The sequence below is a fragment of the Pseudomonas sp. PDM32 genome, assembly GCF_019219225.1.
In the GTDB taxonomy this organism is placed as follows: Bacteria; Pseudomonadota; Gammaproteobacteria; order Pseudomonadales; family Pseudomonadaceae; genus Aquipseudomonas; species Aquipseudomonas laurylsulfatiphila.
Genome location: NZ_JAHUWE010000013.1, coordinates 113,034 through 167,871, shown reverse-complemented (window position 1 = coordinate 167,871; position 54,838 = coordinate 113,034). Strand labels below are relative to the sequence as shown.

Here is a 54,838-nt window from a genome sequence, read left to right as displayed (position 1 = left end):
CGGCAAAACGGCACGCTCACTCATGAACGCCTCCAGGCGCGAACGTAACCAGCGCTCGGCAGGGTCGGTATCGACATGACTGAGCCAGACCATGGACAAATCCAGGGTCGGTGTCTTGAACGGAAAGGGCTCCTTGAACAGCATGCCCGAAGCAGCCATCGCCTCGGCGGTGTAGTCCGGCAGGCTGGCGATCAGGTCCGTCCCGGCGAGCAGTGCGGGCAACGAACTGTATTGCGGTACCGAGAGCACCACCTGGCGCGTGCGGCCGATTTCCGCCAGCCACTCGTCGGCGTAGCCACTGACGTTGGCGGTATGGGACACCAGCACGTGCGGTCGCGCGCAATATTCGTCTAGCGTCAGCGAAGTGTCGGAAGCATCGGCGCGCAAAATGCTGGGCTGGATGTGTCGCAGCAACTTGCGCTTGGCATTGGCCGGCAAGCCGCGGGTCTGACTGATACCCACCGTGATATCGCCGGACGCCAGCAAGTCGGGAATCCGCCAGTAATCGACATGCTGCACCACAAACACCACCTTTGGCGCTTCCTGGCGCAGGGTTCGCAGCAACGGCGGCAACAGACCGAACTCGACGTCGTCGGACAACCCGATGCGGAACGTCATCGTGCTGCTGGCCGGGTCAAAATCATGGGTCAGGCTCAAGGCCACGGACAAGGAATCCAGCGCCGGTGACAGGTGCCTGATGATCTCCTCTGCCCGTGCCGTCGGCTCCATGCGATGGCCAACACGGATGAACAGCGGATCATTGAACATCGCACGCAAGCGGTTGAGCGCCGAACTGATGGTCGGCTGACCGAGAAACAGCTTCTCCGCCACCCGAGTGACATTGCGCTCCAGCATCAGCGTTTCGAATACCACCATCAGGTTGATATCCGCCTTGCGAAGTTCGTTGCGATTCATCCAGTGTCCCCGATCCCCAAATCTGCTGACAGTTTAGGTAGCCGGGGCAACTGCCGTCTATCCAACTCAAGTTCAACAGCCTGATGAGGTTCACGCTTAATGGATTGAGCAGGAATGCAGACCGTTTCCAGCTCGAAAGAAAGCGGCCTCGAACGGGCAGCTTCACCGCTGCAAACCAGATTTCCTTGATCGGGGCCTGATCGTCGGGGCTGAATCAGCTACCCCGCCGTCATATGCACTCACATTGTAGGGTTCGCGCCCCCCAAGCCCGCCCATTAGTCTTTGCTGCTCACTTTTCAAAACCCGAGCCGAAAAACATGAACGTCTTTACCCTTCGCGCGTTAAGCCTGATGTTGATCAGCATGCCCTTCATTGCGCACGCCCATGAACCAGAGACACTCACCCTGATCACCTATGCCGACGGCACCCGCGGCATCAAGACCCCGATTGACATTGGTCCGCCCGGCCCATCGCAAGGTGACTTGTTTGTGTTCGACCAGCCGCTGATGAACGAGCAACGACAAGATATCGGCAGCAATAGCGGTTACTGCGTCAATACCTTCCCCGAAAAACACAGCCAGTGCCAATGGACCCTGTTATTCAGCGACGCAACTGGCAAAACCGCCGACAGTATCGTCGTGGCCGGACAGGAGCATGAATCAGGCCAGTCGATTGTCGCGGTGATTGGCACCACAGGGAAATACGCCGGGTTCAGTGGTGAAATGAGTACGGAGCCCAATGCCGATGGCACCTTCACCCAAATCCTGCAACTCTCGCGCAGCGCCAGATAAGTGGCTGTGCGCGCCTCCAGATCGCTGAGCAACCAAACCAGGTTTTTGCGCTCCGGCGACTTTACATGGCCAGGTTTGACGCCCTGACCGACATGCCGGAAACGAAAAAGCCCCTGTAATCAACGATTACAGGGGCTTAGTCTTATTCAATAATGGCGGAGAGATAGGGATTCGAACCCTAGGTACCGGTGAAGGTACAACGGATTTCGAATCCGTCCCATTCGGCCACTCTGGCATCTCTCCAACGGCGCGCATCATAACAACACTTTCGCCGGAAGCGAACCCCCTAAGCGAAATATTTCTGTGCTTTCAGATGCTTGCGTCGGTTAAAGCGGTACGCCCAGGCGATTGGCGACTTCTTCGTAGGCTTCGATGACGTCACCGAGGCCCTGACGGAAGCGGTCCTTGTCCATTTTCTTGCCGGTAGCCTTGTCCCACAGACGGCAGCCGTCCGGGCTGAACTCGTCGCCCAGCACGATGGAACCATCGTGGAACACGCCGAATTCCAGCTTGAAGTCGACCAGCAGCAGACCGGCGTCGTCGAACAGCTTGCTCAGGACTTCGTTGACCTTGAGCGACAGTTCTTTCATGCGAACCAGTTGCTCGGCGGTGCCCCAACCGAAAGCCACGACGTGGGATTCGTTGATGAACGGGTCGCCCTTGGCGTCGTCCTTCAGGAACAGTTCGAAGGTGTAAGGATTGAGCTTCATGCCCTCTTCGACACCCAGGCGCTTGACCAGGCTGCCAGCGGCGTAGTTACGCACGACGCACTCGACCGGGATCATGTCCAGCTTCTTCACCAGGCATTCGTTGTCGCCCAGCAGTTTGTCGAACTGGGTCGGCACGCCGGCCGCTTCGAGCTTCTGCATGATGAAGGCGTTGAACTTGTTGTTCACCATGCCCTTGCGGTCGAGCTGTTCGATACGCTTGCCGTCGAACGCCGAAGTGTCGTTGCGAAACAGCAGGATCAAACGGTTAGCGTCGTCGGTCTTGTAAACCGACTTGGCTTTGCCGCGGTAGAGTTCTTCACGTTTTTCCATGATGGGCTCCGCTTGCTAAGTAGATGGGCTAGGCGATGTGTCGCCAGTCGAGCCCTGAATCTTGATCGGCCAGTTGCAGCCAGTCCGGGTCGCACCCGAGGGTGTCGACAAAACATTGCCGGGCCAGCTGCGGCAGGTTGTTCTTGCTGCTCAGATGGGCCAGGACCAGGTGTTGCAGGTCCTTCCAGCCCAGCTCGGCCACCAGGAATGCCGCCTGATGGTTGTTCAAATGTCCCAGTTCACCGCCCACCCGCTGCTTGAGAAAGTACGGGTAATGACCGCGAGCCAGCATGTCCCTGCAATGGTTGGACTCGATCATCAATGCATCGAGGTCCCGGTAACCGTCCAGCACCTTGTCGCAATAGGAGCCCAGGTCGGTCAACAGGCCGAAACGCCGTAAACCGTCACTGAAGACATACTGCGTCGGTTCCTGTGCATCGTGGGCCACGGCAATGACACCGATGCTCAAGTCGCCGATTTGCAACTGCTCGCCACCGGCCAGAAAGCCTGCGGGTTCAATCGGTTTGCGCATCCCGCGCAAGGTCCCGCGACTGAGGTAGACAGGCAGATTGTAGCGCCGAGACAGCAAACCCACGCCATGCACGTGGTCGGCATGTTCGTGGGTCACGAGTATCGCGCTCAGCTGCGCAGGGTTCACACCCAGTCGCAGCAGGCGTTTTTCGGTTTCCCGCAGGGAAAAACCACAATCCACCAGCACGTACGTATCAGCGCTGGCTATCAGCGTGCCGTTCCCTTGACTGCCGCTGCCGAGAACGGCAAAACGCATAGGATCAGCCCAGGTTGTCTTGAATCTTGCTCAACACTTTACGCGCCACATCTGCCGGCGCCACGGTGTTGATGTTCTTCTCGACGGTGACCTGGACGTTCTCGCCAACCTTGCTCAGGCGAACCTGATAACGCTCGGCACGGGCTTCAAGCTCCTCCTTGCTCGGCGCACTGCCGAACAGGCTGCTGAAGAAGCCTGGCTTGTCGTCCTTGCTCTCGGCTTTTTCGGCCAGGTTGATGTAGTACAGGCCCAGGCTGCGGTTGATGTCTTCAACGCGCCATTCACCTTGTTCCAACGCACGACCTACGCTCGACCAGGCACGGTCAAGGTCGGTACCGACGTTCAGCACAGGGTTGCCGCTGCCGTCTTCACTCAGGCTGACACGGCTGGGCGCGTCGAAATCACGCGAAGCCAGCATGGAGACCGAGCCGCCCTTCTCCGAGATACGGCTCATGCTCGCGAGCATGTCGTCGACCAGGGCCGCGTCCAGGCCAGTGTTGACCGAACGGTTGGTGAACTCGACGTCGGCGGTGCTGCCGGCAGGACGCTCGGCGCTGACCACGTAGACTTCACTGGTGTTGCGCTGCACGCCCGGCTCAATGCGCACCCGCACGCGGGTTTCGCTGTCGGTGCTGACGCCGGCCGCGCTCAGGCGCTTGGCCATGGCCGCAGACAGTTCATCGGAATGCTGCCAGGTCGTGGTGAATTCGCCGGTTTGCGGGCGCTGTTCATCCAGACGGAAACCGTTGTCCTGGAAGAACTGAACGGCCACAGGCCAGATTTCGGCAGGCGGGTTCTGCGCCAGGATGGAGCTGGTGCCGCCGCTCTTCTGCAGCGAATAAGGACTGGCGTCGGCAACCGCTGTCAGCGGCTGTGGACGAGGAACGACGTATTCGCCCGTGGCGGTGTCATCGGCCACGTTGCGCGGGATCGGCAACAGCGGATCCAGACGCTTGGCGGTATGGATATCCGGCGGAATTTGCATCGGTGCAGTCTGTTGCGCTTCCAGGTAATCGCTACCACGGTCACGGAAATAACCTTCCGGGCCCCAGACCCATCCGCAGCCACTGGTGCTGGAGATAATCAAGGCAAGTGCGGAAAGTCCGGCCATTCGCTTCATGCGTTGTACTTCCTCAATTAAACCAGGACGCTGCACTGGCGCAGGGCCGTGCGGAGCGTTTCGTGACAAGGTGCGCTCAGCCAGGTCAGCGGCAGGCGAATGCCTTCGTGCATCAGGCCCATTTCGACCAAAGCCCACTTCACCGGAATCGGGTTGGCTTCGATGAACAGGTCCTTGTGCAGCGGCATCAGTTTTTCGTTGATTGCCCGTGCAGTCTCGGCGTCACCCTTGAGGGCGGCCTCGCACAGATCGGCCATTTCACGGGGCGCGACGTTGGCGGTGACGGAGATGTTGCCCTTGCCGCCCATCAGGATCAGCTCGACCGCGGTCGGATCGTCGCCGGACAGCACGATGAAGTCCTTGCTGACGCCATCGAGGATGGCCTTGGCGCGCTTGAGGTCGCCGGTCGCTTCCTTGATACCGATGATGTTCGGCACGGTCGACAGGCGGATCACGGTCTCGGCCTGCATGTCGCAGGAGGTGCGGCCGGGAACGTTATAGAGAATCTGCGGGATGTCCACCGCTTCGGCGATGTGCTTGAAGTGCAGGTACAGGCCTTCCTGGGTCGGCTTGTTGTAGTACGGCACGACCAGCAGGCAGGCATCGGCGCCGGCTTCCTTGGCATTGCGGGTCAACTCGACGGCTTCGCGGGTCGAATTGGCGCCGGTACCGGCAATCACCGGAATGCGACCATTGACCTGCTTGACTACCGCTTTGATGACGGCGATGTGTTCATCGACATCAAGGGTTGCCGATTCGCCGGTGGTACCGACGGCGACAATGGCATGGGTGCCGTTTTCAAGGTGGAAGTCCACGAGTTTGCTGAGGCTGTCCCAGTCAAGACGCCCCTGTGCATCCATGGGAGTGACCAGTGCCACCATACTGCCCGCAATCATGAAACCGCTCCTGCCGGAAAAAGAGAGCCGTAATGGTACTGGCGCCAAGTTGCTTGCACAAGCGAAGTACTGTGCTGCCGCCATTCCCCTTGGCGCCGGTTTTCGCTACCCTTCAGACTTTGATCGTTACAGACAAGCTCGTCCGTCGGGTTTCAGCCTCCATTTTCGGCATCACAAGTCCTGATCCAGCGTTGCCACGTCTCGCTCCCGCTCCGGCGGAGCCTGTTCGCAACCTGTCACTGGGGACTTTCTGAGTTCGCATCCGCAGGCTCGCTCCCGACCAATCAGCCTTTAGACGTACCGACCGCTCATCGCTTTAGGAATGCTGCATGTCCACCCCCACAGTTCGCGAACAATTCCTTGTTATCAGTGCCCTCGGCGCCAACCCCATGGAGCTGACCAACGTCCTGTGCCGCGCCAGCCATGAAAACCGCTGCGCCGTTGTCACCTCTCGCCTGACCCGCCATGGCGAATGCAGTGCCCTGGTGCTGGAAATCTCCGGTAGCTGGGATGCCCTGGCTCGCCTGGAAGGCAGCCTGCCGGTGCTGGCCAAGCGGCATGCGTTCACGGTGAACGTGGTGCGCAGCGCCGCCCTGGAAAACCGCCCCCAGGCCCTGCCGTACGTCGCTTATGTCAGCTCGGCCTACCGCTCGGACATCATCAACGAGCTGTGCCAGTTCTTCATGGACCACAATGTCGAGTTGGAGAACCTGACCTGCGACACCTATCAGGCTCCGCAGACCGGCGGCACCATGCTCAACGCCACGTTTACCGTGACCCTGCCGGCCGGCGTGCAGATCAGCTGGCTGCGCGATCAGTTCCTGGATTTCGCCGACGCGCTGAACCTGGACGCCCTGATCGAACCGTGGCGCCCACAGAACCCAATGTAAGGATGCTTTCATGGCCGTTGCCATCGACCAACCGGTTGCCGATTTCGAAGCCCCCGCCACCAGCGGGCAGACCGTCAGCCTCGCAGGCCTGAAGGGCAAGCAGGTGGTGATCTACTTCTATCCGAAGGACAGCACGCCGGGCTGCACCACCGAGGGCCAGGGCTTTCGTGACCAGTATGCGGCGTTCAAGGCCGCCAATACCGAAGTGTTCGGCGTGTCTCGCGACAGCCTGAAATCCCACGAGAACTTCAAGTGCAAACAGGAATTCCCCTTTGAGCTGATCAGCGACAAGGACGAAGCCATCTGCCAGCTGTTCGACGTGATCAAGCTGAAAAAGCTGTATGGCAAGGAATACATGGGCGTGGATCGCAGCACGTTCCTGATCGACAAGGATGGCGTGCTGCGTCAGGAATGGCGTGGTGTGAAGGTGCCAGGGCATGTGGATGCTGTTCTGGCGGCGGCTCAGGCACTGAACAAGGCCTGATATCGAAAAGATCGCAGCCTGCGGCAGCTCCTACATGGACGGTGCTCGCCGCAATTTCCGCGGATGGTCATCAATCCTGTAGGAGCTGCCGCAGGCTGCGATCTTTTTTGCCCCACCGCCGATTTATAACAACGGCGCCACTTCCGGCTCCTTGCGTGGCCAGGCATCCAGCACCGCCTTGAACAGCGTCGCCAGGGGAATCGCAAAGAACACCCCCCAGAAGCCCCACAGCCCGCCAAACAACAGCACTGCGCAGATGATCGCCACCGGGTGCAGGTTGACCGCCTCCGAGAACAGCAAGGGCACCAGCACGTTGCCATCGAGCGTCTGGATGATTCCGTAGACCGCCATCAAGTAGATGAACTGATCGCTCCAGCCCCATTGGAACAGCGCAATCAGAAACACGGGCACAGTCACCACCACGGCACCGACATAAGGCACCACCACCGAAATCCCCACCAGCAGTGCCAGCAATGCCGCGTAGTTGAGTTCAAGCACGACAAAGGCAATGTATGTCACGCCACCACAGATGAAGATCTCGATGACCTTGCCGCGAATGTAGTTGGCGATCTGCCGATTCATCTCATGGGCGACCCGGGTAATCAGCGCCCGCTCACGGGGCAGGTAACCGCGCACCCACTGGCCGATCATGGCCCGGTCCTTGAGGAAGAAAAACACCAGGATCGGTACCAGCACCAGGTAGATCATGATGTTCACCAGCAAGGGCAGGCTCGAGAGCGAGAACGTCAGTGCCCACTGACCAAACTTGCCGATTTCGCCGCGCGCCACTTCGATGGCCTGCAGTACTTGTTCATCGGACACCAGATGCGGATAACGCTCGGGCAACAGCAGCAACAGTGACTGCCACTTGGCGAGCATGCCGGGCAACTCGTTGAACAAGGTGATCAGTTGATGCCACAGCAACGGCACGACCACCACGATAAATACCAGCAACAACCCCATGAACAACGCAAAGACCATCCCCACCGCGACCCCGCCCGGCACACGCAGGCGTTCAAGCGTCACCACCAGCCCCTGCATCAGATACGCCAGCACCATTCCGGCGAGCACCGGCGCCAGCATGCCGCCCAGGGTCAATACGGCGGTGAACGCCAGAAACAGCAGAACAGCCAGCACCACCGCTTCTTCATCGGAAAAATAGCGCTGAATCCAGTCGCGTAACACTTTGAACATCAATAATCCTTAGGAGCAAACGCAGCACAATTCAGGCTTTTTTCAACCAGTAGCGGTAAACCCCCGCCTCATCTTCTTCACGAAGCAGGGTATGACCGGCCAATCGGGCAAAGGTGCGAAAGTCGCGCTGCGAACCTGCATCGGTGGCGATGACCTTGAGTACCGCGCCACTGGCCAGCCGGTTGAGCTCCATCTTGGCCTTGAGCAACGGCAACGGGCAATTCAGGCCGCTGGCGTCCAGTTCAACGTCATGCTCTACAGCGTCGGTCATTGCATCACTCCGGGTCAGGTGGTTGAGACGCCTAGAATATCTGGTCGCAACGCCGGTGTCCGGCTACAGTAAGGTCTTTGTCGACTAAGGCTTTGTGCATGACATTTTTGCGCCCTACCCTGCTGACGCTCGCTTGCCTGCTCGCCTCACCGGGCTTCGCCGACGACCTGCCGTCACTCGGCGACGCCAGTTCTGCCATTGTCTCGCCACAACAGGAATACCAGCTCGGCCGCGCATGGCTGGCCATGTTGCGCAGCCAGGTTTCGCAGCTCAACGATCCGCAACTCAAGGATTACGTGGAATCCAGCGTTTACCGCCTGGTGGAGACCAGCCAGGTCACCGACCGGCGCCTGGAGTTCATCCTGATCAACAGCCCGCAGCTCAACGCCTTTGCGGCGCCGGGTGGGATAGTCGGGGTCAACGGTGGCTTGTTCCTCAATGCCCAGACCGAAGGCGAATATGCTTCGGTACTGGCGCACGAACTGGCTCACTTGTCGCAGCGCCACTTTGCCCGGGGCATCGAAGCACAAAAACGCATGCAAGTGCCAATGATGGCGGCATTGCTGGCGGGTATCGTGGTAGCAGCCGCAGGTGGCGGTGACGCCGGGATTGCAGCCATTGCTGGCACACAGGCGGCGGCCATTCAGGAACAGCGGCGATTCTCCCGCCAGAACGAACAGGAAGCCGACCGCATCGGCCTCCTCAATCTGGAAAAGGCCGGTTACGATCCCCGCTCGATGCCAACCATGTTCGAGCGCCTGGGGCGTCAGTACCGCTACGATGCCAAGCCACCGGAGTTCCTGCTGACTCACCCGGTCACCGAATCGCGTATCGCCGACACCCGCAACCGCGCCGAACAGTTTCCAACGGGTGGCGTTGAAGACAGCATGCGCTACCAACTGATCCGCGCACGCGTACAGCTGATCTATGAAGAAACCCCGGGGCTCGGCGCCAAGCGCTTCCGCGCCCAGCTCGACGAAAATCCGAAAAACGACGTGGCGCGCTACGGCCTGGCGATCGCCCAGATCAAGGGCGGCCAACTGAACGAAGCCCGGGAAAACCTCAAGCAGTTGCTGGCCAAGGCACCCAATGAAATCATCTACAACCTGGCTCAGGTCGATCTGGACATCACCAACAATCGCCTGGCGGATGCCCAGTCCCGGGTTGACCGGTTGATAACCCAATACCCTGGCAACTACCCGCTGAATCAGATGCGTGTCGACCTGCTGCTCAAGCAGAATCGCACCGCAGATGCGGAGAAAGCCCTCGAAGGCCTGCTCAAGTCACGGCCGGATGACCCGGACGTGTGGTATCAGGTTGCCGAGACGCGTGGCCTGTCGGGCAATATCATCGGCCTGCATCAGGCGCGCGCCGAATACTTTGCCCTGGTCGGGGACTACAAACAGGCCATTCAGCAACTGGACTTCGCCAAACGCAAGGCCGGCAGCAACTTCCCGCTGTCTTCGCGGATCGACGCGCGGCAACGCGAGCTGATGGAACAGGAGCGCATGATCAAGGACATGATGGGCTGACGCCCTCGCAGACAAAAAGTCCGGACGTAAAAAAACCGCCTCTTTCGAGGCGGTTTTTTATTCAGCCATCAACCGGGTTATTCAGCCAGTTTGAAGGTGATGAAGCTCGCACGACCTTGACGCAGTACCCGCATCGACACCGAACGGTTCTTTGGCAGCGCCTTGGCGATGTCCGCGAACTCCTTGGCGGAACCGATGGCCTGGTTGTTCAGGTGGGTGATCACATCACCCGGCTGCAGGCCGATCATGGCGGCAGGACCGTCCTGCACTTCCTTGATCACCACACCACCTTTGAGGTCATAGGTTTTCTTCTGGTCGTCAGTCAGTTCGACCACGGAAACACCGAGGCGATTGCTGCTGCGCTCGATGCTGGATTTTGGCTCGGCGCCCATTTCCTTGTCTTCATCCGGAATGGCACCGACGGTCAGCTCTACATTTTTGCGCTTGCCGTCACGAATGACTTCCAGATCGGCCTTGGCACCAGCCTTCAATGCGCCAACAAGATGCGGCAGGTCGGCCGACATGACGATTGGCTGACCGTTCATGCTCAGGATCACGTCGCCCACTTGCAGGCCACCCTTGGCAGCCGGGCCATCATCCTGGATCTGGGCAACCAGCGCACCCGCCGGTTTCTCCAGGCCGAACGACTCGGCGAGGTCCTTGCTCACTTCCTGAATCACCACGCCCAACCAGCCACGGCTGACCTTGCCACCGGATTTCAGCTGATTGGAAACATCCATGGCCACGTCGATCGGGATTGCAAACGACACGCCCATGAAGCCACCGGAGCGGGTATAGATCTGTGAGTTGATCCCGACCACTTCACCGTTCAGGTTGAACAGCGGGCCACCCGAGTTACCCGGGTTGATCGGCACGTCGGTCTGAATGAACGGCACATAGTTTTCATTCGGCAGACTGCGACCGACGGCGCTGACGATGCCCTGGGTCACCGTGTGGTCAAAGCCGAACGGCGAACCGATAGCAACCACCCACTGGCCGGCCTTCAGGTCCTGGGATTTACCGAGCTTGAGCACCGGCAGATCCTTGCCTTCGATTTTCAGCAGCGCCACGTCGGAACGCGGATCGGTGCCGACGAGCTTGGCCTTCATTTCGCTGCGATCGGCCAGACGGACGAGGATTTCGTCCGCATCGGCGATCACATGGTTATTGGTCAGAATGTAGCCGTCAGACGAGATGATAAAACCCGAACCCAGGGAAGTTGCCTCGCGTTGACGGTCGCGAGGAGAACGCGATTGCGGCGGCATGCCCCGCTCGAAGAATTCGCGCAGCATTGGCGGCAGGCCTTCAAGGTCGGGCATTTGCTGGCTGACTTTGCGATCCGGCAGCTTTTGCGTGGTACTGATGTTCACGACCGCGGGCGAGGCCTGTTCGACCAGTTGCGTAAAGTCAGGCAATTCGACCGCTTGGGCGGTGACCGCCTGACCGAGCACCAGCACGGTGGCAATAATGGAAAGGTAGGACTTCAAGCGTGGTATCGACATACGGCTCCCGTTACGACGAGCAGGGTTAAGCGATATGGAGCAAGGAACACCGGGAACAATACGCCGGTATTTTTGTTCCGGGAACAACAAACAAGGCCAGAGCCGAGGGGCTCTGACCTATAAGAAATTTACGGGATTTTTGCAAATTGAAATGCTCACGAAACATTTCGAATTCTGCTCACTGCTTGGTTGCAGTGGCATCGGTGCGCATTGAAAGCGCTATCCGTTCAGCAGTACCGACCGGTATCTCGCCGACGACAGTCACCATCATGTCACCCTGTGCCGTGGTCAAGCGCCGGGAAACCGCAACGGTCGGCCCCAACTGAGTACGGGTATCGGTGACGGTTGCGCCATTCAACGGTTCGAGGAATACCGAAAAACGCGCCAGTCCATCGTCGTACATCAGGCTATTGACCTGGGTCTTGGTCTGCGGATCCTTGCGAGCTGTACTGCTGGTCAGCTCGAAACCGGGTGGTAACCAGTCGGAATGCCAGACCTGGGCAGCCTTGACGGCAGAGGCCTTGTCACTGTCGAGGTTGACCGGCTTGCAATCATTGCTGGCCTGCAGATCCTTTTCGGAAGGAAGGTCGGCCGTATCCAGTTGCGTGAACTGGAACCGCTCCAGCAACCGCCCCTTGTCGTCCAACAACAAAGACTTCAGAGGCAGGCCGGTTTCCTTGTCCAGATGCAGTTCAAAACCGTAGCGGTGCTGGTCGCGGGGTTTCAGCGATACGATCACCGCCGAACGCCCGGCAACACGCGACTTGCCGATGACGGCAAGGTCATACCAATTCTTGAGCTTTTGAGGATCGAGTGCACGGGCAGCGGAGTTGGGGGAGTCCCCAAGCCCTGCTATCAGTGTGCCACTGACGCATTGAGTATGCCCATCAATGCGAACGACTTCCTGAGCGGAGCCGTCGAGCTGGATCAATCGCTCGCGGACCTTTCCATCCTGGACCAGGTGCCAGATGTTATGGGTAGAAAAACTACCGTTACGCTCGTAGACGAAAGTACCCTGAAAGCTTTGCTGCTGCTCTGCCTGGCCCAGGCGGGTCAACCAGTCCTGGGCATCATCAGCCTGGGCTGGAACGATGAACCAGCCGCTGAGCAGAAGCGAAAGTAGAGGTATGGCGCGCATGATCCTCCTTAACGGTTTTCCAGACTTGCCGCACGAGCGTAAGGCAGAGCGCTCTCAGTACCTTTCAGTGCAGCCTGTTGTGCATGTTGGCGCAAGTAGCCTGGCAGACGCTGATCGTGCCAGCCTGGTTGACCTTGCAAAACGCCATTGGCCATTGGGCCTGTAGCTTCCGAACTCTCATTGTAGCCTGCCAGAACAGCAGGGCCTTTTACTTGAGGAACGGCCAGTGCGGGTTGACTGGATTGCTGGGCCAGTTCGGCACCGGCGATCTCATCCTGGTTGTACAGACGTACACCGGCCAGTACCGCCAGGGTCACAGAAGCTGCGACCGCCAGACGACCCAGGCTGCGCCATGGACCACGGGACGCCTTTGCCGGTGAGGCTTCGTCAGCCAGGGCAGCAGAAACAGCCGCAGCGATGTCCAGCCGTGGAAGCAGCAGATCCTTGTGCATCACTGCCCGAGCGATCTGATAACGAGCCCAAGTGTCACGGGTTTCAACATCGTCGCAGGCATTCAATACCCGACGCAATTCCAATTCGTCCGCTTCGTTATCCATCACTGCGGACAGCGATTCCTGCAGGGCTTCACGACTCATGGCGTTCCTCTCTTGGCTGTCGCCGCTGTCTTTAGTTTTCCTGCAACAACGGCTGCAGGGCTTTGTCGATGGCCTCCCGGGCGCGGAAAATCCGGGAGCGCACGGTGCCTACCGGACATTGCATGACGCTCGCAATGTCCTCGTAACTCAGACCATCAAACTCACGTAAAGTTAAAGCCGTACGCAAATCTTCCGGCAGTTGCTGAATGGTTCGATGGACGGTGCCTTCGATCTCATCCCGCAGCAAAGCCCGTTCTGGCGACTCGAGATCCTTGAGGCCATGATCGCCATCGTAGAACTCTGCATCTTCGGAACTGACATCGCTATCCGGCGGCCGACGGCCGCGTGAAACCAGATAGTTTTTCGCCGTGTTGATGGCGATACGGTAAAGCCACGTATAAAACGCGCTGTCTCCGCGAAAATTTCCAAGTGCACGGTACGCCTTGATAAAGGCTTCTTGTGCCACATCCTGGGCTTCATGGGTGTCGTGCACAAAACGCACGATCAACCCGAGAATTTTGTGCTGGTATTTCAGCACTAGCAGATCGAAAGCACGCTTGTCGCCGCGCTGAACGCGTTCGACCAGTTGCTGATCCTCTTCCTGGGTTAGCATGAACACTCCTCGATGAGCTCGGAGGAGGCTTGCAGAAGTAAACCACCAGACTTGCAAACATAGACTCGGGCTTTTCGCAAAAGTTCTCCCCCTCCAGGCAAGTTTCCTGCGGGCTCTGATTTGGCACGCACGAAAAGCGCAGCGCGAGTGGGCCCGGCTGCGCGAATAATCTTGTCATCGGATTCTTCGCCAGGGATCGAGCTGCAATCCCGTACTGAATCCGACGCTGTCCCTTGTTTCAGGCAACGGTCTATTGATCTTGGCCCTTTGGCAAAAGTTCCAATTATTTATAGCTGCGCCGAACCGACATTGTGCAACCGTGAAGCGAAAAAGACTGTTAAATCGGCGATACAGTCATTCTCGCGCGCAACGGGCAGAAAAACATCCGACGAAGCGCCCGACATTTTGCGTCACAGTAGTTTCACAATGCCATGCTGGCTCGGGTATTGTGCCGTCCCCCCCCTCTATATACTAGTGGGCTGTGCGGCTGACTTGACTCGCCAGTCCAGCTGCGCCACCCCCGACCCGGGTCGCTTTGAGCGGAATCCTGAAATGAGCCAACAGTTTCAACACGATGTTCTGGTAATTGGCAGCGGTGCTGCCGGCTTGAGCCTTGCGCTGACCTTGCCCGGTCATTTGCGCATTGCCGTATTGAGCAAAGGCAACCTCGCCAATGGCTCGACGTTCTGGGCCCAGGGTGGCGTTGCCGCCGTGCTGGATGACACCGATACCGTTGAATCCCATGTCGATGACACCCTCAATGCCGGCGGCGGCCTGTGCCATGAAGACGCGGTGCGCTTTACCGTCGAGCACAGCAAGGAAGCGATTCAATGGCTGATCGACCAGGGCGTGCCCTTTACCCGCGATGAACACTCGAGCAATGAAGATGGCGGGTTCGAATTCCACCTGACCCGCGAAGGCGGTCACAGCCATCGACGCATCATCCACGCCGCCGATGCCACGGGCGCCGCCATTTTCACCACCCTGCTCGAGCAGGCCAGGAAACGGCCGAACATCGAACTGCTGGAACAGCGAGTTGCGGTAGACCTGATCACCGAGAAACGCCTCGGACTCGAAGGTGATCGCTGCCTCGGTGCTTATGTGCTCAATCGCGGCACTGGCGAAGTCGATACCTATGGCGCCCGCTTTGTAATCCTCGCTTCCGGGGGAGCGGCCAAGGTTTACCTGTACACCAGTAACCCTGACGGTGCCTGCGGCGATGGCATCGCCATGGCCTGGCGCTCGGGCTGCCGGGTGGCGAACCTGGAATTCAACCAGTTTCACCCCACCTGCCTGTATCACCCGCAGGCCAAGAGCTTCCTGATCACCGAAGCCCTGCGCGGCGAGGGTGCCCACCTCAAGCTGCCCAACGGCGAGCGCTTCATGCAGCGCTTCGATCCACGGGCAGAGCTGGCGCCACGGGACATCGTCGCCCGGGCCATCGACCATGAAATGAAACGCCTGGGTATCGATTGCGTCTATCTGGACATCAGCCACAAGCCCGAAGCCTTCATCAAGACGCACTTCCCGACGGTGTACGAACGCTGCCTGGAATTTTCCATCGACATCACCAGACAGCCGATTCCGGTGGTCCCGGCGGCGCACTACACCTGCGGTGGCGTGATGGTCGATCAACAGGGCCGTACCGACGTGCCGGGGCTGTACGCCATTGGCGAAACCAGTTTCACCGGCCTGCACGGCGCCAACCGCATGGCCAGCAACTCGCTGCTTGAATGTTTCGTTTATGCCCGCTCGGCGGCCACGGACATTCTCGAGCAGTTGCCCCGGGTTCCGATGCCCGCCCCCCTCCCCGCCTGGGATGCGAGCCAGGTCACCGATTCCGATGAAGACGTGATCATTGCGCACAACTGGGATGAGCTGCGGCGGTTCATGTGGGACTACGTTGGCATCGTGCGCACCAACAAACGCCTGCAACGGGCACAACACCGCGTGCAATTGTTGCTGGATGAAATCGACGAGTTCTACAGCAACTACAAGGTCAGCCGGGATCTGATCGAGCTGCGCAACCTGGCCCAGGTGGCCGAGCTGATGATTCTGTCAGCCATGGAGCGCAAGGAAAGCCGTGGCCTGCATTACACCCTCGATTACCCGGACATGTTGCCGGTCGCGCTGGACACTATTCTGGTGCCGCCCACCTACGTCGGCTGAATTTGAGCCGGACCCGCAGGCGTCGGTGCACATCCGCCGCCTGCGCATCCCGGGGCACGCAAATGGCCCTGACCCGGCGCTCGCCCCGCAGGCGGAAACGCAAGACCACCACCAACGGCAGCGCCAGGCTGTCCGGCCTCAGCTGGACGGGCTGCCAACCCTTGGCCTGACTCCACAACTGCCAGCCATCGGCATCACGCCGCAAGCCGCAAATGGCCTGCGGGTGCGTCAACAGAATCCCCCGGGGCAACAACCAGGCGCCGTGAGCCACGCACAGCACAACGCCGAGCGAGCTGGCCCAGAGCGGAATCGACAATAGAAACAACGAACCCAACGCGAACAGCTGGGCCAGCAGATACGCCGCCAGCAACTGCCGTGAGGCATGCCAGCGGCATTCGAACGTATTACTTGGGCTGGACACGATCCAGGATCATGCGAACCATGCGTTGCAGTTCGGGATCTTCCGATTCGCTGCGTTCCATGAACCAGCCGAACATGTCCTGATCCTCACACGTCAGCAGTCGGACGTACAACGCGCGATCCACCTCGTTGAGCGTTGCGTAAACCTCTTTCGTGAACGGTACCAGCAACACGTCAAGCTCAAGCATGCCACGGCGGCTGTGCCAAAAGAGGCGGTTCAGTTCAACATCTTCGACCATGGAGCGCTCCTCAAATAGGCCGCAAGTATACAGGCCCGCGCTCGGTCGAACAGTCGGCTTTGGTCGGGCACCGGTGATCCTTTGTGAACTACCCATTTCGAAGGCGGCCCCTTATGATGTCCACCAGACTTTTTACCCTGCGATGACCCATGGCCGATTCTGCTTTTTTCTGCACGCTTTCTCATGAAGGTGTTCTCGCGGTCCGCGGCGCGGACGCCAGCAAATTCCTGCAAGGCCAACTGACCTGCAATCTCAACTACCTGAGCGACTCCCGGGCCAGCCTCGGTGCGCGCTGCACCCAGAAAGGCCGGATGCAATCTAGCTTTCGCATCCTGCTCGAGGGTGATGGCGTGGTCCTGGCCATGGCCAGCGAATTGCTGGAACCGCAACTGGCGGACCTGAAAAAATATGCGGTGTTTTCCAAATCGAAACTGACCGACGAAAGTGCCGCCTGGGTCCGCTTCGGCATTGACCATGGCGACGCCGCACTGACCAGCCTCGGCCTGGACCTGCCGCCGGAAACCGACAGCGTCGTGCGCAACGATGGGCTGATCGCCATCCGTGTCTCACCGCAACGCGCCGAGTTGTGGGTCGCCGCAAGTCTTGCCGATACGGTCAAAGGCAAGCTGTCGGCGGTGCTGAGCGAAGGTGACCTGAATCAATGGTTACTGGGCCAGGTCCGTGCCGGGATCGGCCAGGTCATGCCCGGCACCCGCGAGTTGTTCATCCCGCAGATGCTCAACCTGCAAGCGGTCGGTGGCGTGAGCTTCAAGAAAGGTTGCTACACCGGCCAGGAAATCGTCGCGCGCATGCAGTACCTGGGCAAGCTCAAGCGTCGCCTGTATCGCCTGCAACTGGCTGCCGGCGAGCTGCCGGAACCGGGTACGGCGCTGTTCTCCCCGACCCATGGCAGCTCTATCGGCGAAGTGGTGCTGGCTGCCCGCAGCGGGCAAAACATTGAACTCCTGGCGGTGTTGCAAGCCGAAGCGGCAGACAGTGGAGACATCCACCTGGGCGCGCTCGAAGGGCCGTCCTTGCAGCTGCTCGACCTGCCTTATGAACTGGACCGCGATCGCGAAATCCAGCAATAACGGCAGCACTTGGCGCGACACCTAGAGAGATTCAATGAGCGAGCTGGCGGAAAAGGTCCAACAGGATTTGGTTGAGGCCATCAATAACGATGACCTGGTTCTGCCAACGTTACCGGAAGTGGCCCTGCAAATTCGCAAGGCCGCGGAAAACCCGGAAGTCAGCGTCAGTACCCTGAGCAAAGTGATCGGCCGTGATACCGCGCTGTCGGCGCGCCTGATCAAAGTGGTCAACAGCCCGCTGTTGCGCGCGACCCAGGAAGTGACCGACCTGCACACTGCGATCACCCGCCTGGGCATCAACTACAGCTGCAACCTGGCGATCGGCCTGGTCATGGAGCAGATTTTCCACGCCCGCTCCGACGTGGTGGAACAGAAAATGCGCGAAGTCTGGCGCAAAAGCCTGGAAATCGCCGGCGTCAGCTATGCCCTGTGCCGCAGCTATACCCGGCTCAAGCCCGACCAGGCTGCCCTTGGCGGGCTGGTGCATCAGATCGGCGTGCTGCCGATCCTGACCTACGCCGAAGATCACTATGAATTGCTGTCCGACCCGGTCAGCCTCAACCATGTGATCGAGCGGATACATCCCCTGATCGGCGAAAAACTGCTGAAGGTCTGGGACTTTCCCGACATGCTGGTGCAGGTGCCGCAGCTCTACCTGAATTTCAAACGCCAGTCGGCGCAGATCGACTATGTGGATCTGGTGCAGGTGGCCAGCCTGTATTGCCATAAGGACACCGACCATCCGTTCGCTCGTATTGACCCGTTGAGCGTGCCGGCCTTCAATGCGCTTGGCATCGACATCGACGACGAGGTGATGTGCGCCGACCTGGAAGAAACACGGTCGATGTTTTACTGATCAAGGACCGCGTTGTCCCCTTCGCGAGCAAGCCCGCTCCCACATTGGATCTATGCAGCACCACAAATCCCTGTGGGAGCGGGCTTGCTCGCGAAGAGGCCAGAACAGACACCGCGCATCACTCCCCTGCAACAAAACTCACCCGTACCTTCAACCCCGCCCGCTCACCATCGTGCAGACTGATCTGCGCCAGATGCGCGCGGCAGATCTCGCCGACAATCGCCAACCCCAACCCTGAACCGGCCACGTGCTGATTGCGCCGGTAAAAGCGTTCGAATACCCGGTCGCGCTCCTCAAGAGGAATACCGGGGCCATCATCTTCGACTTCCAGCACGGCGGGGGCCGAGACCCGCAGAATCACGTTGCCGCCTGGCGGGGTATGAGCCAGGGCGTTATCCACCAGATTGCTCAGCAGTTCGTTCAACAGCGTCGGCTCGCCCCGCAACCAGACGGGTTCATCCGCTTCCAGCGCCAGCGCGATGCCGCGCTTGTGGGCCAACGGCGCCATGGCCATGCCCAGCTCCCGAGCCAGTTGACTGAGGTCGAGTAACTGCGCGCCGCCCTCGGCAATCGCCCGGGCGCCATTTTCGACCCGTGCCAGGGAAAGCAACTGATTGGCCAGGTGGGTCAAGCGGTCAGTGCCCTGGGCGGCGGTCTCCAGCGTGCTGCGCCAGGTATCGGGCTCGCCCGAGCGCATGCCCAGCTCCAGTCGCGCCTTGAGGGCTGCCAAGGGCGTGCGCAGCTCGTGGGCGGCGTCGGCTATGAATTGCGCCTGCTTCTCGAACTGTCCACGTAGACGCTCGGTAAAGTGATTGAGGGCGCGCACCAGCGGCCACAATTCGCGCTGCACTTCCACCAATGGCAAGGGGCGCAGATCGTCCGGCTGGCGCTCTTCCACCGCCGTGCGCAGGCGCTCCAGCGGGCGCAACGCGGCACTCACCGCAAACCACACCAGCATCAACGCACCGATTGCCAGCATGCCCAGGCGCAACAAGGTATCCGCCGCCAGACTGCGGGCCATGCTGACGCGCGCTTCATCGGTTTCGGCCACGCGGATTTCCGCCATGCCGTTCATGTTGGGCTCGCTCACGGGCTTGAGCAGGCTCACCACGCGCACGTTCTGCCCGCGGTACTGGGCGTTGTAGAAACGTGCCAGCGCCGGATAGTCATCGGTGCGCGGCGTTCCCGGCGGTGGTGCGGGCAGGTTTTCGTAACCGGAAATCAGCTTCTGATTGATGTCGTTGACCAGATAGAAAATTCGCCCGGCACTGTCGTAGGCAAAGGTATCGAGGGCCACGTAGGGCACGTCGGCACTCAGGGTGCCGTCGCGCTGGGAGACGCCGGCGGCGATGGTGCGCGCCGAGGCCAGCAAGGTCCGGTCATAGGCCGTATCGGCGGCTTCACGACCGTTCCAGTAGGCGCTCAACCCGCTGGCCAGCATCAACACCACCAGCAACAGCGCGAGATTCCACAACAACCGCCAGCGCAGGCTGCTGGGCTTATGCATCGCGGCTTTCCAGCAAGTAACCGAGGCCACGGAAGGTCACGATGGCGACCGGCTGGCCATCCAGTTTCTTGCGCAGGCGGTGCACGTAGATTTCGATCGCATCGGGACTGGCCTCTTCATCCAGACCGAACACTTGCGAGGCCAGTTGCTCCTTGCTCATCACCCGACCGGGACGCGCGATCAGGGCTTCGAGTACCGCCTGCTCGCGAGAAGTCAGGGTCAGCAATTCTTCACCAAGAGTGAAACGCCGGGTTTCCAGGTCATAAGCCAGCACACCACAACGCTGGATACGTTCACCGCCCAGCACACTGCGGCGCAGCAACGCCTTGACCCGCGCTTCGAGTTCGGTCAGTTCGAAAGGCTTGGCCAGGTAATCGTCGGCGCCCAGGTTCAAGCCATGGACCCGATCCTTGACGTCGCTGCGGGCGGTCAGCATCAACACCGGCAGGTTCTTGCCCCGCGCCCGCAGGCGCGCCAGCACTTCGAAACCATCCATGCGCGGCAAGCCGACATCGAGGATCGCCATGGCGTATTCCTCGCTGCCCAGCGCCAGGTCGGCGGCCACGCCATCGTGCAGGACGTCCACGGTCAGCCCGGTGCTCTTGAGCGCCTGGGCGACACTTTCGGCGAGCTGCAAATGGTCTTCGACGAGCAGGACACGCATGGATCTATACCTCGTTCAGGGATGGCCGACGCCATTCTTTGGCGCGGAGTTTACAGCCGCAATCACCGCTGTGAAGCCCGAAAAACCGTGAAAGCCCGCTGAAAGGTTAGCGAAAGGTTGGGTCGTTAGAGTCACCCCACGGATGGTTTCGACTGCCGACCATCGAATCGTAGTTTGAAAACGTGCTTTGACATGTAACTACCGAAAAACGCCTCGAAGCGTTTTCGCCAATAAGAACAATAAACGAGGTACTGCACCATGCTGTCCACACAGCTTCAGGCTTGCCCGCCCCGCCCTTTCTCTTGCTCCCCGATGTTTACGCTTGCCAGCGCCGAAGCCGGCTGCCCGTCGTTCGATCCGTGCGGATTCGAACACGCCGGCACCGCGCGAAATCGTCGCACCTGAATCATCCCGAAAAACAAAAACTCCACTGGAGACAAAAATGAATCGTTCAATGCGCCGTTTCGCCCTCGCCGCCAGCTGTGTGCTGTTCGCCGGCCAACTCATGGCCGAGCCTAAACGCCCGGAATGCATCGCCCCGGCCTCGCCCGGTGGTGGTTTCGACCTGACCTGCAAACTGGCGCAAAGCGCGCTGGTCAACGAAAAGCTGCTGACCAAACCGATGCGGGTGACCTACATGCCCGGCGGTGTCGGCGCGGTGGCGTACAACGCGGTGGTCGCCCAGCGTCCGGCCGATGCCGGTACGTTGGTGGCCTGGTCCAGTGGTTCGCTGCTGAACCTGGCCCAAGGCAAGTTCGGTCGTTTCGATGAAAGCAATGTGCGCTGGCTGGCCGCCGTTGGCACCAGCTACGGCGCGATCGCGGTGAAGAGCGATTCGCCCTACAAGACCCTCGACGATCTGGTCCAGGCCCTGAAGAAAGATCCGAGCAAAGTGGTGATCGGTTCCGGCGGCACCGTCGGCAGCCAGGACTGGATGCAGACCGCGCTGATCGCCAAGGCCGCCGGGATCAACCCGCGTGACCTGCGTTACGTCGCCCTCGAAGGTGGCGGCGAGATCGCCACGGCCCTGCTCGGCGGTCATATCCAGGTTGGCAGCACCGACATTTCCGACTCCATGCCACACATCCAGAGCGGTGATATGCGCCTGCTGGCGGTGTTCTCCGACAAGCGTCTGGACGAGCCGGAAATGAAGGACATCCCGACCGCCCGCGAACAAGGCTACGACATCGTCTGGCCGGTGGTTCGCGGCTTCTACCTGGGGCCGAAGGTCAGCGACGAGGACTACGCCTGGTGGAAGGACTCCTTCGACAAACTGCTGGCTTCACCGGAGTTTGCCAAGTTGCGCGACCAGCGTGAACTGTTCCCGTTCGCCATGACCGGCCCGGAGCTGGACACCTATGTGAAGAAGCAGGTCGCGGACTACAAAGTGCTGGCCAAAGAGTTCGGCCTGATCCAGTGATCGTCTCTGTCTAGCGGCTGCGACTCCGTTTGGCGGAGTCGCGGCACAGGAGTTCCTCATGCTCTTACAACGCATTTTTGCTTCGGTGCTGTTGCTGGCCTGTCTCGGCCTGGCATTGATGGCGTGGCCGTACCAAGCGGCTTTTTCCTACGAACCGGTGGGGCCTCGGGCTTTTCCATTGCTGATGCTCGGCCTGATGGGCTCAGCGCTGTTGTACATGGTGTTCCGTCCGGCGCCGATCAAGCACAGTGCTGACGAGCCGCCGCTGGATCGCGAAACCCTGACCAAGATCGGCATCTGCGTGGTGCTGTTGCTGGTGTTCGCCGGTACCTTCGAACCCCTGGGTTTCATCGTCGCCAGCATCCTGATCGGCGTGCCCATGGCGCGACTGTATGGCGGTCGCTGGGTGCCAAGCATCGTGATCATCAGCTTGATGGCCGTCGGCCTCTACCTACTGTTCGACAAGTTGATGGACGTACCGCTGCCCTTGGGCCTGCTCGACGTTCTGGAGAACTGATATGGATACTCTTGGCTATTTGGGTCAGGGTTTCGGCGTCGCGCTGAGCCCGTACAACCTGGTGACTGCATTGTGCGGCACCCTGATCGGTACAGTGGTCGGCCTGTTGCCGGGCCTGGGGCCGATCAACGGCGTGGCGTTGCTGATCCCGATCGCATTCGCCCTCGGCCTGCCACCGGAGTCGGCACTGATCCTGCTGGCGGCGGTGTACCTGGGTTGCGAATACGGCGGCCGGATCAGCTCGATTCTGCTGAACATTCCGGGCGAAGCGTCCACCGTGATGACCACCCTCGACGGTTACCCGATGGCCCGCAAAGGCCTGGCCGGTGTAGCACTGTCGCTGTCGGCATGGAGCTCGTTCATCGGTGCCTTTATCGCGACCTGCGGCATGGTGCTGTTCGCCCCGCTGCTGGCGAAATGGGCGATTGCCTTCGGCCCCGCGGAATATTTCGTATTGATGGTGTTTGCGATTGTCTGCCTCGGCGGCATGGCCGGTGACCGTCCGTTGAAGACGTTCATCGCGGCGCTGATCGGTCTGTTCCTGTCGACCGTCGGCATCGACGCCAACAGCGGTGTGTATCGCTTCACCGGGGACAACATTCACCTGACCGACGGCATCCAGTTCGTCGTGCTGGTGCTGGGTTTGTTCTCCATCAGCGAAATCCTCCTGCTGCTGGAAAAAACCCACCACGGCCAGGAAGCGGTCAAAGCCACCGGCCGGATGATGTTCAACTTCAAGGAAGCGGCGTCGGTGTTCGTGGTGAACATCCGTTGCGGTGTACTGGGTTTCATCATGGGCGTATTGCCGGGTGCCGGTGCGACCCTGGCCAGTGCTGTGGCCTACATGACCGAAAAACGCATGGCGGGTACCAAGGGTACTTTCGGCCAGGGTGACATGCGCGGCCTCGCAGCGCCGGAAACCGCCATCGGTGGCGCGGCTTGCGGTGCGCTGGTGCCGATGCTGACCCTCGGCGTTCCAGGTTCCGGCACCACGGCGGTGATGATCGGTGCATTGTCGCTGTACAACATCACCCCGGGCCCGCTGCTGTTCCAGCAGCAACCGGACATTGTCTGGGGTCTGATCGCTTCGTTGTTCATCGCCAACGTGATGCTGGTGATCCTCAATATCCCGATGATCCGCATCTTTACCCGCATCCTCGCTGTGCCAAACTGGGCGCTGGTGCCGGTGATCGCGATCATCACCGGGATCGGTGTCTACGCGGTGCACGCGACAACGTTCGATCTGTTCCTGATGATCGGCATCGGTATCTTCGGTTATATCCTGCGCAAGCTGGACTTCCCGCTGTCGCCGGTATTGCTGGGCTTCATCCTCGGAGGATTGATGGAACAAAACCTGCGCCGCGCCCTGTCGATTTCCAACGGTGCGCTGGAAATCCTCTGGTCGAGCCCGATCACCTTCGGTTGCTGGATCCTGACGGCGATCATGCTGCTGATGCCACTCATCCGTATCTGGCGCAAACGTTCGGCCGCGCAACGCATCATCCCCGATGTCTGATCGAACACCGTTCAAAGCCTGGTGGGGAACCCCGCTGGTCGGCCTGCTGGGCGGTTACCTCGCCAGTCAGGTCGGCTGGCCTTTGCCGTGGATGGTCGGCTCGTTGCTGGCGATCATCCTCGTGCGTTGCCTGACCCCCTGGCAACTGGCCGAAATCCCTGGCGGCCGCAAGTGCGGCCAGTGGATCGTCGGCATCGGTATCGGCCTGCACTTCACCCCGCTGGTGATGGAGCAGGTGCTGAGTCATTTCGGTCTGATCTTCTTCGGGGCGTTGGTCACCAGCCTGTCCGCCGTGGTCGGCGTGTGGCTGATGCGCCGTACCGGTGAGGATCGCGCCACCGCGTTCTTTTCCAGCATGCCCGGCGGTTCCGGGGAGATGGTCAACCTCGGCGCGCGCAATGGTGCGGTGCTCAGCCATGTAGCGGCGGGGCAAAGTTTGCGGGTGTTGGTGGTGGTGCTGTGCGTACCGGCAGCCTTCAAGTATTTGCTGGGTGACGGTGCGCCGATTGCCCACGCGGGCAGCATCGATTGGCGCTGGCTGGCGGTGCTGTTTCCTGCTGGCGCATTGGCGGCCTGGATCTGGGAACGCCTGCGTCAACCCAATCCCTGGCTGTTCGGGCCTTTGCTGGTCAGTGCGGCAGTCAGCATCGGCTGGGATCTGCACATCGGCTTGCCCAATGGCGGTAGCCAGATCGGCCAGTGGTTGATCGGCAGCGGCCTGGGTTGTCACTTCAACCGGCAGTTTTTCCGGCGTGCACCATCGTTCATGGGCCGCACCTTGATCGGCACGGTGCTGACCATGCTGATTGCGACTGCAGCGGCCCTGGGTTTGAGTGCGCTGACCCACCTGGATCTGCGCTCACTGACGTTGGGTATGATGCCGGGTGGTATTGCCGAGATGAGCCTGACGGCGGAGACCCTGCAATTGTCGGTGCCGCTGGTGACGGCGATGCAGGTGATGAGGTTGCTGTTTGTGCTGTTTCTGGCGGAGCCGTTGTTCAAGTACTGGAATCGCAATCCGGATTCAGACTGATAGACCTGTGGCGAGGGAGCTTGCTCCCGCTGGGCTGCGAAGCAGCCCCCCCCCTTTCCACATCCGGATTCTACAGTCACACCGCATATGCAGGATTTACGGCTGCTGCGCAGCCGAGCGGGAGCAAGCTCCCTCGCCACAAAGGCCCGCCCGGGCAATCATCAAACCGGCGGCAACCGCCACTCGATCGGCGTCTCGCCATTCTGCTCCAGAAACTTGTTGGTGCGGCTGAAGTGCCCGCAACCGAGGAAGCCGCGATAGGCGGACAGCGGTGACGGGTGTACCGAGGTCAACACCAGGTGCTTGGTCGCATCGATCAGCTTCTGCTTGCTCTGGGCATGGGCGCCCCACAGCATGAACACCAGGTGCGGCTGCTGCTGGCTGACCACTTCAATGACCCGATCGGTGAAAAACTGCCAGCCCTTGTCCTTGTGGGCATTGGCGTTGGCGCGCTCGACGGTCATGGTGGTGTTGAGCATCAGTACGCCCTGATCGGCCCAGCTCTGCAGGTAGCCATGGTTGGGGATGTCGATGTTCAGGTCGCGCTTGAGCTCTTTATAGATGTTCACCAGCGACGGTGGCGCTGGCACGCCGGGTTGCACCGAGAAGCACAAACCGTGGGCCTGGCCCGGGCCGTGATAGGGATCCTGGCCGAGGATCACCACCTTGACCTTGTCCAGCGGCGTGGAATTGAGCGCGTTGAAAATCATCGGCCCCGGTGGATAGATCTCCTTGCCGGCCGCCCGCTCCTGTTGCAGGAAATTTCGCAACTCTGCCATATAGGGCTGGTCGAATTCGGCACGCAGTGCCTCCTTCCAGCCCGGTTCGAGTTTGATACGGTCGTCAGCAGTCATGGTTACATCCGGCAAAAACAATGGGGCGAACCCTAGGAAAGCTCACCACGCTTGTCAATTGATCTGATGCAGATCCGGCACTTTCCCACACAGCGATCATACTTAACCCTCAAATTCCCGATCGAGGTCACGATGAATCTGCACTTCGAAGAACTCACCGGCACCGACGGCGCGCGCATCGGCATCGCCAGCCTGGATGCCGAAAAATCCCTGAACGCCCTGTCCCTGCCGATGATCAACGCCCTGCGCGACCGCATGGAAGCCTGGGCCAAGGACCCGCAGATCGTCTGCGTCCTGTTGCGCGGCAATGGCGCCAAGGCCTTTTGCGCCGGCGGTGAAGTGCGCAGCCTGGTGGAAGCCTGCCGCGTGCATCCGGGTGAAGTACCGCCACTGGCTGCGCAGTTTTTTGCGGCGGAATATCGCCTGGACTTCAAACTGCACACCTACCCCAAGCCGTTGATCTGCTGGGGGCACGGCTATGTGCTTGGCGGCGGCATGGGACTGTTGCAAGGAGCGAGCACCCGTATCGTCACGCCGAGCAGCCGCCTGGCCATGCCGGAGATCAGCATCGGCCTGTACCCGGATGTTGGCGCCAGTTGGTTCCTGTCGCGCCTGCCCGGCAAGCTCGGGTTGTTCCTGGGCCTGACCGGCGCGCACATGAACGGCCGCGATGCCATCGATCTGGACCTGGCGGATCGTTTCATGCTCGATGAGCAGCAGCCGGAGCTGATCGAAGGCCTGCTGCAATTGAACTGGCAGGAACAGACACCCATGCAACTCAACAGCCTGCTTAAGGCCTTGCAGCAGGAAGCCGTGGCGCAGATGCCCGAAGCCCAGTGGTTGCCGCGCCGTCGTCAGATCGACGAGCTACTGGATGTCAGCGATGTGCGTTGCGCCTGGAAGGCCATCAGCGCCCTGCGCGACCACAGCGATCTGTTGCTCAGCCGCGCGGCCAGGACCCTGAGTGAAGGCGCGCCGCTGACCGCTCATCTGGTATGGGAACAGATCATCCGTGCCCGGCACCTGTCGCTGGCCGAAGTCTTCCAGATGGAATACACGCTGAGCCTCAATTGCTGTCGTCATCCGGAATTCAGCGAAGGCGTACGTGCGCGGTTGATCGACAAGGACCAGAAGCCGCACTGGCACTGGCCAGACATCAACAACGTGCCGGACGCGGTGGTCGGGGCGCATTTTCACAAGGCCTGGGAAGGTCGGCATCCACTGGCGGATTTATCCGAATACTGAAAACTGCACACAACACTGTGGGAGCGGGCTTGCTCGCGAAGGCGTCATTTCAGCAACATTGATGTTGACTGACACTCCGCCTTCGCGAGCAAGCCCGCTCCCACATTAGAACTGCGATTGGCTATCGGTGGCCGCCCCGCCCGTTGCGATAGCCGCGACCGTTACCGCGATAGTCGTTGTTCCAGTTCCCGCGGTTACGGCCGTCCCAGCCATGGTTCTGATGCGCGCGGTAGTCACCCCGCGACGGCTGGTAATAACGAGGGGCCGACTGGTAATGGCGCGACGGTTGATACATCCGCGGCTGTGAGTAATAACGCGGTGTCGGCTGGTAATACCGCGCTGGAGGCATGTAGTACCGGGGCGGCGGTGTGTAGTAACCGCCACCATTGGAGTAGTAGGAACTCCCTCCGGCGTAATAGGTTGGTGATGGCGAGGTATAGACCTCGGAACTGTAATAACTGCCTCCTTCATCGTAGTAAGGCACGCACCCACCCAGTGACAATCCCAATACAGCAAGCAGAAGAATTCGCCGTAGCGTTTTTTGACAGAGCATGGCGGCCTCCTGGACCGCGGGTGAGCCACACCAGCGACGCTGGCAGGCGACAGTCAAATATTCGCTGACTGTCGAAAGATCAGACATCGAATTCGGGATCTGGTGCGTCACTGAAACAAGTAGAAACATCTGCCCGATGAAAGGATTTTCATTTATTCATGCCCTGATTAACGGTGCCCACCGCGATATCCACCACCGTGATGTCCACCGCCGTAATACCCGTGGCCACGGGAGTAACCATGCCCACCGTAGTAATAGGCGCGGTAACCACCGTAGTAACGCGGACCGTAGTAACCGTAGTAATAAGGCGAGTAGTAACCGGGGTAGTAATAAGATCCCCCGTAGACGTCGGCGGGACCGTCGTAGTAGTAGCAGCCAGACAGTCCGAGACCAAGCACTGCACCCAACAACAATCGACGTAACATGGCGGCCTCCGTAAAGACCTGTGACAGCAGTCGGCACACACCGACTGACACCTGTTTTGACTGGCAATCCCCTGCCAAGTGCGATGTTGCACCCTCCTTCTGATCAGCGGCGGACAGGTTCCAAAGCGGTGCACCCGCGCACCATCACAAGGCAGTGCGCCCCTCCCATCAACACCGTCGACCTCCCTGTCGCCCACGCTAGAGCGCTCGGGTCAACTTGGCACGCCTCTCGCTTTAACAACTGCGTGCAGGAGTCAATACAGGTTCGCGGCACCACAATTTGCAAATGGCTGACTAGGGTTCCGGCTCGCAATTGCGAGTGACTGGTCCGAGAGTTGGCGACCTCCAGTTGAGGTTACACGGCGGGACAAAAGCCCGGGAGACAAGCCACCGTTAGCGGTGCCGCTGCCGTCCTGTGCGTCCTTGATCAACTGGAGAACCACCATGTCCCAGCTTCATTTACCCGCCCTGCTCGCCGCTGCGTTCGCCGCCCTCGTGAGCTTCTCGTCCCAGGCTGCCCAGAAAGACCACTTCAGTGTGTGCTGGACCATTTACGCCGGCTGGATGCCGTGGGAGTACGCCGGCAGCCAGGGTATCGTCGACAAATGGGCGAAGAAGTACGGCATCCAGATCGATGTGGTGCAGCTCAATGACTATGTCGAATCGATCAACCAGTACACCGCCGGCCAGTTCGACGGCTGCACCATGACCAACATGGACGCGCTGACCATTCCGGCCGCCGGCGGCGTCGACAGCACCGCGCTGATTGTCAGCGATTTCTCCAACGGCAACGACGGCATCGTGCTCAAGGGCGAAGGCAAGAAGGTCGCCGACCTCAAGGGCATGGACGTCAACCTGGTGGAGCTCTCGGTCTCCCATTACCTGCTGGCCCGCGCGCTGGACTCGGTGGACCTCACCGAGAAAGACCTGAAAGTGGTCAACACCTCCGACGCCGATATCTCGGCCGCCTTCAACACCGAACAGGTCAACGCCGTCACCACCTGGAACCCGATGCTCTCGGACATCAAGGCCAAGCCCGCAGTGACTGAAGTGTTCAACTCAAGCCAGATCCCCGGCGAAATCATGGACATGATGGTGGTCAACAGCGCCACCCTCAAAGACAACCCGGCCCTGGGCAAGGCACTGACCGGTGCCTGGTTTGAAGTGGTCGAGTTGATGAACGCGAAAAACGCCGCTGGCAAAGCCGCGCTGGAACACATGGCCAAGGCCTCGGGCACTGACCTGGCGGGTTTCCAGGCGCAACTGGACACCACCCGATTGTTCGCCACGCCCAAGGAAGCCCTGGCGTTCGGCACCAGCAAGCAATTGCCGGAAACCATGCGCAAAGTCGCCGAGTTTTCCTTCCAGCACGGCTTGCTCGGTGAAGGCGCCAAGGACACCAGCGCCGTCGGCATGGCCTTCGCCAACGGCGTGACCAGCGGCGACAAAGGCAACCTCAAGCTGCGCTTCGACCCGAGCTACGTGCAGTTGGCTGCCGACGCCAAGTTGTAAACAGAGGACTTGGCCATGCGCCTGATCAACCGTCACCCGGACCGCCCGAGTCGCCTGTTGTTGGTGATCCTGCCGTTCGCCCTGGTGCTGTTCGCCTATTTCATGGGCTCGGCCGAGCGACTGGCGGACAACCCCAACGACAAGCTGCTGCCCAGCGCCGTGCAGATGAGCGATGCGGTGAAACGCCTGGCCTTCGTGGCCGACACCCGCACCGGCGAATACCTGCTCTGGCAGGACACGGCCTCCAGCCTGCAACGCCTGGCCATCGGCTTGGGCATCAGCGCCCTGGCCGGGCTGTGCCTGGGCATCGCCGCCGGCACCCTGCCGCTGCTCGGTGCGCCGTTGTCACCCTTGCTGACGGTGCTGTCGATGGTGCCGCCGCTGGCGATCCTGCCGATCCTGTTCATCGTCTTCGGCCTGGGGGAATTGTCGAAAGTGATGCTGATCGTCATCGGCATCACCCCGGCGCTGGCCCGGGACCTGGAACAGCGTGCCCGGGAGATTCCCGTGGAACTGCTGATCAAGGCCCAGACCCTCGGCGCCTCCACCTGGACCCTGATGCTGCGGGTGGTGCTGCCGCAACTGTTGCCACGGCTGTTGATCTCGCTGCGCTTGATGCTCGGCTCGGCGTGGCTGTTCCTGATCGCCGCCGAGGCCATCGCCTCTACCGACGGCCTTGGCTACCGGATCTTCCTGGTGCGCCGCTACCTGGCAATGGACGTGATCTTGCCCTACGTGGTGTGGATCACCCTGCTCGCCTGGTTGATGGATTGGGGCCTTAAACGCCTGACCCTGCGTGCGTTCCCCTGGTATGAGGGGGCCGCCAAATGAGCTTCATCACCGTTAAAAACGTCTGGCAACAATACGCCGATCAGGTGGTGCTCGAAGGCCTCAATCTGAACGTCAACGAGGGTGAGTTCTGCACGCTGGTGGGGGCGTCCGGTTGTGGTAAATCGACCTTTCTGCGCCTGCTGCTCGGCCAGGAACGCGCCAGTCGCGGCGAGATCCTGCTCGACGGCCAGCCCTTGGCCGGTGAGCCGGACGCCAGCCGTGGCGTGGTGTTCCAGCGCTACTCGGTGTTCCCGCACCTGAGTGTGCTGGACAACGTCGCCCTCGGCCTCGAGCTGCCGCGTTCGCCCTTGCTCGGGCGTCTGTTCGGCAGTGCGAAAAAAGAGGCCCGCGAACAGGCCTCGGTGCTGCTGCACAAGGTCGGCCTCGGCCATTCGCTGGACAAGTACCCGGCGCAGCTCTCCGGCGGCATGCAACAACGGCTGGCTATCGCCCAGGCGCTGATCATGAAGCCGCGGGTGTTGCTGCTCGACGAACCCTTCGGCGCCCTCGATCCGGGCATCCGCAAAGACATGCACGCCTTGCTCCTGGAGCTGTGGCGCGAGACCCGGCTGACGGTGTTCATGGTCACCCATGACCTCTCCGAAGGCTTCAGCCTCGGCACGCGCCTGCTGGTGTTCGACAAGGTCCGCCTCGACCCGCATGCGCCCGGTCGCTATGGCGCACGCATCACCTACGACATCCCTTTGAACAGCGACCGCCGCGCCCAGTGCAGAGCCGTCGACGCCCTGCCGCTGCCGGTGGCGGGCACGCTTCGTATCGCTTAGAGGATTTTTCACAATGACTGATTCGACTCCGCTGTTCCCGCCCTTCGCCGAAGAAATGCTCCCCGGCGGCGGCCATCGTTCCTTCGTGCTCAAGCGCGGCCAATTGCTGCGCCTGACCGACCTGCGCGGCGGCGCCAACGTCAGCCTGACACTGCTCAACGCCAATGAAAAAACCGAGCGCCTGAACCTGCCCGACAGCCTCAAATGCCAACACACCGCCAAGCTCACCGCCGGCCATTGCCTGTACTCGGACATGGGCCGTGTGCTGGCCGCCATCACTGCCGACACCTGCGGCTGGAGCGACAGCCTGGGCGGCGTGCTCTGCGCCGAAGAAGTGGCAGAAAAATACGGCGCGGGCCGCTACCAGGAACTGCGCAACGGCTTCTTCCGCAACGGCACCGACAACCTGCTGGTGGAACTGGGCAAGTGGGGGTTGGGCCTGTCCGACCTGCTGATGACCCTCAACCTGTTCAGCCGCGTGAACGTCGATGACACCGGGCGCTTCCATTTCGTCGAGGGCAATTCCAAGGCTGGCGACTACATCGAGTTGTACGCACCGATGGACACCCTGGTGGTGCTCACCGCCCTGCAGCACCCGATGGACCCGTCGCCGGAATACGCGCCGAAACCACTGAAGCTCAGCTGGATGAACGCCGACGCCAGCGTCGCCGAACACTGCCGCACCTCGCGCCCGGAAAACGAGCGCGGCTTCATCAACACCGACCGTCTGTTCGCCTGAGGATCGCTGCCATGTCACTCGCAATCGCTACCGCTGCCGTTCACACAAACAGGCAACCAGACACCGCGATCTACCGCGCCACCATCCCCGCCGGCGAACCCTGGCTGATGGAGGTCAAGGCCGGCCAGACCCTGCGCATCCTCGATCTGGAAGGCAATCAGGCCGTCGACACTTTGTTCTACAGCGTCGCCAACCCCAAGGAACGCTACGACGTGCAGCGCACGTTGCGCCGGCAGAACAGCGTGTACCTGAGCACCGGCAGCGTGCTGTATTCCAACCTCGGCAAACCGATGCTGACCATAGTCGCCGACACTTGCGGGCGTCACGACACCCTCGGCGGCGCCTGTGCGCAAGAGAGCAACACCGTGCGCTACGCCCTGGAGAAACGCTACATGCACAGCTGCCGCGACAACTACCTGCGCGCCTGTGTCCACGACGGACGCCTGGGTAAAGGCGACATCGGGCCGAACATCAACTTCTTCATGAACGTGCCGGTCACCGCCGACGGTGGCTTGACGTTCGAAGACGGGATTTCCGCGCCGGGCAAGTACGTCGACCTGCGCGCCGAGATGGACGTGATCGTGCTGATCTCCAACTGCCCGCAACTGAACAATCCGTGCAACGCCTACAACCCCACCCCTGCGGAGTTGCTGGTATGGAACTGAAACTCGCGCGCTTGCGCCGCTGGCTGTTCACCCTGTGTCAGGCCCGCTCCGGCCAATGCATTAAATAACCACCCCTGTAGGAGCTGCCGCAGGCTGCGATCTTTTGATTTGGCTTTTTCAAGATCAAAAGATCGCAGCCTGCGGCAGCTCCTACAGGGGGGCGTTTCAGTCATCCGGGACGGCCCGGGTGCATTTCGAAAAACTGCGGGACGGCCCGCATCCCAGTCGAGGCTGATGCGCAATCGCCTCCGGGGGTTATGCCATGTTCGAAAAAGTCCTGATTGCCAACCGTGGCGCTATTGCCTGCCGCATCCTGCGGACCTTGCGTGAACTGCACGTGCAGGGGGTCGCCGTTTACTCTGAAGCCGACGCGGCCAGCCTGCACATCCTGCAGGCCGACGAGGCGCACAGCCTCGGTGAAGGCGCGGCCGCCGGCACGTACCTGGCGGTCGATAAAATCCTCGCCATCGCCAAAGCCAGCGGCGGCACCGCAATCCATCCCGGTTACGGCTTCCTCTCGGAAAACGCCACATTCGCCGAAGCCTGCGAAGCCGCCGACATCGCCTTCATCGGCCCGACACCGGAACAACTGCGGGTGTTCGGCCTCAAGCACACCGCCCGCGCCCTGGCCAGGCAACAGGGTGTGCCCATGCTTGAAGGCACCGAGTTGCTCGAGAGCCTCGACGCAGCATTGATCGCCGGTGAACAGGTCGGCTACCCGGTGATGCTCAAGAGCACCGCCGGCGGTGGCGGCATCGGCATGCGCGTGTGCCGCAGCGCGGCCGAGTTGAGCGAATCCTTCGAAGCGGTCAAACGCCTGGGCCAGAACAATTTCAGCGACGCCGGGGTGTTCATCGAGAAGTACATCCAGCGTGCCCGTCACCTGGAAGTGCAGGTGTTCGGCGACGGTCGCGGCGAAGTGATCGCCCTTGGCGTGCGCGACTGTTCGGTGCAGCGTCGCAACCAGAAAGTCCTCGAGGAAACCCCGGCACCGAACCTGCCCGAGGGCATGGCCGATGAACTGTGCGCGGCGGCGATCAAACTGGCCAAAGCGGTGAACTACCGCAGCGCCGGCACCGTGGAGTTCGTCTTCGACAGCGATGCCCGGCATTTCTATTTCCTGGAAGTGAACACCCGTTTGCAGGTGGAACACGGCGTCACCGAACAGGTGTGGGGCGTCGACCTCGTGCGCTGGATGGTGCAACTGGCGGCCGGTGAGCTGCCGCCGCTGAGCGATCTGGTACAGGGTTTGAAGCCGCAGGGTCATGCGATTCAGGCGCGGTTGTATGCCGAGGATCCGGGGCGCGATTTCCAGCCAAGCCCCGGTTTGCTCACGGCGGTGAATTTCCCTGACGCCGATGGCAAACAGCTGCGTATCGACACCTGGGTCGAGGCCGGTTGTGAGATCCCGCCGTACTTCGACCCGATGATCGCCAAGGTCATCACTTGGGCACCGACCCGCGAGCAAGCCGCTGCCGATCTGCACCAGGCCTTGGATGACAGCCAGCTCTACGGCGTGGAAACCAACCGCGATTACCTGCGGCAGATTCTGGTTGATACGCCTTTTGCCAGCGGCCAGCCTTGGACCCGTTGCCTCGAGGGGCTGGTGTATCGGGCCAACACCTTTGAAGTGCTCAGCGCCGGCACCCAGACCAGCGTCCAGGACTATCCCGGCCGCCTCGGTTACTGGGCGGTGGGCGTTCCGCCGTCGGGGCCGATGGACAGTCGCGCGTTGCGCCTGGGCAATCTGTTGCTGGGCAATGTCGAAGGTGCTGCGGCGCTGGAAATCACCATGAGCGGGCCGTTGCTGCGCTTCAATTGCGATGCGGTGATCGCGGTGACGGGCGCGGCGATTCCACTGGCGTTGAACGGTGAAACCGTGCCGATGAACACCGCGCTGCTGGTTCCGGCGGGCTCGACGTTGAGCCTGGGAACGATTGCCGGTGCAGGTGCGCGCAGCTACCTGTGCCTGCGCGGTGGCCTGCAAGTGCCGGATTATCTGGGCAGCAAAAGCACCTTCACCCTTGGTCAGTTTGGCGGGCATGGCGGTCGCGCGCTGCGCGCCGGTGATGTGCTGCATGTACCGGCGCTGAGCAACCGTAGCACCGGGGCGCAACTGCCTGAATCTCAGGTCAGCGAGTTGCCTGCCGTGCGGCAGATCCGCGTGATCTACGGCCCCCACGGTGCCCCGGAATACTTCACCGAAAACTACATCGGCACCTTCTTCGCCACCCAGTGGGAAGTGCATTTCAACTCCAGCCGCACCGGTGTGCGCCTGATCGGGCCGAAGCCTGAATGGGTGCGTGCGGACGGTGGTGAGGCCGGGCTGCATCCGTCGAATATCCACGACAATCCGTATGCAATTGGTGCGGTGGATTTCACCGGGGACATGCCGGTCATCCTCGGCCCGGATGGCCCAAGCCTTGGCGGGTTCGTGTGCCCGGTGACGGTGATCGAGGCGGATCTTTGGCAGCTTGGTCAACTGAAGGCGGGGGACAAGGTGCAGTTCTCCCCCATCGACCTCAAGACCGCCCGCACCCTGGCCCTGAAATGGAATACCCCCTGTGGGAGCGGGCTTGCTCGCGATGGTGTGTCAGCCACCCTGATGTCGACTGACACACCTTCGCGAGCAAGCCCGCTCCCACAGGGGGTTGTGTCGCCTGTGGTGCTGGATATTGGGCAGGACGATACGCGGCTGGTTGCACGACTGTCGGGCGATACTCACCTACTGCTCGAAATCGGCGCCCCTGAACTCGACCTGGTCCTGCGCTTTCGCGCCCACGCCCTGATGCAAGCCCTGGAAAGCCAGCACCTGCACGGCGTGATCGACCTGACGCCAGGCATCCGCTCACTGCAAGTCCACTATCAACCCGAACAACTGCCACTGGCCGACCTGCTCGGCATCGTCGCCGGCGAATGGGACGCGGTGTGCGCCGCCAAAGACCTGCAAGTGCCCTCGCGCATCGTCCATCTGCCACTGTCCTGGGACGACCCGGCGTGCCAGTTGGCCATCGAGAAATACATGACCACGGTGCGCAAAGACGCGCCCTGGTGCCCGAGCAATCTGGAGTTCATCCGCCGCATCAACGACCTGCCGAACCTCGATGAAGTGCAACGCACGGTGTTCGACGCCAGTTACCTGGTGATGGGCCTGGGCGACGTTTACCTCGGCGCGCCGGTCGCCACCCCGCTCGATCCGCGCCATCGCCTGGTCACCACCAAGTACAACCCGGCGCGCACCTGGACCGCGGAAAATTCGGTGGGCATCGGTGGCGCGTACATGTGCGTCTACGGCATGGAAGGTCCCGGCGGCTATCAGTTTGTCGGGCGCACGTTACAGATGTGGAACCGCTACCGCGAAGTCGCCGCGTTCGATGGCAAGCCATGGTTGCTGCGGTTTTTCGACCAGATCCGTTTCTACCCGGTCAGCGCCGATGAACTGCTGCGCATTCGCCAGGATTTCCCCCTCGGGCGCTTCCACCTGAACATCGAACACAGTCACTTGAACCTGGCGGATTACCAAGCGTTTCTGACGCAGGAAGCTGAGACCATCGACGCGTTTCGCGAGCAGCAAAAAGGCGCATTCAATGCCGAGCGTGAACGCTGGATCGCCAGCGGCCAGGCGCATTTCGACAGCGAAGAGCCGGCCCCGGAGGCGACCGATGAGGCGCCGCTGGCCAGCGGTCAACAGAGCGTCGACAGCCACATCGCCGGCAACCTCTGGCAGGTACAGGTCGAGGCTGGCAAGCGCGTCGCGGCCGGTGATGTACTGGTGATCCTGGAGTCGATGAAGATGGAAATCCCCCTGCTCGCCCCCATGGCCGGCGTGGTGCGCGAGGTGCGCGTGCAACCGGGGTCGGCGGTGCGCGCCGGACAGCGCGTCGTGGTGCTGGAACTTGATTGAACCCATTTTGAAAAGGACTGACACCATGAATATCAATCTGCAACTCGACGCCCTGCGCAGCGCCTACCGCGACGGCAGCCTTACCCCCCGGCAATTGCTGGCAAACCTGCGGGACAAAGCCGCGGCGCTGAATCCGGACTATCACCTGTTCATCCACTTGCTCAGCGCCGAGGAACTGGAACCGTACCTCGCCGCCCTCGACGGTCGCGACCTCGACAGCCTGCCGCTGTACGGAGTGCCATTCGCGATCAAGGACAACATCGATCTGGCGGGCATTGCGACCACGGCAGCGTGCCCGGCATTTGCCTACGTGCCGCAGCGTTCGGCGACCATCGTCGAGCAACTGCTGGCCCTGGGTGCGATTCCGTTGGGCAAGACCAACCTCGACCAGTTCGCCACCGGGCTCAACGGCAGCCGCTCACCCTATGGCGTGTGCCCCAACAGCGTGCTGCCGGAGTATCCGTCGGGCGGCTCCAGCGCCGGTTCGGCGCTGGCGGTGGCGCTCGGGGTCGCGAGTTTTTCCCTGGGTACCGACACCGCCGGCTCCGGGCGCGTGCCGGCGGTGCTGAACAACCTGGTCGGCATGAAAGCCACCAAGGGCCTGATTTCGACGGCCGGCGTGGTGCCGGCCTGTCGTACCCTCGATTGCGTCACTACGTTCACCGCCACGGCGCGGGAGGCCAGTCAGTTGCTGGCGCTCACCGCACGCCTCGACCCGCGAGACGAATACAGCCGCAGCAACCCGCTGTGGAATGACGGCTCGGCGTTCGGCACGCCACGGCCGTTCCGGTTCGGCGTGCCACGTGCGCAGGACCTGCAATTCTTTGGCTGCCCTGAAGGCCCGCTGTTGCTCGGTGATGCCATCGACCGTCTCAAGGCCTTGGGCGGCGAAGCGGTGGAGCTTGATCTTTCGCCGTTTCTGGAGGCCGCACGTTTGCTCTATGAAGGCCCGTGGGTGGCCGAGCGCTACAGCGTGGCCGGGGAGTTGATGGCACAAAACCCCGAGGCCGTGTTGCCGGTGATTCGCGCTGTCTTGGCCAAGGCACCCGCCGTCGACGGCGTGCAGACCTTCCGTGCCCAATATCGGCTGCAAGCGCTCAAGGCCCTGTGCGACACGGCGCTGGAAGGCCTCGATTGTGTCGTCACGCCCACCATCGGCCGCCCGGTGTCGCTGGCGGAACTCAAGGCCGAACCGGTACTGCGCAATTCGGACCTCGGCTACTACACCAACTTCATGAACCTGCTCGACTACGCCGCCGTCGCCGTACCTAGCGCGTTCATGGACAACGGCCTGCCATGGGGCGTGACATTGTTTGGCCGGGCCTTCACCGATCAGTACCTGCTGAGCGTGGCGGATGCCTTGCAGCGCCAGCAAGGACTGGCCGCTCCCGCACCGGCACCGGTTGCACGCCATGATCGGGCGCGGCTGGTGGTCTGCGGCGCGCATCTGGACGGGCTGGCGCTGAACTGGCAGCTCAGGCAGCGTGGCGCCCGGTTGCTGGAAACGACCTTCAGCTCACCGGATTATCAACTCTATGCCTTGGCCGGCGGCCCGCCGTTGCGTCCAGGCATGGTCCGCGTGAAGGATGGCGGCGTGGCGATTGCCGTGGAAGTCTGGGAGTTGCCCAGCCGAGAACTGGGTTCGTTCCTGACCGGGATTCCGGCACCGCTGGGATTGGGCAAGGTGCAACTGGCCGACGGCCGCTGGGAGAGCGGATTTATCTGCGAGGCGTATGGGCTGGAGGGTGCGGTGAACATCAGTCATTTCGGCGGCTGGCGGATGTACCTGAAAACCCTCCCCTGACCCACCTCCCGTAGGAGCTGCCGCAGGCTGCGATCTTTTGATTTTGCTCTTTCAAGGATTAATAGAGAGCAGAGTCAAAAGATCGCAGCCTGCGGCAGCTCCTACAAGGACGGCGAGTAATCCATGGGAGCGACCATTCGCGGCGCATATGGAGCAGTTATTTCCCGGCAGTACCCTTAGAATGCTTGCCATCGGATGACTGCCAATGGAACTGCCATGCCGCTTCGCTCGCCGCTGTATTCTCAACGCTCGTTGGTGCTCACGCTGGTCGCATTGCTGGGCGCAGGCTTCCTCGCCACCTCCTTTCTCAGTTACTACGCCTCCCGGGCGTCGATCCGCGACAACATCGTCAACACCGAGCTGCCGCTGACGTCGGACACGGTCTACTCGGAAATCCAGAAAGACCTGGTCAGGCCGATCCTGATCTCCTCAATGATGGCCCGCGACACCTTCATGCGCGACTGGGTGGTCAACGGTGAAAAGGATTCCGACCAGATGACCCGGTACCTCAACGAGGTCATGACCCACTACGGCGCCTACACCGCCTTCTTCGTCTCCAACACCAGCCTGACTTACTACCACGCCAAGGGTGTGCTCAAGCAGGTCAAGGCCACCGAGCCCCGCGACGCCTGGTATTTTCGCGTGCGGGACATGAAGGATCCGTACGAAATCAACGTCGACCCGGACCTCGCAAACAAGGACAACCTGACCTTTTTCATCAACTACAAGGTCTACGACTATAACGCCCGATTCATCGGCGCAGCCGGGGTTGGCCTGACCGTCGACGCCGTGATCAAGCTGATCGACAAGTACCAGCAGCGTTATCAACGCAGCGTGTACTTCGTGGACAACTTCGGACGACTCGTACTGACAGGTGCCGAAGGCGGTCCGCAAGGTGCGCGCATCGGGCAGAAACTCGGTGAGCTGGACAGCATGAAGGACCTGGTCAACCAGCTGCCAAAACCCCACAGCGGCAGCTACGAATATTCCGTGCAGGGCCAGGGGCACTTCCTCAATGTGCGGTTCATCCCGGAGCTGAACTGGTACCTGTTCGTCGACAAACGCGAGGACAGCGCCCTGGGTGAAATCCGCCAGTCGCTGTACCTCAACCTGCTGATCTGCCTGCTGGTCACGCTGATCGTGCTGGCCCTGCTCAACCAGGTCATCAAGCGCTTTCAGGACAAGATCCAGGCCCAGGCCACCCTCGACAGCCTGACCGAACTGCCCAACCGTCGCGGCTTCGACCTGTTGGCCATACAGGCCATGCACGAAGCCCGGCGCGAGCCCAAACCGCTGACCGCCTTGCTGCTGGACCTCGACCGCTTCAAGGTGTTGAACGACACCTATGGCCACTTGGCCGGCGATCAGGTATTGAATGGCTTTGCCCAGGATCTGAAGAGCTGCCTGCGGCACTCCGACATCGTCTGTCGCTGGGGCGGTGAAGAGTTCATCGTGCTGCTCAAGGACACCGATGGTGACACCGGTCTGATAATTGCCGAGAAAATTCGTCAGTACGTGGAGCAACAGCGCTACACCTACAACGGCCAGATCTTGCAAGTGACCGTCAGCATTGGCCTGACCACACTGCAGCCCGATGACACCTTGCACACCCTGCTGTCACGGGCGGATCATGCGATGTACCGGGCCAAGCAAAGTGGCCGTAACCGAACCTGCGTGGAAATGGCTCACTCCATCCATGAACCAGCCTGACCTCTGCCCCGCCTGCGGCGCACCCAACGACTGCACCCTGGCCGACCCGCGAACCGCCGACCGCGCCTGCTGGTGCTACGGCGTCAGCATCGACCCGGCCGTGCTCCAGGCGCTGCCGGCGCAACTGCGCAACGCCTCGTGCCTGTGCCCGCGCTGCGCCGAGGTCGAGGCGCAGTTGCAAGCAGCGTCCGAATCGATCAAGTAAGATGCGCGGCCCTTTCTTCACTGATCCCTAAGTCATGCGTGTCGACCGATTCCTCAGCAACCTGCCGTGCTTCAACCGTAAGCAGGTGCGCCTGTTACTGGTGGAAAAACGCGTCAGGATCGACGGGAAAGTCGTCAGCGACCCGCACAGCGAAGTCCGCGAGTTCAGCCGCGTCGAAGTCGACAGCGACGTGCTGCAAATCGGTAAGCCCCTGCGCCATTTCATGCTGCACAAACCTGCTGGATGCGTCAGCGCCACCCGGGATCCGCAGCACCCGACCGTACTCGATTTGATCCATGAGCCGGACAAGGACGAGCTGCACATCGCCGGGCGCCTGGACTTCAACACCACCGGCCTGATGCTGATCACCAACGACGGCAGCTGGTCGCGACGCCTGACCCAACCACAGACCAAACTGCCCAAGGTCTACTACGTCGAAACCGAACAGGACATCGGCCCTGAATACGCGATCAAGTTCAGCGAAGGGCTGTACTTCGCCTTCGAAGACCTCACCACGCAACCCGCCGGTCTGGAGCTGCTCGGGCCGAAAAGCGCGCGCCTGAGCATCGTCGAAGGCCGTTATCATCAGGTCAAGCGCATGTTCGGCCACTTCAACAACAAGGTGATGCGCCTGCACCGCGAACGCATGGGCCCGCTGCTGCTCGACAATGCGTTGAAACCGGGCGAATACCGCCCACTGAGCGATGAAGAGATCGGATTGATCTAAGCAGGCGACCGCTGAGCAGAAGTTGTCGAACAATTTACCAAAGGCACTTGCGCGATGACGTGACCCCTGCTTGAATCAGGACGTCGGCCGAAATGTGACCGATGAGTCACCCCATACTTCTAAGAAACTTTTTGCCGGTAGGAACCCAAGGGTTCCGGCCTCACCCGGCAGACTGCCCGCCAATAACAATACCCGTCGACCGGACTGCATTGGATCGACATGGGCCTCTCAAATTCCAGGCGTATGCCTACCTGTCACAAAGCTCGTGCAATCTCTATTGCGCGCATACCCGCTTGCCAGGAGTCTTATGACATGAGGCCAGAAATCGCTGTGTTGGATATACAGGGTCAGTATCGGGTTTACACGGAGTTCTATCGCGCAGACGCCGCAGAGAAGACCATTATCCTGGTCAACGGCTCGATGGCCACGACTGCGTCGTTTGCACAAACCGTGAAAAACCTCCATCCGCAGTTCAACGTCGTCTGCTACGACCAGCCCTATGCAGGCCGGTCAAAAGCCCACAACCTGCACGAGAAATTGCTGACCAAGGAGGTCGAAGGGCAGATCCTCCTGGAGCTGATCGACCACTTCGCCGCCGAACACGTGCTGTCGTTTTCCTGGGGTGGCGCCGCGACCCTGGTCGCCTTGGCTCAACGGCCACGACGCATCGAAAAAGCCGTGATCAGCTCGTTCTCCCCGGAGATCAACGCGCACATGCTCGACTACCTCGAGCGCGGCGTCGATTACCTCGGCAGCCGGGATGGCGACCGGGTCGGCAACCTGGTGAACAGCACCATCGGCAAACACCTGCCGACCCTGTTCAAGCGCTTCAACTATCGGCACGTCAGCAGCCTGGCCGATCATGAATACGGGCAGATGCACTTCCACATCAGCGACCTGCTGCACAGCGATCGCCAATGCTTTTTCAAAGCGGCGGAAAAAATCAACGTGCCGGTGCTGTTCATGAACGGCGAATGGGACGAATACACCGCCGCCGATGGCGCACGGTTGTTCGCCAACCACGTGCAGCACGCCACCTTCACGACCCTTCAGGCCACCGGCCACTTTCTCGACATGGAGCACAAAGCCGCCTGCCGAGACAGCCGCAACGCACTGATGGGGTTCCTGAAACCGGCCCAGCACGATAGCCGACCGCGTTACCACTACGTCCAGGACCACCATGCATTGGCACTCTGAAACAGAGTCATCGCGAGCAAGCCCCGCCCTGCTGAATCAAACGTATTCTGCAGGCGCGAGGCTTGCCCGCGATCGACCGTCGTGCGCCCCACGCCTTGTCGGTAAATCGCGTTAAACCCGCCCCACGTAAAGAAAAACTTCAAATCGCCGGCCGTATCTGGTACAAAGTCAGCGCTCTGAGCGGGTGTCGTATAATGGCATTACTCCAGCTTCCCAAGCTGATAACGAGGGTTCGATTCCCTTCACCCGCTCCAATCGAATTTTGATCTCACGTCAGGGTGGTTTTGACGGGGATGTAGAGACAGAAAAAACCGGTCCAAGTGGCCGGTTTTTTTGTGGGCGGGATTTGGGGGGACTCGCTGGTATAGGGGCTCCTCCTCATCCGAACCTTGCGCCACTTTTTTCGTTTAGAAGGCTTACCTGGCGCCCCCCATACGCAAAGCGCTCCTGTGCAGAAGCGGCTACTATAAAAGCCCCGTTAGCGTTTTTTTCCAATGATGGTGATTTGTTAGCGAATTTCGGTGACCGTTAGCCTTTTCACTCCTCGCGAAATTAACGTTTCCGCGTAGAATCAGGTATTTGTTAGCGTTTTTATCGCCCCAGTAAAGGATTTCGTGATGCAGGTCGGTTTAAAGGCACTCGCAAACCAGTACGACATCGTTCTGGCACAACCACTGCGCGTCGAATCGACGATTGGCACGACACGTGTCAGTCGCGAAAGCAGCGGGCATACACAGAATCAGTATCCCCCGAGCTACCGACCTGCCGACGATTTCTCAGGGCATTTCGAATTCGGCCTCAAGTACGAAGAGATCCATCTCGAATTCTTTGCTCGCTTGTTTGCAAAGACCGGACCCGACCCTGTCGAAGCCTGGTGCCGGCGAGAGCCTTTTGGCCAATATGCTCGCCGCACGGGGTTTCTCTACGAATGGCTGACAGGGCAAAGTCTGGATGTGCCAGACGTAACCAACGGTGGCTATGTCGATGCACTTTCTGTGCAGGACTACCTCACCCGTAGTGAACCACCACGAGTTCGACGTTGGCGAGTCAAAAACAACCTGCCCGGTACACCCGGCTTTTGCCCTTTGGTTCGTCGTACGACGGCAGTCAAAGAGGCTCTGCAATTCGATCTCGGCGCGGCGTTGAAGGAGTTGGATCGAACCTTTGGTGCCGATATCTTGATGCGTACGGCCAGTTGGTTGACGTTCAAGGAGTCACGAGCCAGCTTTCTCATCGAAAAAGAGGCCGACCAGGCTGATCGCATCCAGCGTTTTGCGCATGTCATTGCCCAGCACTGCGGCCATATCGAAGCCCCATTAAGCAATGACAGCCTGCGTTCCCTGCAAGCCGGCATTCTGGGGCGAGATGCCATTGGGCTCGGCTTGCGGCGCTCCCCGGTATTTGTAGGTCAGGCCACAATGCGCGAGGACATCGTGCATTACATTGCCCCGCACTTTGAAGAACTTGCCCCTCTACTGGAAGGCCTCAACGAGTTCGAGATCGCAACGCGGGGTGCCGAGTCCGTGGCACGCGCCGCAGTGCTTGCATTCGGCTTCGTGTACATCCATCCCATGCGTGACGGCAACGGCCGGATTCATCGCTTCCTGATCAACGACACCTTGATCAGGGACAAGGCCGTGCCCGACGGCGTGATCCTGCCCGTGTCAGCCACTATCACCAGTTCGATCGATTTCCGGGCAGGCTACGACCGTACGCTCGAGGTGTTTTCACGACCGTTTATGCGCCGTTACGCGGCGGCCTATCGGTTTGGCGAACTCGTGACCTACGAAGACGGCACTCCCAGCAACTTCATCTTCGATGAATACAAAGACGCAGGCTTTGCCTGGCGCTACCCCGACCTGACCGAACACGTCCTGTACACCGCTCGCGTCATCGAGCACACGATTCGTACGGAGATGGCGGATGAAGCCCGAGTCTTGGTTATCTTTCAGCGAGCGCAGGAACAACTCAAAGAGGTGCTCGAAATGCCGGATCAGGATGCCAACCGCATTATCCGTTCGATCAAGGAGAACGGCTGGGTGGTGTCCGGAAAGCTGAAGAAAGGATACCCGCAGCTTGAAGATGAAGGCATGGCGCAACGTGTTGTGAATGCAGTGCGCTCCGCGTTTGAGGATCGAGTGATGGGAGCTGGTGAAGAGTGATCTTCGGTAGAACTGGATAGCGTGCAACTGCAGCTGAAAAGAAGACCGGTCTGAGTGGCCGGTTTTTTTATGGGCGGAATTTGGGTTTTTCAGCTCGTTGAATGCTTCAGCGGAATTGAAAAGACACAAAAAATGCTCTCCTCCTCCGTTGTCGCAATTGCGGCTGGACTGTATTCAACGCTAGTACCCACGTCCACGGAGACCGTGTGATGAACATTAAACCTATTCACAGCCAAGAAGACCTGGCCACCGCATTGGCTCGCCTGGAGCAGTTGTGGGGTGCAGAAGTCGGTTCACCTGAAGGCGATGAACTGGAAATTTTAGCGTTGCTCATTGAAAAATATGAAGACGAACATTATCCGATGCTGCCCTCAGCGCAGGTTGTCTGACAGGAGATGCAGGGTAAGAAAAAACCGGTCCATGTGGCCGGTTTTTTGTGCCCGACATTTGTACTGCGTGTTCGCGGAAAAACCTCGAAATACACAAAACTGGTCATTGCAGGCTTGCCCAAGGCCTATGCCGCTGCGCCCTTCTAGACTCGATTTCTGTCGCCTATGTCGCCAAGCCGAGGATGATTTGGTGGTTATAGTGTTGATTACAAAATATCAGTAGGTATAGTAACCACAAGCACACCACAGGGAGGTGATGTGAATAGCCGATTTTTGATAAGCCAACTCGTTGCGGACGGCTGGTATCTGGTGCGAATCAGAGGCAGCCATCATCACTTCAAGCATCCGACCAAGCCCGGGCTGGTGACGGTCCCTCACCCGAAGAAAGACCTGCTCAAGAAAACGGCCATCAGTATTTTGCAACAGGCGCTGCTCTAAGGAGCCCGACGCACCAGGTCCGTGGAGGACAATTAACATGCTGTACCCAATCGCTATTTCAATGGGCGACGAACAACACGCTTGGGGCGTGGAAGTCCCCGACATTCCAGGGTGCTTTTCCGCTGGGGAAGACCTGGATGACGCGATGGCCATGGCACGGGAAGCCATAGAAGGCCACTTCGAAATTCTGGCTGAAGATGGTTCGCCCATTCCCCCTGCCAACAAAGTGACCCTGCACGCAGCCAATCCAAAATACGCCGGGTGTGCATGGGCGCTGGTGGACATCGACGTCACCAAATATCTGGGCAAGGCCCAGAAGCTGAACATCACGTTGCCGGGCTACCTGCTCAACCGGATTGATGAGTACGTACTGCATCACCCGGAAGAAAAAAGCCGTTCGGGTTTTCTGGCCTCGGCAGCGCTCAAGGTGTTGCAGCAGAACTGAAAACCTTGCTTTTGATATGAATAAACCGGTCCCAAGTGGCCGGTTTTTTGTGGGCGGGATTGGGCGAAGTACTCGCCAAAGTCAGAGTGAAAGTCCGATTTTAAAAGGCATGCAGGCGATCAACGCCAGAAAAAGCAACGTCCTACACGACACTGGGAATTGTCCGTACACTTGCGCATTGCTGTGCCTTTGTCATGAGCCCTATAGTCCGACCGCGCCCAAATGGCGTATCGGGTTTGGCGACTCGATGCCGTGGTACAGGAGCCTCCGAGAGTTTCTCGGAGCGCTTTTGAACGCAGTTGGCTACCTGTTTTTTGGTAGCTGTGCGTGGGAGACCTTCGGGTCTGCCGGTTTTACCATGGTCCGGTTCGCCAACCCGCGTACAGCTACCACCCTATTGTTTGGCGACGATTGAGTGGTGCGTCCTCCTCCAACATGGTAATCACTCATGAATGAATACATGGCTTTAACCAGCAACGCCGACGACTTGCCCTCGCTGTTCGTCAACACCACACAACCCCTGCACTCTCTGCTTAGCACCGCCAGTTACCGCATCCGAGCGGTAACGCAACTCCTCGAAAACCTCGCAATGCGCGGCGACCTGACCTCTGACACCGTGGTGCTGAGCGACTTCGCATTGCTCTGCTGCGTGCCGTTACGCGATGGTTGCGATGTGCTGGATGTGATCGCAAGACGCATGGATGCAGAGCCGGCGTAGGATTGCACCGGGCCGCATGCTGTTGTGGCGAGGGAGCTTGCTCCCGTTGGACTGCGCAGCAGTCCCTGTTCGGGGTCGCTTCGCGACCCAACGGGAGCAAGCTCCCTCGCCACAGGTGCCCTCACTTATCATGTGAACACTTCAACAGAGCCACCCGAACATGACCCAAAACATCTACGACGACCCTCAGTTTTTCCAGGGCTACAGCCAGATGGCCCGCTCCATTGGCGGTCTCGATGCCGCGCCGGAATGGCCGGCGCTAAAGGCCATGCTGCCACCCATGCAAGGCTTGAAGGTGGTGGATCTCGGCTGCGGTTACGGCTGGTTTTGTCGTTGGGCCAGTGAGCAAGGGGCTGACAGCGTGCTCGGTCTGGATGTTTCGCAAAAGATGCTGGAGCAGGCGCGCAAAACCACCGCCGCATCAAACATCCGTTATGAGCGCGCCGACCTGGAAGCCCTCGATCTGCCCGCCGGCGGTTTCGACCTGGCCTACAGCTCCCTGGCGTTGCACTACATCAAGGACTTGCCGGGGTTGTTCGCCAATGTCCACGCGGCGCTCAAGCCCGGTTCGCCGTTCGTGTTTTCCATCGAGCACCCGATCTTCATGGCACCGCGCAACCCTGGCTGGATCATCGATGCCGAGGGCCGCAAGGGTTGGCCGGTGGACGGCTATCAGTTCGAAGGCGAGCGCGTCACCAATTGGCTGGCTGACGGCGTGATCAAGCAGCATCGCACCATTGGCACCTTGCTCAACCTGCTGATTGCAGCGGGTTTCAGCATCCGCCATGTCAACGAATGGGGGCCGAGCGATGCCGAGGTGGCGGCGCAACCGGCGCTTGCCGAAGAGCGCGAGCGGCCGATGATGATGTTGGTCGGCGTTCAGCGCTGAGCCACGCTCGTATCTTTTGCGTATAGATCCGGGCACGGGAATAAAGAAACCGTAGTGCGACGTTGAGCCCGGAAACAGATCCCTTATTCTCCCGGCTCATCCATCGCCCCGAGATCGACATGCACAATTCAGAGTTGGGAATCATGATCATTTCATTGATCGGGTTGTTCGGCTTTGCCTCGTTTGCTTTTGAATACTTGAGCGCCCGACGCTCGAAAAAAAACAAACTGCCGTGATTGTCCCAAGCGATAAAAGGGACAGGTGACGCGCATCAACTGTCCCTTTTTCACATCAGCGGGTCGCGACGATGAACAGTCGCGGGAACGGCAACAGCACCGAACCATCGGCCAAGGCCGGATACGCCTGCTCGATTGCCGCCTGATATTGCTTCAGATACTGTGCCCGTTCCGCCTCGTCCAGCGGCTCCAGAAACGGCCGCAAGCCACTGCCCTTGAACCACTCCACCACGCCAGACGCGCCGCCTGCGAGCGGATGATGGTAGGTGGTGCGCCACACATCGACGCGTGAGCAACAGGCCTTGAGTATCGAGTAATAACCACTGGCATCGGCCATCTCGGTCCGCTGCCCGGCGGCGCCTGCCAGTTTGCCGGCCCATGGACCGTCAGCGGCGACTTCACGCATCAAGCGGTGCGAAGGTTCATTCAGGTTGTCGGGCATCTGGATCGCCAGGCTGCCACCCGGTGTCAATTTACTCACCAGTGAAGGAAACAGCGCCGCGTGATCGGGCAGCCACTGCAACACTGCGTTGGCGAAAATCACATCGAAGGGGCCTGCGTCGTTCCAGGTGTCGATGTCGGCGATGTCGAACTGCACCTGCGGCAAGCGCTTGCGTGCGGCCTCGATCATGTCGGTCGAACTATCCAGGCCGCGGACCGTGGCGCTGGCAAAACGCTCGACCAGCAACTCGGTGGAGTTACCGGGGCCACACCCGATATCGATGGCCGAACGCACATCCCCGGCGGGGATGGCCGCCAGCAGGTCACGGGCGGGACGGGTGCGTTCATCTTCAAAAGCGACGTACTGTTTGGCGGACCAACTCATTGCGTTCTCCTGTCGGTGCGTTGTCCTCGGGTCGCTACGATACCGCGGCAAGCGCTGCCAAAGGTTTCAGAAAACCACCTTTTCAATCACGTCGAATTTTCATCCCACCGTCGCTGTCACAAATTCAGGCGTCCTCCCTATAAGGAACACGGTCATGAAGTTCGCAAAAATCGCGCAGAAACTCGCCCTCTGGGCCGGTAGCCCCAAGACGTTTCTGGGGGCGATCACTCTGATTTTTCTGTGGGGGCTGAGCGGGCCGATTTTTCATTTCAACGATACGTGGCAGCTGATCATCAATACCTCGACCACCATCATCACGTTCCTGATGGTGTTCCTGATCCAGAACACACAGAACCGTGACACGGACATTTTGCATTTGAAGGTCGATGAGTTGCTTCGGGTGACGAAAGAGGCGCAGAACGCGATGCTCGGGCTTGAAGCGCTGGACCTCAAGGAGCTGGAAAAGCTGAGAAAGCACTACCGCAGCCTTGGCGAAGGCCTGACCATTGACCTGGACGGCACCGTCGTCCAGGAAAAAGGTCAGCAAAACCTGAAGAACTGCTGATGATCAGCTTCTGGCTTGCAGAGCCTTGGCCATTTGCAGATGATTTTGCAATTTGGGCAGGGTTTCTTCGGCGAACGCCTTGATTTGCGGCACGTCGGTGGTCTGCGCCTCCTGCTGCAACCGTTCGATGGCTTGCTGTGTGGTCTTCACCTGGCTGGCCGTATAGGCCTCATCGAAGGTCGCTCCCTCCATGACTTGCGGCATCAGGGCTTTGGCCTTTTCGACAATTTCTTCCCGCGGCGCTACCGGCAAATCCAGTTGTCTGGCGATTTTCGCCAGGTGCTGGTTCGCCGTGGTCCGGTCGTTGATGACGACGATGGTGTAGTCCTTGACCTCTTTGGACTCGGACTTCTGGTGTGCCAGGCGACTGGCCTCGATATCGGCCATGCCTTGGGCCGACGCATCGTCGATGAATTCGGCAGGGGATTGGGCGAAGACGTTGCTGGCAAACAGGCCCAGTAACGTGGCAATACTGGCATTACATAATCGGGTGGCCATCCGTTTCATGGTCGCGCCCTCCTTTTTCAAATTCAAACGGGAGCTTGCGCCCCCGCTTCTCAATCAAAACCACCTGCATCCATTACTTGGATTTCTGTCCGGGTTTGCGGCCCATATCGGGTTTCGCAGGTTCTTTATCGACAGTCGTGGTGGTGGTTTTCCCACCCTTGCGACCGGCTTCAGACGCCTTCGTTCGATCGTTGGCGAAGTTTCCCGAGTTCGAGTTTCTTGAATTAGGCATGATTCTCTTCCTCTTGGTGGTAGTCGCGGCGAGCTGGCGCCCGCATAGAATCTGAATTTGCGCATGCCAAAAGGTTTAGAAAAATGCGTGGACAGTACGACGAACGGTGTACGGACTATCAGGCCATTCCCAGGTGATGCTCACGTTTGGCGCAGTACATCGCCTCGTCGGCATGCCGGAATAACTGCTTCTCCTCGGTGCCGTGATCCGGGTATCGGGCGACGCCGATGCTGGGATGGATGCTCAGGTTGTGCCCGTCCAGACGCAGGGGTCGGGCCAGGACTTGACGGATTTTTCCGACCACGATGTCGGTATCGTCTGCAGCATGGATGCGGTGCAGCAACACCACGAATTCATCGCCGCCAATGCGGGCCACGGTGTCGGTTTCCCGCACGCAGCCCTTGAGCCGGTTGGCCACCGCTTGCAGCAGCATGTCGCCGACCGCATGGCCATGGCTGTCATTGACTTGCTTGAAGCGATCGAGATCGACGTACAGCAGGGCCATGCGCCCGCCGTCCATGCGGGCCAATTGCAATGACGCCTTGAGGCGGTCGCGCAACAGCTCACGGTTGGGTAACTGGGTCAGTTGGTCGTACTGGGCCATGTGTTGCAGGCGGGCATGCAGCTGCTTGCGCTCGATGGCCGTCGCGACCTGGGCGCAGACGTACTGCAGCAATTCCTTGTCTTGCTCGGTGTAGCGCTCGCCACCCGGAACACTTTTGACGATCAACGCGCCGATGGTGCCGTTCTGCGAGTTCAGCGGCACACCCAGCCAGCAGGGTGCGTTCTGCCCGGTCATCAGCGCTTCGAAGCCGGCAGGCGGCGTGCACAGGTCCGGGGTCAACAGGATCGGCTGCCCCGTGCGGATCACTTCGGTGCACACCCGCCCGGTCATGGTCCCGGGCAGTTCGGGTTGTGGCTCCTGGTCATCGACGTGATAAGGGAAATTCAGCTGCGCACAGTGCTCGTCGTACAGCGCCACGGAAAAATTCAGCGCCGGCAGCCACTCGCCGATGATCATGTGGATGCGCCTGAACAACGCCAGCAGATCCTCCGCCGCGTGGGCCGCTTCGGATATCGCATACAACGCGGCCTGCCGGGATTCGGCCTGCTTGCGCTCGGTGATGTCGCGCGCCACGGCAATGCGCAACTGGTCGACCTCGGACCAACGAGCCGACCAGAGGATGTGCACCACCTGGCCATCCTTGCGCAGGTAGCGGTTTTCGAAGTTGAGCTTGGGCTCGCCGCCCATGATTTCCCGGGCGGCATCGAGTGTGCGCAAGCGATCTGCGGGGTGCACCATGTCGATCATCAGCTGACCGATCATTTCATCGGCGCTGTAGCCGAAAATGCGCTCGCACGCCGCACTGACAAAGACGAAGCGGCCTTGCTTGTCCACCGCACAAACGGCGTCCAGCAACAGATCGATATAGCTCGCCAATGGCGCGGAGTTCCGGTTTTCCATGGTTCAGCGTGGGTGTCCCGATAATGCAGCGCTCATCAATCATCCCTGCCCGGTCGGCCTTGCTTCCTTGTGATCACATTCAAGCCTTGTTCGGCATCAGCCCCGGCAACGCATGGACCAGCGCGTTGATGGCAAAGCCGATGAACATTACCCCGCACAACCGGGTGATCGCCAGTTCATGACGTTGATACAAAGTGCGCACCCGCCGCGCCCCAACGATGCCGATGAGAATAGCGTAGGCAAGCAATCCACCGACAAAGCTCAGGCTGATCAGTGCTGGCAGCATTGACCAGTTGAGCAGTTCCGCGCGGCTCGACAACAGCGCCGTGAATGTCGCCACCGCCACCGGATAAGCCTTGGGATTGGTCAGGCCGAACAGAATGCCATGCCAGAACGGCTGCCGCGCCGGCCCCTGTGGCGTATCGCCATTGCTGCGCCGGGCGCGCACCGCACGCCAACCGAGCCAGAACAGGTACAGGCCGCTGAGCACACCCAGCACGTCGAACGCGGTACTGCCGATCTCCCGCGCACCGACAATCGCGATCAACGCCGTGCTGCACCACACCACATCGCCGAGCAAATGCCCGCACAGAAACCCCGCCCCGGCGCGTCGCCCATGGGCCGCGCCAATGCCGAACACCGCCAGCACGCCCGGTCCCGGGGTGATGCCGTAGATAAATCCCGAGGCAAGCACGGCCATTAGTAGCGATGGGGTCATGGGGAGTCCTTTTGTACTGCTGGGTGAATGGTGGCCAGTCTATATCAGGTCCCGCAACATCGACTTACAGATCGTCGAAGAACTTCATCCCCGCATACGGCCGCTGCCGGCAGGCCATCAGGCGCGATGCCAGATCACCCACATGGGCTTCCAGCTTGTGGCCATCCGGGTCGAGGAAGTAGAACGATGCGCCCTCGCTGCGATTGTCGCGCCACTCCTGCACCCCGGCGGATCGCAGGCGCTCGACGAAACGCGGAAAATCCGCCGCATCGAGGCTGAAAGCGTAATGGGTGTAGTCGGCGGCGGGCTCGGGATCGCGTTGCGGGTCGAGGGAGAGGCACAACCACAACCCCGGCAGCGACAGGTAGGCGCCGGTATCCCAGGTGGCTTCGAGGTGCAGTTGCAGGAGGTTCCGGTAGAACGCCACGCTGCGGTTCAGGTCGGTGACGGCGAAGGTCAGGTGGTTGAGGCCTGTGAGCATGGGGTTAAAGACCTTTGAGGTTTTCAGGTGCGACGAAGAGTTCACCTATGAGATTGGCAATGAAAACGTCTGAATCTGCAAACGGTAGATGGAAGGATTCACCACTACCGCAAGACCATTTGTTACGACAGACGAACGGGGGCGGCCTCCCCCTGCATGACACTGTAGTATGTTGTATTACAAACCACTACATCGAGACCGTCATGTCCACCATGTCCTTGCGCCTGCCAGACGAAATCGCCGATACCCTCGCCAGTCTTTCCAAGGCCACTGGTCGCAGCAAGTCGTTCCTCGCAGTCGATGCCTTGCGCGAGTATCTCGCGAGGGAAGCATGGCAAATCGAAGAAATCCAGAAAGCACTGAAAGAAGCCGATGCCGGTGACTTCGCCTCGTCAGACGAGGTCAGTGCGATTGCTGATAAGTGGGTAAGCAATGCGCGTTGAGTGGCTGCGTACTGCACTCAAGAACCTTGATGAAGAAGCCGCGTACATTGCGATAGAGAATCCAAAGGCAGCAGCAGATTTCGTACAAGCCATTCTCGCCAGCGTCGATCACCTTGCGCGCTTTCCGGCAGCAGGCCGGGAAGGTCGATTGCCCGGTACTCGTGAATGGATTTTGCCCGACCGCCCCTATCTGATTCCGTATCGAGTTCGCCAAGGTCGTCTGCAAGTGCTCAGGGTCTTCCACACTCGACGCCTTCCCCCCATCCATTGGTGATTACAGCGAATCATCCCCCCGAAAACAAACCCCGTCTGCACCTGCACCAATCCGCTCATTCAGCCAGTTCAACGCTTGGTCTGCGCCCCGCCGTTTATGCCACGCCAACACAAAGGTGAACGACGGAATATCAAAGGGTGGCAGCACGACGATCAACGACTGTTCATCAATATCGCGCAGACCACGCGAGGCCACCGTCAGAATAAGATCAGTACCGCTGATGCATTCCGGGGCCACGCTCCAGTGCGGCAGGCTGACAGCCACACGACGACGTTCACGCATTGCGGTCAACGCGCGCTCGATTTCCGGGGTGCCGCTGCCGCGCATTTCCAGCAGCACATGGGGTCTAGCCAGGTAGGTGGGCAGGTCGAGCACACCGTTGGCGGGCAGGCTTTTGCGGTCCACCAGGCAGGCGTAGTGCTCTTCGAACAGCGGTGTGCTGCGCAATTCGTTGGGCATTTCCGGGAACACACCAATGGCGACGTCAATATCACCGTTGAGCACACCGTCGAGCATGCTTTCGCGGCTGCCATGGCTGATTTGCAGGTCGATGCCCGGCGCATCGCGGCGCAAGGTCCGGATCAGTCCCGGCAGGACAATGGCGGCGCCATAGTCGGACATCGCCAGGCGGAAGGTGCGCCTGGCGGTAGCCGGATCAAAGGCGTTCGGCGCCAGCAGCGCTTGCACCTGGGCCAGGGCTTCGGCCAGCGGTGCCACCAGTTCCAATGCTCGCGGCGTCGGTACAAGGCCGGCTCCGGCGCGCACCAGCAGCGGATCGCCAAGCAGGTCGCGCAATCTCGCCAGCGCATGGCTCACCGCAGGCTGGCTCAAGTGCAGTCGCTCGGCAGCGCGGGTTACGTGTTGCTCAGTGAGCAAGGCGTCGAGGATCACCAGCAGGTTGAGGTCGATGCGTCGAAGATCATTCATTTGCTGCATGTTCTGGATAACAAAACGGAATTTAAATCTGCGCGACGAATACCCTAGAGTCCAGCAAAACCTGTTGGAGAACGATCATGACTACGTTGCATTGGGCCGCTCTGGTGGTGCTGGCAATGATTGCCGGGGCGGTGGTGCCGTTTCAGAGCGCGATCAACGTCAACCTGGGGCGCGGGTTGGGCCATCCGTTGTGGGCGACGCTCGCCTCGTTGCTGGTGAGCGTTATCGTGCTGTTGCCGATCATCGTTGCAATGCGCTTGCCGTTGCCATCACTGGCCTTTATCGGCAAGGCGCCGTTGTGGATGTGGGCGGGTGGCGCTTTTGGGGTGTGCTTCATTTCCCTGGCATTGGTGCTGCTGCCCAGGCTCGGTGCCGCGGGGTTCATGGCATTGGCGCTGGCGGGGCAAGTGGTGGCGTCGTTGTTGCTGGATCACTTCGGCTGGTTTGGCCTGATGGAGCGGCAGGTCACCTTGCCCAAGGTGTTTGGGGTGGTGCTGTTGATGGGCGGGGTGGTGTTGATTCAGTTCAGTGACACTGTGCAAAAAGCGATGACAGCGACGTCTTGAAGATCAAAAGATCGCAGCCTCCGGCAGCTCCTGCGGGGATGCGTGGTCCGGGCCGGTGCTGCCGAAGGCTGCGATCTTTTAAAACTTGTCGAGTGTGCGCAACTTCTGCGGCAACCCCCACAGCAACAGCGCCACCGCGATCAGTGCACAGACACCAATGACATACAGCGCCGGCGTGGTGCTGCCGGTCA

58 protein-coding genes, 2 tRNA genes, 1 pseudogene and 1 riboswitch (2 of these 62 only partly in view) are annotated in these 54,838 nt (G+C 60.2%); of the genes and pseudogenes, 34 read left to right on the top strand and 27 right to left on the bottom strand.

The window, feature by feature from the left end; translation table 11 throughout:
- Positions 1-915 carry the 5' portion of a LysR substrate-binding domain-containing protein gene (locus KW846_RS23700; protein WP_218485724.1) on the bottom strand. 12 nt of this gene lie to the left of the window's left edge, so the window shows 915 of its 927 coding nt (coding positions 1-915); it begins with the start codon at positions 913-915; the stop codon falls past the left edge of the window.
- Positions 916-1,232: 317 nt separating this feature from the next.
- On the opposite strand from KW846_RS23700, the gene KW846_RS23695 reads away from it, so the two are divergent.
- Complete coding sequence (locus KW846_RS23695; protein ID WP_218485722.1) at positions 1,233-1,706, top strand: hypothetical protein; 474 nt, start codon at positions 1,233-1,235, stop codon at positions 1,704-1,706.
- 153 nt (positions 1,707-1,859) lie between these two features.
- On the opposite strand, the gene KW846_RS23690 is transcribed toward KW846_RS23695, so the two are convergent.
- The 5 genes from KW846_RS23690 to dapA all read right to left on the bottom strand — a co-directional run bounded on the left by KW846_RS23690 (position 1,860) and on the right by dapA (position 5,549).
- Positions 1,860-1,949: transfer RNA gene (locus KW846_RS23690), tRNA-Ser, on the bottom strand.
- An 83-nt stretch (positions 1,950-2,032) separates the two neighbouring features.
- Positions 2,033-2,746: a phosphoribosylaminoimidazolesuccinocarboxamide synthase gene (gene purC / locus KW846_RS23685; protein WP_007944067.1), complete on the bottom strand. Its 714-nt coding sequence runs from the start codon at positions 2,744-2,746 to the stop codon at positions 2,033-2,035.
- 28 nt (positions 2,747-2,774) lie between these two features.
- Positions 2,775-3,533, bottom strand: coding sequence for an MBL fold metallo-hydrolase (locus KW846_RS23680; RefSeq protein WP_116580246.1), 759 nt, complete (start codon positions 3,531-3,533; stop codon positions 2,775-2,777).
- Between the two features lie 4 nt (positions 3,534-3,537).
- On the bottom strand, positions 3,538-4,653 hold the full coding sequence (bamC, locus tag KW846_RS23675; protein ID WP_218485720.1) for an outer membrane protein assembly factor BamC: 1,116 nt from the start codon (positions 4,651-4,653) through the stop codon (positions 3,538-3,540).
- 17 nt (positions 4,654-4,670) lie between these two features.
- A complete protein-coding gene (gene dapA, locus KW846_RS23670; protein ID WP_007979774.1) occupies positions 4,671-5,549 on the bottom strand; it encodes a 4-hydroxy-tetrahydrodipicolinate synthase in 879 nt (292 codons plus the stop codon).
- Positions 5,550-5,878: 329 nt separating this feature from the next.
- On the opposite strand from dapA, the gene KW846_RS23665 reads away from it, so the two are divergent.
- Both KW846_RS23665 and KW846_RS23660 read left to right on the top strand, forming a co-directional pair.
- Positions 5,879-6,439, top strand: a complete 561-nt coding sequence (locus KW846_RS23665) for a glycine cleavage system protein R (RefSeq protein ID WP_007979776.1) — start codon at positions 5,879-5,881, stop codon at positions 6,437-6,439.
- Positions 6,440-6,449: 10 nt separating this feature from the next.
- Positions 6,450-6,923, top strand: coding sequence for a peroxiredoxin (locus KW846_RS23660; RefSeq protein ID WP_218485718.1), 474 nt, complete (start codon positions 6,450-6,452; stop codon positions 6,921-6,923).
- 123 nt (positions 6,924-7,046) lie between these two features.
- Here KW846_RS23660 and KW846_RS23655 read toward each other — a convergent pair whose 3' ends face one another.
- Together KW846_RS23655 and KW846_RS23650 are read right to left on the bottom strand one after the other, a co-directional pair.
- Positions 7,047-8,117 (bottom strand): AI-2E family transporter, encoded by a 1,071-nt coding sequence (locus tag KW846_RS23655; RefSeq protein ID WP_116580244.1) that lies wholly within the window; start codon positions 8,115-8,117, stop codon positions 7,047-7,049.
- 31 nt (positions 8,118-8,148) lie between these two features.
- On the bottom strand, positions 8,149-8,388 hold the full coding sequence (locus KW846_RS23650; protein ID WP_007979782.1) for a sulfurtransferase TusA family protein: 240 nt from the start codon (positions 8,386-8,388) through the stop codon (positions 8,149-8,151).
- 98 nt (positions 8,389-8,486) lie between these two features.
- Between KW846_RS23650 and KW846_RS23645 the strand changes: the two genes are divergently transcribed.
- Positions 8,487-9,920 carry a M48 family metalloprotease gene (locus KW846_RS23645; RefSeq protein ID WP_218485716.1) on the top strand — a complete coding sequence of 478 codons (1,434 nt, stop codon included), beginning with the start codon at positions 8,487-8,489 and terminating at the stop codon, positions 9,918-9,920.
- A gap of 77 nt (positions 9,921-9,997) precedes the next feature.
- Here KW846_RS23645 and KW846_RS23640 read toward each other — a convergent pair whose 3' ends face one another.
- The 4 genes from KW846_RS23640 to rpoE all read right to left on the bottom strand — a co-directional run bounded on the left by KW846_RS23640 (position 9,998) and on the right by rpoE (position 13,769).
- Positions 9,998-11,422, bottom strand: coding sequence for a DegQ family serine endoprotease (locus tag KW846_RS23640; RefSeq protein WP_095966283.1), 1,425 nt, complete (start codon positions 11,420-11,422; stop codon positions 9,998-10,000).
- A 178-nt stretch (positions 11,423-11,600) separates the two neighbouring features.
- Positions 11,601-12,560: a MucB/RseB C-terminal domain-containing protein gene (locus tag KW846_RS23635; RefSeq protein WP_218485714.1), complete on the bottom strand. Its 960-nt coding sequence runs from the start codon at positions 12,558-12,560 to the stop codon at positions 11,601-11,603.
- Positions 12,561-12,568: 8 nt separating this feature from the next.
- A complete protein-coding gene (locus tag KW846_RS23630) occupies positions 12,569-13,156 on the bottom strand; it encodes a sigma-E factor negative regulatory protein (protein WP_116580240.1) in 588 nt (195 codons plus the stop codon).
- Positions 13,157-13,187: 31 nt separating this feature from the next.
- Positions 13,188-13,769, bottom strand: a complete 582-nt coding sequence (gene rpoE / locus KW846_RS23625; protein ID WP_003172477.1) for an RNA polymerase sigma factor RpoE — start codon at positions 13,767-13,769, stop codon at positions 13,188-13,190.
- A 552-nt stretch (positions 13,770-14,321) separates the two neighbouring features.
- Between rpoE and nadB the strand changes: the two genes are divergently transcribed.
- Positions 14,322-15,938 (top strand): L-aspartate oxidase, encoded by a 1,617-nt coding sequence (nadB, locus tag KW846_RS23620; protein ID WP_218485710.1) that lies wholly within the window; start codon positions 14,322-14,324, stop codon positions 15,936-15,938.
- Here nadB and KW846_RS23615 read toward each other — a convergent pair.
- Together KW846_RS23615 and KW846_RS23610 are read right to left on the bottom strand one after the other, a co-directional pair.
- On the bottom strand, positions 15,907-16,359 hold the full coding sequence (locus KW846_RS23615) for a protein YgfX (protein ID WP_218485708.1): 453 nt from the start codon (positions 16,357-16,359) through the stop codon (positions 15,907-15,909). The two genes, nadB and KW846_RS23615, sit on opposite strands and share 32 nt — an antisense overlap.
- Complete coding sequence (locus KW846_RS23610) at positions 16,343-16,597, bottom strand: succinate dehydrogenase assembly factor 2 (RefSeq protein ID WP_007979797.1); 255 nt, start codon at positions 16,595-16,597, stop codon at positions 16,343-16,345. Before KW846_RS23610 ends, KW846_RS23615 begins: the two co-directional genes overlap by 17 nt.
- A 149-nt stretch (positions 16,598-16,746) precedes the next feature.
- On the opposite strand from KW846_RS23610, the gene KW846_RS23605 reads away from it, so the two are divergent.
- Together KW846_RS23605 and KW846_RS23600 are read left to right on the top strand one after the other, a co-directional pair.
- A complete protein-coding gene (locus KW846_RS23605) occupies positions 16,747-17,688 on the top strand; it encodes a folate-binding protein YgfZ (protein WP_218485705.1) in 942 nt (313 codons plus the stop codon).
- A 34-nt stretch (positions 17,689-17,722) separates the two neighbouring features.
- On the top strand, positions 17,723-18,544 hold the full coding sequence (locus KW846_RS23600; protein ID WP_218485704.1) for an HDOD domain-containing protein: 822 nt from the start codon (positions 17,723-17,725) through the stop codon (positions 18,542-18,544).
- A 118-nt stretch (positions 18,545-18,662) separates the two neighbouring features.
- Here the strand turns inward: KW846_RS23600 and KW846_RS23595 are convergent, their stop codons facing one another.
- Complete coding sequence (locus tag KW846_RS23595; RefSeq protein ID WP_218485703.1) at positions 18,663-20,051, bottom strand: sensor histidine kinase; 1,389 nt, start codon at positions 20,049-20,051, stop codon at positions 18,663-18,665.
- Positions 20,044-20,715 (bottom strand): response regulator, encoded by a 672-nt coding sequence (locus KW846_RS23590; protein WP_007979804.1) that lies wholly within the window; start codon positions 20,713-20,715, stop codon positions 20,044-20,046. Before KW846_RS23590 ends, KW846_RS23595 begins: the two co-directional genes overlap by 8 nt.
- Before the next feature lie 442 nt (positions 20,716-21,157).
- Between KW846_RS23590 and KW846_RS23585 the strand changes: the two genes are divergently transcribed.
- The 4 genes from KW846_RS23585 to KW846_RS23570 are packed head-to-tail and all read left to right on the top strand — an operon-like array spanning position 21,158 to position 25,201.
- The gene (locus KW846_RS23585; RefSeq protein WP_007979806.1) at positions 21,158-22,135 is read left to right on the top strand and encodes a tripartite tricarboxylate transporter substrate binding protein; all 978 of its coding nucleotides are present in this window, start codon (positions 21,158-21,160) and stop codon (positions 22,133-22,135) included.
- A gap of 58 nt (positions 22,136-22,193) precedes the next feature.
- Positions 22,194-22,652: a tripartite tricarboxylate transporter TctB family protein gene (locus KW846_RS23580; RefSeq protein ID WP_218485701.1), complete on the top strand. Its 459-nt coding sequence runs from the start codon at positions 22,194-22,196 to the stop codon at positions 22,650-22,652.
- A gap of 1 nt (position 22,653) precedes the next feature.
- Positions 22,654-24,168, top strand: coding sequence for a tripartite tricarboxylate transporter permease (locus tag KW846_RS23575; protein WP_218485699.1), 1,515 nt, complete (start codon positions 22,654-22,656; stop codon positions 24,166-24,168).
- A complete protein-coding gene (locus KW846_RS23570) occupies positions 24,161-25,201 on the top strand; it encodes an AbrB family transcriptional regulator (RefSeq protein ID WP_007979814.1) in 1,041 nt (346 codons plus the stop codon). Before KW846_RS23575 ends, KW846_RS23570 begins: the two co-directional genes overlap by 8 nt.
- A gap of 161 nt (positions 25,202-25,362) precedes the next feature.
- Here the strand turns inward: KW846_RS23570 and ung are convergent, their stop codons facing one another.
- Positions 25,363-26,055, bottom strand: coding sequence for a uracil-DNA glycosylase (gene ung / locus KW846_RS23565; RefSeq protein ID WP_008050720.1), 693 nt, complete (start codon positions 26,053-26,055; stop codon positions 25,363-25,365).
- Positions 26,056-26,187: 132 nt separating this feature from the next.
- On the opposite strand from ung, the gene KW846_RS23560 reads away from it, so the two are divergent.
- The gene (locus tag KW846_RS23560) at positions 26,188-27,300 is read left to right on the top strand and encodes an enoyl-CoA hydratase/isomerase family protein (RefSeq protein ID WP_218485698.1); all 1,113 of its coding nucleotides are present in this window, start codon (positions 26,188-26,190) and stop codon (positions 27,298-27,300) included.
- 121 nt (positions 27,301-27,421) lie between these two features.
- Here KW846_RS23560 and KW846_RS23555 read toward each other — a convergent pair whose 3' ends face one another.
- On the bottom strand, positions 27,422-27,853 hold the full coding sequence (locus KW846_RS23555; RefSeq protein WP_218485696.1) for a hypothetical protein: 432 nt from the start codon (positions 27,851-27,853) through the stop codon (positions 27,422-27,424).
- A gap of 167 nt (positions 27,854-28,020) precedes the next feature.
- A complete protein-coding gene (locus KW846_RS23550) occupies positions 28,021-28,278 on the bottom strand; it encodes a hypothetical protein (RefSeq protein ID WP_007979822.1) in 258 nt (85 codons plus the stop codon).
- A 283-nt stretch (positions 28,279-28,561) separates the two neighbouring features.
- Positions 28,562-28,662, top strand: a riboswitch (guanidine-I (ykkC/yxkD leader).
- Positions 28,663-28,722: 60 nt separating this feature from the next.
- Between KW846_RS23550 and KW846_RS23545 the strand changes: the two genes are divergently transcribed.
- The 18 genes and pseudogenes from KW846_RS23545 to KW846_RS23460 all read left to right on the top strand — a co-directional run bounded on the left by KW846_RS23545 (position 28,723) and on the right by KW846_RS23460 (position 47,398).
- A complete protein-coding gene (locus KW846_RS23545; RefSeq protein WP_218485694.1) occupies positions 28,723-29,790 on the top strand; it encodes a putative urea ABC transporter substrate-binding protein in 1,068 nt (355 codons plus the stop codon).
- Positions 29,791-29,805: 15 nt separating this feature from the next.
- Entirely contained in the window at positions 29,806-30,621 is an 816-nt protein-coding gene (locus KW846_RS23540) for an ABC transporter permease (protein WP_218485692.1), read from the top strand.
- Positions 30,618-31,406 (top strand): ABC transporter ATP-binding protein, encoded by a 789-nt coding sequence (locus tag KW846_RS23535; RefSeq protein WP_116580227.1) that lies wholly within the window; start codon positions 30,618-30,620, stop codon positions 31,404-31,406. The genes KW846_RS23540 and KW846_RS23535 overlap by 4 nt, the downstream gene beginning before the upstream one ends.
- Positions 31,407-31,419: 13 nt before the next feature.
- On the top strand, positions 31,420-32,145 hold the full coding sequence (locus KW846_RS23530) for an urea amidolyase associated protein UAAP1 (RefSeq protein ID WP_218485690.1): 726 nt from the start codon (positions 31,420-31,422) through the stop codon (positions 32,143-32,145).
- 11 nt (positions 32,146-32,156) lie between these two features.
- Complete coding sequence (locus KW846_RS23525) at positions 32,157-32,810, top strand: urea amidolyase associated protein UAAP2 (protein WP_218485688.1); 654 nt, start codon at positions 32,157-32,159, stop codon at positions 32,808-32,810.
- A 262-nt stretch (positions 32,811-33,072) separates the two neighbouring features.
- Positions 33,073-36,714: an urea carboxylase gene (uca, locus tag KW846_RS23520; protein WP_218485686.1), complete on the top strand. Its 3,642-nt coding sequence runs from the start codon at positions 33,073-33,075 to the stop codon at positions 36,712-36,714.
- Positions 36,715-36,739: 25 nt separating this feature from the next.
- The gene (gene atzF, locus KW846_RS23515; protein ID WP_218485683.1) at positions 36,740-38,518 is read left to right on the top strand and encodes an allophanate hydrolase; all 1,779 of its coding nucleotides are present in this window, start codon (positions 36,740-36,742) and stop codon (positions 38,516-38,518) included.
- 216 nt (positions 38,519-38,734) lie between these two features.
- Positions 38,735-40,228, top strand: coding sequence for a sensor domain-containing diguanylate cyclase (locus tag KW846_RS23510; protein WP_218485681.1), 1,494 nt, complete (start codon positions 38,735-38,737; stop codon positions 40,226-40,228).
- Complete coding sequence (locus KW846_RS23505; protein WP_007979840.1) at positions 40,215-40,433, top strand: cysteine-rich CWC family protein; 219 nt, start codon at positions 40,215-40,217, stop codon at positions 40,431-40,433. Before KW846_RS23510 ends, KW846_RS23505 begins: the two co-directional genes overlap by 14 nt.
- A gap of 34 nt (positions 40,434-40,467) precedes the next feature.
- Entirely contained in the window at positions 40,468-41,160 is a 693-nt protein-coding gene (locus KW846_RS23500; RefSeq protein ID WP_218485678.1) for a pseudouridine synthase, read from the top strand.
- Between the two features lie 312 nt (positions 41,161-41,472).
- A complete protein-coding gene (locus KW846_RS23495) occupies positions 41,473-42,357 on the top strand; it encodes an alpha/beta fold hydrolase (protein WP_007979844.1) in 885 nt (294 codons plus the stop codon).
- A 180-nt stretch (positions 42,358-42,537) separates the two neighbouring features.
- Positions 42,538-42,611 (top strand) — tRNA-Gly (locus KW846_RS23490).
- Between the two features lie 363 nt (positions 42,612-42,974).
- Complete coding sequence (locus tag KW846_RS23485) at positions 42,975-44,519, top strand: Fic family protein (protein WP_218485675.1); 1,545 nt, start codon at positions 42,975-42,977, stop codon at positions 44,517-44,519.
- 209 nt (positions 44,520-44,728) lie between these two features.
- Positions 44,729-44,902, top strand: a pseudogene (locus tag KW846_RS23480) (transcriptional regulator); the annotation flags it as partial.
- A gap of 264 nt (positions 44,903-45,166) precedes the next feature.
- The gene (locus tag KW846_RS23475; RefSeq protein ID WP_077184214.1) at positions 45,167-45,346 is read left to right on the top strand and encodes a type II toxin-antitoxin system HicA family toxin; all 180 of its coding nucleotides are present in this window, start codon (positions 45,167-45,169) and stop codon (positions 45,344-45,346) included.
- 37 nt (positions 45,347-45,383) lie between these two features.
- Entirely contained in the window at positions 45,384-45,791 is a 408-nt protein-coding gene (locus KW846_RS23470; protein WP_218485673.1) for a type II toxin-antitoxin system HicB family antitoxin, read from the top strand.
- Positions 45,792-46,239: 448 nt separating this feature from the next.
- Positions 46,240-46,509 (top strand): short-chain dehydrogenase, encoded by a 270-nt coding sequence (locus tag KW846_RS23465; protein WP_218485671.1) that lies wholly within the window; start codon positions 46,240-46,242, stop codon positions 46,507-46,509.
- Between the two features lie 160 nt (positions 46,510-46,669).
- Complete coding sequence (locus KW846_RS23460) at positions 46,670-47,398, top strand: bifunctional 2-polyprenyl-6-hydroxyphenol methylase/3-demethylubiquinol 3-O-methyltransferase UbiG (RefSeq protein WP_218485669.1); 729 nt, start codon at positions 46,670-46,672, stop codon at positions 47,396-47,398.
- A 291-nt stretch (positions 47,399-47,689) separates the two neighbouring features.
- Here the strand turns inward: KW846_RS23460 and tam are convergent, their stop codons facing one another.
- Complete coding sequence (tam, locus tag KW846_RS23455; RefSeq protein WP_218485667.1) at positions 47,690-48,460, bottom strand: trans-aconitate 2-methyltransferase; 771 nt, start codon at positions 48,458-48,460, stop codon at positions 47,690-47,692.
- 154 nt (positions 48,461-48,614) lie between these two features.
- On the opposite strand from tam, the gene KW846_RS23450 reads away from it, so the two are divergent.
- Positions 48,615-49,025, top strand: coding sequence for a low affinity iron permease family protein (locus tag KW846_RS23450; RefSeq protein WP_007976791.1), 411 nt, complete (start codon positions 48,615-48,617; stop codon positions 49,023-49,025).
- A 3-nt stretch (positions 49,026-49,028) separates the two neighbouring features.
- Here the strand turns inward: KW846_RS23450 and KW846_RS23445 are convergent, their stop codons facing one another.
- From KW846_RS23445 to fos, 5 genes are all read right to left on the bottom strand, one after another.
- A complete protein-coding gene (locus KW846_RS23445; RefSeq protein WP_218485665.1) occupies positions 49,029-49,532 on the bottom strand; it encodes a DUF4142 domain-containing protein in 504 nt (167 codons plus the stop codon).
- 73 nt (positions 49,533-49,605) lie between these two features.
- Positions 49,606-49,764, bottom strand: a complete 159-nt coding sequence (locus tag KW846_RS23440) for a KGG domain-containing protein (RefSeq protein ID WP_007976786.1) — start codon at positions 49,762-49,764, stop codon at positions 49,606-49,608.
- A gap of 118 nt (positions 49,765-49,882) precedes the next feature.
- Complete coding sequence (locus KW846_RS23435; protein ID WP_218485663.1) at positions 49,883-51,229, bottom strand: GGDEF domain-containing protein; 1,347 nt, start codon at positions 51,227-51,229, stop codon at positions 49,883-49,885.
- A 79-nt stretch (positions 51,230-51,308) separates the two neighbouring features.
- Positions 51,309-51,947 carry a LysE family translocator gene (locus KW846_RS23430; RefSeq protein ID WP_218485661.1) on the bottom strand — a complete coding sequence of 213 codons (639 nt, stop codon included), beginning with the start codon at positions 51,945-51,947 and terminating at the stop codon, positions 51,309-51,311.
- 64 nt (positions 51,948-52,011) lie between these two features.
- Positions 52,012-52,428, bottom strand: a complete 417-nt coding sequence (gene fos / locus KW846_RS23425) for a fosfomycin resistance glutathione transferase (protein WP_218485659.1) — start codon at positions 52,426-52,428, stop codon at positions 52,012-52,014.
- Between the two features lie 203 nt (positions 52,429-52,631).
- Between fos and KW846_RS23420 the strand changes: the two genes are divergently transcribed.
- Both KW846_RS23420 and KW846_RS23415 read left to right on the top strand, forming a co-directional pair.
- Positions 52,632-52,871 (top strand): CopG family ribbon-helix-helix protein, encoded by a 240-nt coding sequence (locus KW846_RS23420; RefSeq protein WP_095966249.1) that lies wholly within the window; start codon positions 52,632-52,634, stop codon positions 52,869-52,871.
- Positions 52,861-53,145: a type II toxin-antitoxin system RelE/ParE family toxin gene (locus KW846_RS23415; RefSeq protein ID WP_218485658.1), complete on the top strand. Its 285-nt coding sequence runs from the start codon at positions 52,861-52,863 to the stop codon at positions 53,143-53,145. The genes KW846_RS23420 and KW846_RS23415 overlap by 11 nt, the downstream gene beginning before the upstream one ends.
- Here the strand turns inward: KW846_RS23415 and KW846_RS23410 are convergent, their stop codons facing one another.
- A complete protein-coding gene (locus KW846_RS23410; RefSeq protein WP_218485654.1) occupies positions 53,146-54,081 on the bottom strand; it encodes a LysR family transcriptional regulator in 936 nt (311 codons plus the stop codon).
- A gap of 77 nt (positions 54,082-54,158) precedes the next feature.
- Here KW846_RS23410 and KW846_RS23405 point away from each other — a divergent pair, with 77 nt between their 5' ends.
- The gene (locus KW846_RS23405; protein WP_218485652.1) at positions 54,159-54,647 is read left to right on the top strand and encodes a DMT family transporter; all 489 of its coding nucleotides are present in this window, start codon (positions 54,159-54,161) and stop codon (positions 54,645-54,647) included.
- A gap of 78 nt (positions 54,648-54,725) precedes the next feature.
- Here the strand turns inward: KW846_RS23405 and KW846_RS23400 are convergent, their stop codons facing one another.
- On the bottom strand, positions 54,726-54,838 hold the end of the coding sequence (locus tag KW846_RS23400) for an MFS transporter (protein ID WP_116580209.1). 1,219 nt of this gene lie beyond the right edge of the window; 113 of the gene's 1,332 nt are visible here — the last part of the coding sequence; the start codon falls outside the window, past its right edge; it ends in the stop codon at positions 54,726-54,728.

What these genes read in the sequence shown, in the direction of transcription:
- KW846_RS23695 (WP_218485722.1), top strand. Translation starts at nt 1,233, where the DNA reads ATGAACGTCTTTACCCTTCGCGCGTTAAGCCTGATGTTGATCAGCATG.
- purC (WP_007944067.1), bottom strand. Translation starts at nt 2,746, where the DNA reads ATGGAAAAACGTGAAGAACTCTACCGCGGCAAAGCCAAGTCGGTTTAC.
- KW846_RS23680 (WP_116580246.1), bottom strand. Translation starts at nt 3,533, where the DNA reads ATGCGTTTTGCCGTTCTCGGCAGCGGCAGTCAAGGGAACGGCACGCTG.
- bamC (WP_218485720.1), bottom strand. Translation starts at nt 4,653, where the DNA reads ATGAAGCGAATGGCCGGACTTTCCGCACTTGCCTTGATTATCTCCAGC.
- dapA (WP_007979774.1), bottom strand. Translation starts at nt 5,549, where the DNA reads ATGATTGCGGGCAGTATGGTGGCACTGGTCACTCCCATGGATGCACAG.
- KW846_RS23665 (WP_007979776.1), top strand. Translation starts at nt 5,879, where the DNA reads ATGTCCACCCCCACAGTTCGCGAACAATTCCTTGTTATCAGTGCCCTC.
- KW846_RS23660 (WP_218485718.1), top strand. Translation starts at nt 6,450, where the DNA reads ATGGCCGTTGCCATCGACCAACCGGTTGCCGATTTCGAAGCCCCCGCC.
- KW846_RS23655 (WP_116580244.1), bottom strand. Translation starts at nt 8,117, where the DNA reads ATGTTCAAAGTGTTACGCGACTGGATTCAGCGCTATTTTTCCGATGAA.
- KW846_RS23650 (WP_007979782.1), bottom strand. Translation starts at nt 8,388, where the DNA reads ATGACCGACGCTGTAGAGCATGACGTTGAACTGGACGCCAGCGGCCTG.
- KW846_RS23645 (WP_218485716.1), top strand. Translation starts at nt 8,487, where the DNA reads ATGACATTTTTGCGCCCTACCCTGCTGACGCTCGCTTGCCTGCTCGCC.
- KW846_RS23640 (WP_095966283.1), bottom strand. Translation starts at nt 11,422, where the DNA reads ATGTCGATACCACGCTTGAAGTCCTACCTTTCCATTATTGCCACCGTG.
- KW846_RS23635 (WP_218485714.1), bottom strand. Translation starts at nt 12,560, where the DNA reads ATGCGCGCCATACCTCTACTTTCGCTTCTGCTCAGCGGCTGGTTCATC.
- KW846_RS23630 (WP_116580240.1), bottom strand. Translation starts at nt 13,156, where the DNA reads ATGAGTCGTGAAGCCCTGCAGGAATCGCTGTCCGCAGTGATGGATAAC.
- rpoE (WP_003172477.1), bottom strand. Translation starts at nt 13,769, where the DNA reads ATGCTAACCCAGGAAGAGGATCAGCAACTGGTCGAACGCGTTCAGCGC.
- nadB (WP_218485710.1), top strand. Translation starts at nt 14,322, where the DNA reads ATGAGCCAACAGTTTCAACACGATGTTCTGGTAATTGGCAGCGGTGCT.
- KW846_RS23610 (WP_007979797.1), bottom strand. Translation starts at nt 16,597, where the DNA reads ATGGTCGAAGATGTTGAACTGAACCGCCTCTTTTGGCACAGCCGCCGT.
- KW846_RS23605 (WP_218485705.1), top strand. Translation starts at nt 16,747, where the DNA reads ATGGCCGATTCTGCTTTTTTCTGCACGCTTTCTCATGAAGGTGTTCTC.
- KW846_RS23600 (WP_218485704.1), top strand. Translation starts at nt 17,723, where the DNA reads ATGAGCGAGCTGGCGGAAAAGGTCCAACAGGATTTGGTTGAGGCCATC.
- KW846_RS23595 (WP_218485703.1), bottom strand. Translation starts at nt 20,051, where the DNA reads ATGCATAAGCCCAGCAGCCTGCGCTGGCGGTTGTTGTGGAATCTCGCG.
- KW846_RS23590 (WP_007979804.1), bottom strand. Translation starts at nt 20,715, where the DNA reads ATGCGTGTCCTGCTCGTCGAAGACCATTTGCAGCTCGCCGAAAGTGTC.
- KW846_RS23585 (WP_007979806.1), top strand. Translation starts at nt 21,158, where the DNA reads ATGAATCGTTCAATGCGCCGTTTCGCCCTCGCCGCCAGCTGTGTGCTG.
- KW846_RS23580 (WP_218485701.1), top strand. Translation starts at nt 22,194, where the DNA reads ATGCTCTTACAACGCATTTTTGCTTCGGTGCTGTTGCTGGCCTGTCTC.
- KW846_RS23575 (WP_218485699.1), top strand. Translation starts at nt 22,654, where the DNA reads ATGGATACTCTTGGCTATTTGGGTCAGGGTTTCGGCGTCGCGCTGAGC.
- KW846_RS23570 (WP_007979814.1), top strand. Translation starts at nt 24,161, where the DNA reads ATGTCTGATCGAACACCGTTCAAAGCCTGGTGGGGAACCCCGCTGGTC.
- ung (WP_008050720.1), bottom strand. Translation starts at nt 26,055, where the DNA reads ATGACTGCTGACGACCGTATCAAACTCGAACCGGGCTGGAAGGAGGCA.
- KW846_RS23560 (WP_218485698.1), top strand. Translation starts at nt 26,188, where the DNA reads ATGAATCTGCACTTCGAAGAACTCACCGGCACCGACGGCGCGCGCATC.
- KW846_RS23555 (WP_218485696.1), bottom strand. Translation starts at nt 27,853, where the DNA reads ATGCTCTGTCAAAAAACGCTACGGCGAATTCTTCTGCTTGCTGTATTG.
- KW846_RS23550 (WP_007979822.1), bottom strand. Translation starts at nt 28,278, where the DNA reads ATGTTACGTCGATTGTTGTTGGGTGCAGTGCTTGGTCTCGGACTGTCT.
- KW846_RS23545 (WP_218485694.1), top strand. Translation starts at nt 28,723, where the DNA reads ATGTCCCAGCTTCATTTACCCGCCCTGCTCGCCGCTGCGTTCGCCGCC.
- KW846_RS23540 (WP_218485692.1), top strand. Translation starts at nt 29,806, where the DNA reads ATGCGCCTGATCAACCGTCACCCGGACCGCCCGAGTCGCCTGTTGTTG.
- KW846_RS23535 (WP_116580227.1), top strand. Translation starts at nt 30,618, where the DNA reads ATGAGCTTCATCACCGTTAAAAACGTCTGGCAACAATACGCCGATCAG.
- KW846_RS23530 (WP_218485690.1), top strand. Translation starts at nt 31,420, where the DNA reads ATGACTGATTCGACTCCGCTGTTCCCGCCCTTCGCCGAAGAAATGCTC.
- KW846_RS23525 (WP_218485688.1), top strand. Translation starts at nt 32,157, where the DNA reads ATGTCACTCGCAATCGCTACCGCTGCCGTTCACACAAACAGGCAACCA.
- uca (WP_218485686.1), top strand. Translation starts at nt 33,073, where the DNA reads ATGTTCGAAAAAGTCCTGATTGCCAACCGTGGCGCTATTGCCTGCCGC.
- atzF (WP_218485683.1), top strand. Translation starts at nt 36,740, where the DNA reads ATGAATATCAATCTGCAACTCGACGCCCTGCGCAGCGCCTACCGCGAC.
- KW846_RS23510 (WP_218485681.1), top strand. Translation starts at nt 38,735, where the DNA reads ATGCCGCTTCGCTCGCCGCTGTATTCTCAACGCTCGTTGGTGCTCACG.
- KW846_RS23505 (WP_007979840.1), top strand. Translation starts at nt 40,215, where the DNA reads ATGAACCAGCCTGACCTCTGCCCCGCCTGCGGCGCACCCAACGACTGC.
- KW846_RS23500 (WP_218485678.1), top strand. Translation starts at nt 40,468, where the DNA reads ATGCGTGTCGACCGATTCCTCAGCAACCTGCCGTGCTTCAACCGTAAG.
- KW846_RS23495 (WP_007979844.1), top strand. Translation starts at nt 41,473, where the DNA reads ATGAGGCCAGAAATCGCTGTGTTGGATATACAGGGTCAGTATCGGGTT.
- KW846_RS23485 (WP_218485675.1), top strand. Translation starts at nt 42,975, where the DNA reads ATGCAGGTCGGTTTAAAGGCACTCGCAAACCAGTACGACATCGTTCTG.
- KW846_RS23470 (WP_218485673.1), top strand. Translation starts at nt 45,384, where the DNA reads ATGCTGTACCCAATCGCTATTTCAATGGGCGACGAACAACACGCTTGG.
- KW846_RS23465 (WP_218485671.1), top strand. Translation starts at nt 46,240, where the DNA reads ATGAATGAATACATGGCTTTAACCAGCAACGCCGACGACTTGCCCTCG.
- KW846_RS23460 (WP_218485669.1), top strand. Translation starts at nt 46,670, where the DNA reads ATGACCCAAAACATCTACGACGACCCTCAGTTTTTCCAGGGCTACAGC.
- tam (WP_218485667.1), bottom strand. Translation starts at nt 48,460, where the DNA reads ATGAGTTGGTCCGCCAAACAGTACGTCGCTTTTGAAGATGAACGCACC.
- KW846_RS23450 (WP_007976791.1), top strand. Translation starts at nt 48,615, where the DNA reads ATGAAGTTCGCAAAAATCGCGCAGAAACTCGCCCTCTGGGCCGGTAGC.
- KW846_RS23445 (WP_218485665.1), bottom strand. Translation starts at nt 49,532, where the DNA reads ATGAAACGGATGGCCACCCGATTATGTAATGCCAGTATTGCCACGTTA.
- KW846_RS23440 (WP_007976786.1), bottom strand. Translation starts at nt 49,764, where the DNA reads ATGCCTAATTCAAGAAACTCGAACTCGGGAAACTTCGCCAACGATCGA.
- KW846_RS23435 (WP_218485663.1), bottom strand. Translation starts at nt 51,229, where the DNA reads ATGGAAAACCGGAACTCCGCGCCATTGGCGAGCTATATCGATCTGTTG.
- KW846_RS23430 (WP_218485661.1), bottom strand. Translation starts at nt 51,947, where the DNA reads ATGACCCCATCGCTACTAATGGCCGTGCTTGCCTCGGGATTTATCTAC.
- fos (WP_218485659.1), bottom strand. Translation starts at nt 52,428, where the DNA reads ATGCTCACAGGCCTCAACCACCTGACCTTCGCCGTCACCGACCTGAAC.
- KW846_RS23420 (WP_095966249.1), top strand. Translation starts at nt 52,632, where the DNA reads ATGTCCACCATGTCCTTGCGCCTGCCAGACGAAATCGCCGATACCCTC.
- KW846_RS23415 (WP_218485658.1), top strand. Translation starts at nt 52,861, where the DNA reads ATGCGCGTTGAGTGGCTGCGTACTGCACTCAAGAACCTTGATGAAGAA.
- KW846_RS23410 (WP_218485654.1), bottom strand. Translation starts at nt 54,081, where the DNA reads ATGCAGCAAATGAATGATCTTCGACGCATCGACCTCAACCTGCTGGTG.
- KW846_RS23405 (WP_218485652.1), top strand. Translation starts at nt 54,159, where the DNA reads ATGACTACGTTGCATTGGGCCGCTCTGGTGGTGCTGGCAATGATTGCC.